Below are 57,671 nucleotides of genomic sequence, written 5' to 3'. Positions count from 1 at the left end.
CATAAAGAGCCCGGCTGGCTCAAGCGCTACATGCGCGCGGCCGCCTGGTGCCTGCGCCATCGCGCCGTCACCATGGTGGCGGCCACGCTCTTTTTTGTCGGCTCCATCATGCTGATTCCGCTGCTGCCCACCGGCTTTATTCCGCCCGACGACAACTCGCAAACCCAGGTCTACCTGGAGCTGCAGCCCGGCAGCAGCCTGGCGCAAACCGAAGCGGCCGCCGAGCAGGCCCGGCTGTTGATCGGCAAGGTCGAGCATGTGCGCAGCGTCTACACCACCATAGGCGGCGGCAGCGCGGGCACCGACCCGTTCGCCATGTCGGGTGCGGCCGAAACCCGCAAGGCCACGCTCACGGTGCTGCTGGCCGAGCGCGGCGATCGGCCGCGCAAGCAGGGCATAGAAAACAAGATACGCACGGCGCTGGAGCCGCTGCCCGGCGTGCGCAGCAAGGTCGGGCTGGGCGGTTCGGGCGAAAAATACGTGCTGGTGCTGACCAGCGAAGACCCGCTGGCCCTGCAGGCCGCCGCGCGGGCGGTTGAAAAAGATCTGCGCACCGTCCCCGGCCTGGGTAGCGTGGCCTCCAGCGCCAGCCTGATCCGCCCCGAAATCGCCGTGCGGCCCGACTTCGCGCGCGCCGCCGACCTGGGCGTGACCAGTGCCGCCATCGGAGAAACCCTGCGCATCGCGACCTTGGGCGACTACGACGAGTCGCTGCCCAAACTCAATCTGTCGGAGCGCCAGGTGCCGATTGTGGTGAAGCTCGCCGATGCCGCGCGCAAAGACCTCAGCGTGCTGGAACGCCTGAGCGTGCCCAGCATCAAGCCGGGCGCGGGGCCGGTCATGCTGGGCCAGGTCGCCACGCTGGAGATCGCCAGCGGCCCGGCCATCATTGACCGCTACGACCGCTCGCGCAACGTCAACTTCGAGATTGAGCTGTCGGGCCTGCCGCTGGGCGAGGTGACCAAGGCGGTGCAGGAGCTGCCCGCCGTGAAGAACCTGCCGCCGGGGGTGAAAGTCGTCGAAATCGGCGACGCCGAGGTCATGGGCGAGCTGTTTGCCAGCTTTGGCCTGGCCATGCTCACCGGTGTGCTGTGCATCTACATCGTGCTGGTGCTGCTGTTCAAGGACTTCCTGCATCCGGTGACCATTCTTGCCGCTTTACCCTTGTCGCTGGGCGGCGCGTTTGTCGGCCTGTTGATTGCGCAAAAGAGCTTTTCCATGCCCTCGCTGATCGGCCTCATCATGCTGATGGGCATTGCCACCAAGAACTCGATCTTGCTGGTCGAGTACGCCATCGTGGCCCGGCGCGACCACCATATGAGCCGCCTCGACGCGCTGCTCGACGCCTGCCACAAGCGTGCCCGGCCCATCATCATGACCACGCTGGCCATGGGCGCCGGCATGCTGCCGATTGCTATCGGTTTTGGCGTGGCCGACCCGAGTTTTCGCTCGCCGATGTCGGTGGCGGTGATTGGCGGCCTGATCACCTCGACCGTGCTGAGCCTGCTGGTGGTGCCGGCGGTATTTACCTACATGGACGACCTGGAGCAGTGGATCAGGCGCATGGCCGGCAAGTTGCGCCGCAAGGCGCCGCAAACGCCTGCGTCACCGTCACCGTCACCGTCAAAGACTCCGTGAATGGAGGGTTCGGTCCAATTCAAACCATATGGAATATTGGCCTGCAGCCCAGTATGGACTGGCACACAAAGCTATCAATTAAATAGCGAATCAAATAGCAAATTCACGGTGGCGTGCGGCGGATTTTCTTGACCAGGGCCGTCGTGGAGTAGCCATCCACAAAAGGAATCGCCAGGGCCTTGCCGCCGTAAGCCTTCACCACGGCGGTTTCGGCCAGCGTGTCCATGTCGTAGTCGCCGCCCTTGACCAGCAGGTCGGGCTTGAGTTCGGTGATCAGCTCCAGCGGCGTGTCTTCGTCAAACCAGGTCACCAGGCTGACCGACTCCAGCGCCGCCATCATGACGGCGCGGTCTTCTTCGTTGTTCAGGGGGCGATCCGGGCCTTTGCCCAGGTGCTTGGCGGACACGTCCGTGTTGAGCGCAACAACCAGGCTGGCACCCAGTTCGCGGGCGCGCGCCAGGTAAGTGGCATGGCCCCGGTGCAGCACGTCGAACACACCGTTGGTGAACACGACCGGCCGAGGCAGCGCCGCGACCCGGGCCGCGGCATCCTGGCGCGAAACGATCTTGTCCAGAAAGGCGGGTTTGCTCACGCGGGCAGGCAGGCTCACGCGATTTGCGGCTTGCCGTCAGGCACGATGACGGCGGCCAGATCCTTGCCGAGTTCCTTGCGGTAGCGGTTCAGCTCCTGGACACTCTTGAAGCTCTGGTTCATCAGCAGGCTCAGGTTGTGCAGGATGCGCTCGACCACCTTGCCCTCCCACACCGCGTCAAACTTGATCTGCGTGTCGAGCCAGTGCTCCAGCCATTCGGGGTTGGGCAGGCGGCTCTGGATGGTGTCGCGCGGAAACAGGCTTTTGTTGACGTGCAGGTTGGTCGGGTGCAGGGCCTGCGCCGTCCGGCGGGCACTGGCCATCAGCACGCCTACCTTGGTAAAGGCTGCCTTGGCTTCGTTGCCGAAATTGTTGATGGCGCGTTTCATGTAGCGCAGGTAAGCGCCGCCATGGCGCGCTTCATCCTGGCTGAGCTGGGTGTAAATCTGCTTGATGACCGGCTCGGTGTGCCACTCGCTGGCCCGGCGGTACCAGTGGTTCAGGCGAATCTCGCCGCAAAAATGCAGCATCAGGGTTTCCAGCGCGGGCGCCGGCTCGAACTCGAAACGCACTTCGTGCAGTTCCTCTTCGGTGGGGGCCAGGTCGGGCCGGAATCGCTTCAGGTATTCCATGAGCACCAGCGAGTGCTTTTGCTCTTCAAAAAACCAGATGGACATGAAAGCGGAAAAATCACTGTCGTCCTTGTTGTCCCGCAGGAACATCTCCGTGGCGGGCAAGGCCGACCATTCGGTGATGGCATTCATTTTGATGGTCTGGGCCTGCTCGTCAGACAACTGGGATGCGTCAAAACTGGCCCAGGGAATGTCTTTGTCCATATCCCAGCGGACGGATTCGAGTTGTTTGAACAGTTCAGGATAAAGCATGTGAACTCCTTGCCAAGCGAATACGCAGAGAAATCTGCCCCGGATATCTGTTACACCCGGTACTGGCCGATTTTAGGCGGCTAATGTGACAACTGGTGACTTACAGGCCATTTACAGGCCACTTGGCAGCAAATCGGGATGATTTCCGGCAGGATGCCGGGCCATTTGCTGTCAGGAAGACCTTTCACAACCCCCTGAGTCTGGCGGACCAACGCGGCGCCTGATGGCATGCACCACGCTCGCCCCTCTCCCGGGATGGCTACTGCGCACGCCCAAACGCCAATAGCACCATAATTATTTGATTCACAAGGAATTTCGGGCCATGCACAACCAGCAGACATCCCCCTCCAGACCGCTGCTGCGGATTGCCCTGCTGGCCGGACTCGCACTTTCGGCAGCCGCCACCAGATCGGCAGCCCCGGCCCCGGCCGCCCCAGTAGCCGGGCCCATCGCCGCAGACGCGTCGGCCTGCTCCGGCCTTTTGCAGCACACCTTTCTGCGATTGCAGGATGAAAAGCCACAATCACTTTGCCAGTACCAAGGCAAGGTCGTGGTGGTGGTCAATACCGCGAGCTTTTGCGGCTTTACGCCCCAGTACGAAGGCCTGGAAGCGCTCTATGCGAAATACAAGGACCGGGGTCTGGTGGTCCTGGGCTTTCCCTCCAACGACTTTTCGCAGGAAACCGGTAGCAACAAGGAGATTGCCGACTTTTGCGAAAACACCTTCGGCGTGAAATTCCCGATGTTTACCAAAACCAGCGTCAGCGGCAAGGACGCCAACCCCCTCTTCAGGCAGCTCGCCGCCAAAACCGGCACCACACCACGTTGGAACTTTTACAAGTATGTGATTGCGCGGGACGGCGTCAGTGCGGTCAGCTTCAATTCCCTGACCGCCCCGGAAAGCCGCCAGTTCGTCAAAGAGATCGAAAAACAGCTGGCCGGCCCCTGAGCCTCCAGCTCCAAGACGGCCGACGAAGATGTTTCGCCTGCAGCGCGGAATTTTCCCTGCCCAGTTTGCGCTGGCCGCGGCGTCTTGCCAGGAGCCATTTCGTTAACAAAAATTTACCAGCCAGAACAGCCCTCCGTCGGGAACTACCAGCGCACCGGCGTCCTCATATAAAGGCAGGCGCAGACTGGAACCCCCAGCAGCGCCAGCAATAAGACAGTTTCACTGTTGCGAAGCCTTCCGGATCACTTTGGTTCGGCTGCAATCCCGGTGCGCTCCTCCTCCTCCCTCCCTCCCTCGTTCGCGCCGGGGCGCTTCGCAGCATTTTTATCTTCCGGGCGCCGGCATGAGCAGCGCCCCCGGTCCTGCGAGCCATGGGTGGACACCGGTTTTCTGGTGTTTAACTAGCACACCTACCCAACCTCATCAACCTGTTTGCGGCGGTTCGCACCTGAAGTTCACGGCCAGCGGCCTGATTGATTTTCACCGGACTATTGGGTGCCGCCCAGGAGCTTTATGAATGAAAAGCTGCCCTGGATCGGCGGCCTGATGCGCTGGCTGAAGCAACGCGCCCGGCAGTGAGCGAGGGTGACCGTCGCTGGATTTCCCCGGGAGCCGTGTTACACGAGGCGAAAAAAAAGCCCGGGAGGCCGGGCTTCTGTCAGATTCAGGCGGAATTTCAGCCCGACTGGGTTTCCGCGAAGCTGGGGCGCTGAACCAGTTTTTCCTGCAATTTGGCCAGGTTGGGATAGCTCTCGCGCCAGTTCACCTGGGCAAACCGCAGGTCCAGATAGCCCAAGGCGCAACCCACCGCGACATCCGACAGGCTGAAATGGATGCCACTGCAAAAAGCCTTCTCGCCCAGACCTGTGCTCATGGCCTTGAGGCAGGCCTCGATTTTGCCCATCTGCCGCTGTATCCAGGCGTCGCTGCGCTCATGGGCATTGCGGCCAGACCAGGTGGCTTCCAGCCGGGCCAGGATGGCCGCATCCACCAGACCGTCGGCCAGGGCTTCCCAGGTCTTGACCTCGGCGCGTTCGCGGCCCTGGGTCGGAATGAGCTTGCCCACGGGTGAAAGGGTGTCCAGGTATTCGACGATCACGCGCGAATCAAATACGGCCTCGCCGCCCTCCATGACCAGGCAGGGCACCTTGCCCAGCGGGTTCGAGGCGGTGATGGTGGTATTGGCCGCCCAGACATCTTCCAGCACCATCTGGTAGTCGAGCTTTTTCTCAGCCATCACGATACGTACCTTGCGTACGTAGGGGCTGGTGGCGGATCCAATGAGTTTCATAGCGTGTGTAAATCGTGGTGCGGGAAAAGCCATTCTATCGAGTAAGCACCCGCTCCGGCCGACACCGACCGAAGGTGAGCAAATCTGCCAGGTTTTAGGCACCCCCGCAGCCACCGCGCGACCGGGCCATTCCCCGGGCGAGCAGCCTACAATTGCGGTATGAGCTTTTCTACCATCAACGCCTTGTCTCCGCTGGACGGCCGCTACGCCGGCAAACTCAGCCAATTACGTCCCCTGATGTCCGAGCAAGGCTATATGCACCGCCGGGTCCAGGTGGAAGTAGCCTGGTTCATTGCCCTTTCGGACGCGAAGTTTGCCGAATTCAAGCCGCTGAGCCCCGGCGCGCGCACTTACCTGCTGGGCCTCGTCAAGAATTTCTCGGAAAACGATGCAGTGGCCATCAAGGAGATTGAAAAAACCACCAACCACGACGTCAAGGCCGTGGAGTACTGGATCAAGTCCAAATTCGAAGCGCGGCCGGAATTGCAGGCGGCCGGTGAATTCGTGCACTTCGCCTGCACCAGCGAAGACATCAACAACACCAGCCATGCGCTGCAGCTCAAAAGCAGTCGCGAACTGGTACTGTTGCCGGCCCTTGACAAGGTGATTGCGCAGATGCGCGAGATGGCGCACACCTACGCGGCAGAGCCCATGCTCAGCCGCACCCACGGCCAGACCGCCAGCCCGACCACGGTAGGCAAGGAAATAGCCAACGTGGTGGTGCGCCTGCAAGCGGCGCGCGAGAAGATCGCCGGCATCAGGCTCATGGCCAAGATGAACGGCGCTGTCGGCAACTACAACGCCCACCTGTCGGCCTGGCCCGACTTTGACTGGGAAGCCTTCAGCCGCAACGTGATTGAAACGCCCGAGCCGCTGGGCCTGGGCCTGACCTTCCAGCCCTACAGCATCCAGATCGAGCCGCATGACTACATGGCCGAGCTGTTTGACGCCGTGGCCCGCACCAACACCATCCTGATCGACTTCGCGCGGGACGTCTGGGGTTATGTGAGCGTGGGCTATTTCAAGCAGCGTCTCAAGGAGGGCGAAATCGGCTCCTCCACCATGCCGCACAAGGTGAACCCGATCGACTTTGAAAACGCCGAAGGCAACCTGGGCCTGGCCAATGCACTGCTCAGGCACCTGAGCGAAAAGCTGCCGGTTTCCCGCTGGCAGCGCGACCTGACCGACTCGACCGTGCTGCGCAACATGGGCGTGGCGCTGGGTTACGCCGTGCTGGCCTACAACTCACTGGGCGTGGGGCTGGGCAAGCTGGAACTCAACCGGGAAGCGCTGCAGGAGGACCTGGACAGCTCGTGGGAGGTGCTGGCTGAACCGATACAGACCGTCATGCGCCGCTACGGCGTGCAGGGCGCCTACGAAAAGCTCAAGGAAGTAACGCGCGGCAAAACCGTCCGGGCCGAAGACCTGCATGCCCTGATCCGGTCCCTGCAAATTCCCGAGGCGGAGAAGCAGCGCCTGCTGGCCATGACGCCGGCCAGCTATGTCGGCCTGGCCGCCACACTGGCCAGGCGGGTTTAACGCCCCTTGCTGGTTGCCGCTGCGGCGGCGCTAAACCGGCATGTCCGGCATGTCCGCACCGCAGTGCCAGCACTGCTCAAACCCGCCTTCGACGGTCTCCCCGCAGGCGCACAGCCAGCGCCGTTGCGGCAGATTTTGCAGGGTGTGCAGCAACTCGCGCGCCCGGGGTTCATCCTCATCATGGGTGAGCCACACTTCGGGCAGGCATTGGTCAGGCGGCAGTTCACCGGCGACACCGCCCAGGTAGTAACGCTGCACGCTGGCAGCCAACCCTGCGTGCTGCAGGGCGTCAGCCCACAGCGCGGCAATTGCAATATTGGGAGCGCGCGTCAGTCGAAGCATGCGCCAGTCTATCCTTTTTCGCCATTAGTTGCTATGAACTTGATAGCTATCTCACCTTGCTCCACAACGAAAAGAGACAGACACCGCCTGCCGTTTCAGCTCTTTTACAGTGTCGAAACCACACCTTTTTCAAGCGCCCGGTCCGCATAACGGCCAAAGCGCCAGGCCGTGGCTTCCAGCGTGATGCGCCGCCAGGTGCCGCGTTTTTCGGCTGGCGTCATCTCGGGCCAGCGCTGCACTTCATTGAAGGTGCGGCCGCAACCCTTGCACAGCGAATCGCCCTGGCTGGTCGAGCAGATGGCGATGCAGGGCGTGTCTGCCGTGGTGTCGTACCAGGTGCGCCAGGCTGCCAGCGCTTTGGGCGGAAAGCTCCCCTCATCGGCCTCGTCCTCATGGTAGAAAACCATCAGGGCGTAAACCTCGGCCAGCGCACGCAACTCCGGCGCGAGTGTGACGCCATCGGGTGATGGCTTCTTGTCGCGCCAGTAGTTGATGGCCGCTTCGATGTCAGTGATGTGGATGCCGGGCATGGAGAAAAAAGAAAAAAACATGGACCGCTCCCGCCTGGTGGGCGAACAGCAAAGCCGGGCTGTTCATTATCAGCCAGACAAAACACCTCCGCCGCGTGCGGGGCTTGCCAAAAATCTTTTTTTGTTGTCCAATCAGTTTACGAAGGGGAGTAACTCCCTCGTTTTGCTGACATATTCGATAACAGACAACACAGCAAAATCGCTAACAGCAAGTCGTCATTCCGAAGTTCACACTTCCGGCTTGCTGGGTATGCAGCGACACTGCATATTGAGCCAGACCTTCGATTGAAACCTGTACAGGTTTGATCGAGGCGTTTGCGGCATAACCCTACCCGCACCACTCACATACCTGTCCGGTTTGAACGAAGCCGGAAATCCATCCGTTGGGTTTCCACGTCTGAACTTGATATGGAGTGTGAAATTGGAACTATTTACAGCCCCCTGGTGGTCGGCCCTGCTGGCGATCATCCTCATTGATCTCGTTCTTGCCGGCGACAACGCCATCGTGATTGCACTGGCCGCGCGCAATCTGCCTCCCACCCTTCAGAAAAGAGCCATTGTCTGGGGTACGGTTGGCGCCATCGTGGTGCGCTCCGCCATGACGGTGGGTGTGGTGTGGCTGCTCAAGATCCCCGGCCTGATGCTGGTGGGCGGCTTGGGACTGCTCTGGATTGCCTACAAGCTACTGGCTGACGAGGGCGGCGGAGAACATCATGGTCCGATTGCCACCACATTCTGGGGCGCCATGAAAACCATCGTCGTGGCCGACGCCCTGATGGGCATCGACAACGTTCTGGGTGTGGCCGGCGCCGCGCACGGGGCCTTCGACCTGGTAATCATCGGCCTGCTGGTGAGCGTGCCTATCGTGGTTTTTGGCAGCACGATGGTGCTCAAACTGGTGTCGCGTTTCCCCATCATCATCAACCTGGGGGCGGCCGTTCTGGCGGTTACCGCCGCCAACATGATCATCGGCGAACAACTGCTTGACCCGATTTACGGTGGTCCGAGCGCGTTGCCCTCTGCCGAAACCCTGCACACCGCGGCTCAATGGATTACCTATGCGTTCGCTGTGGCGGGTGTGCTGGGCGCGGGCTGGTGGGCCACCCGACGCCACAAGTCGGAACACTATGCAAACGACAAGGACCTGATTCCACATTGAAAGGGAGGCAATGCCGAAGGCCAGAGGGAGCTCCAAGGCCTTTTGTTTCAACCAGTGAAGCTTCTATAAACATGACAACTGAAGGAGAACTTTATGGACAACATCATTGTTTACATTGACGATGCCGGCTATGCCCTGCATATGCTGCAACCCATGCTGCCAGAGGGCAACGCGCGCAGTCCGACCCGCTGGATTCTGGTGGCCTGTGCACCACGCGTGACGCACCATGCCAGCAAATGGGTAACCCACAGTGCGCGGGAGAGCTGGCGCGGCAAATGGGCGGCGAAAGTATTTGCGCAAGTGGTGCCCCTCCTGCAAAAAGAGGGCGATACCGTGGTGACGCAGATGGCGCAGACCACGCTGAGCACCCAGACGGAATCCCTGATCAAGGAGCATGGCGTTGCACGTGTGCTGGATGCCCGTCGACCCAAATTCGGCCAGGACCTGCAACCCGTCACGACCGAGCAGGCACAGGAGCACCACGGTGTGCTGGGCTATGCCGCCGCGCTGGCAAGCGCGGGGCTGCTTGTTGCGACCGATTGAATAGCCCCCACGCTTTTCGCTTCGCGCAAGGCGCGAGGCCTTGCAGGCCGCGGCTTGCGAGGCGCTTCGCCTCTGTCGCCCGTCCAAACCTGCTCAAGCAGGTTTGGGGCCGCAGGCTCCAGCCCCTCAGGGATTAATTTTTTCAGGGGCGGCCCGGCGGAATCATCACCCCCACGCTTTTCGCTTCGCGTAAGGCGCTGCCCCCGAGGGGGTTCATTTTCCTTGGGGCGGCCCGGCGGAAAATCCGGAACGCAGCAGGTCAGCAATCAAGTCAAATTACCGACAGGGCGTCCCAGCGGGACAGGATGGGAGAGGCCGCATCCAGGTGGTATTCTCTGGCGATGAAACTCATCATCAACTGGCTTTGCAGCGCGGTCGCCTTGCTGGCGGTGGCTTATCTCTATTCAGGCGTGGTGGTGACCAGCTTCACCGCAGCCCTGATTGCGGCGGCGGTACTTGGCGCCCTGAACATGGTGGTGCGTCCTGTTCTCGTGTTGTTGACGCTGCCCGTGACCGTGGTGACGCTCGGCCTCTTTCTGTTCATCGTGAACGCGCTCATGTTCTGGGCGGCCGCCAGCCTGGTCAGCGGCTTGAACGTCAAGGGTTTTGGCGCCGCACTCATAGGCTCCCTGATTTACTCGGCACTGCAACTAGCGATCGACTTTGTCCTGGAGCGCCTGCTCTTTAAGGACTAGCTCGATCTGGCGGGTCCGTGTGTCGATGATCGAGCCTTCCACGTAATCGGCGCTGGCGGGGTTGCTGCGCATCAGCGCCTGCGCAGCCTTGAGGCGATCCAGCGCCGCCGCGTAGTCCAGGTGGGCAGCGCGGCTTTCCGCATCAGCACGAATCGCACGGACTGTCTGGTTCTGGTTGCCGTAAGCCACGGCGAGCAATTGCCAGGCCGCCGCATCTTTGGGGTGGACAGCGACCCAGGTTTGCAGCCTGCCCGAGACCTCCCGCGCCCGCTGGGCAGCCATCAACGCCCGGGCCTGGGTCAGCACATCGGCCCGCGAGACAGCCTTGGCCATGTCGAAGGATGACGCCGAGGGCGGCACGGTCCCCGCCATCAGATCAATCTCGATGGACAGCAAGTCCAGCGCATGACTGGCAGGCTGAATTTCGACGGTGAGGGGCTTGAGCTTGGCCTGAAGGTTTCGTGCGCCGGCAAAATCACGCAGCTGGGCCGCCGCCAATGCGCCCCCATACAGGATTCCCGCGTCGCGGATATGCGCCGCCGTGGCAGGGGACTCCTGCATTTGCAGCGAGGGCGGCCGCCGCTGCGCTTCAGCCACCATCGCACGCAACGCATCGACCCCGGGGCTGGCCAGGACTCGCGCACGCGCGGCCATCATGGCATGCAGCACGCGCGCCTTGGCGGCACGGGCCTCGCCCTCCGCGGTGGGCTTGGTGGCAGCCTTTGCATCCAGCTGCAGGCGCGACTGCGCTTCGGCGATTCGCTCGGTGGTCAGCGGGTGCGAGCGCAAATAGGGGAACGATCCGTTGTCATTGAGCTGCGAGGCTTGCTGCAGTTTTTCAAACATGGTCGCCACGCCGCGGCTTGCAAAGCCGGCATCGGTCATGACGCCAAACCCGACCCGGTCGGCTTCCCGCTCCATGTCGCGGGAAAAGTTGAGCTGGTTCTGCACCGCGACCGCCTGCCCACCGACGATGGCGGCACTGGCAGCATTGGGATTTTTACTGGCGGCCAGGGCGCCCAGAACCATGGCGGCAATCACCCAGGGCGCTTGCCGGTTCTGTTGCGTCATCAACCGGGAAATATGCCGCTGCGTGACATGGCTGAGCTCATGGCCCAGGACCGCGGCGAGTTCGTCCGCATTACTCACCGCGGCAATCAAACCCAGATGCACGCCAAAGTAGCCCCCGGGCAAGGCGAAGGCATTGACGCTTCGGTCACGGACCAGAAAGACGTCCCACGCAAAACGCTCATCCAGTTCGGCATTGAGCTCGCCACGCGCCCGCGCGGCAGTCATCAGGGGCTGCCAGATGTTTTGCAGGTAATCCCCGAGCACCGGGTCATCGAGATAGTCCGGATCACGGTAAATGCTGACGGCGATGCGATCCCCGATGCGGCGCTCCGCAGCGGCGGCCAGCTCGGAGTTATCACCCAGAGACGGCAGGCTGCCCGACGCCGCGCCCGGCGCTTGCGCCAGCGACAAATGGGCAGTGCTGGCCATCAACATCACGGCTGTCAGCACCTTACAGGCAAAAACCCTCTGCTTCAACGGGTAGGGCCTAGAACGAATCGATGGGAACAAAAGCAATCACCTCCGTGGTGTTGGTGTCGACGAGAACGGTCCAGAAAGTGCTTCGACTTGCCAGGGGGACATAGCCCACCGAGGTGGTAGCCCGGACCGTGGAAGATGCAGACTTCAGGGCCTGGTCAATTTCGGCGGCACGGGCGGGAAAGCGATTTTTCAGCTCGCCCACGGGACGCGCGCGTGCCTTGATCTGCGCTTTCGCCTGTTCGTAGCCCTGCCACAAATCAGGCCGGGCGCCAAGTGCCACGCCTTGCGTCGCTGCCATGGTGGCCTCAAAGCTTTCCCGGGCATTTTTGAAATCGCGCACCGAAAGCAGCGTGGGGCCCGACATCGGCAATGGCCGCAACCCTGCCGGTGATCGATCCAGTAATTCCGACGGCACGTCAATCGCATGCACCACCCGAAAACGGTCGATTTCAAACACCAGGTGCACTGGCCGGGCCACCGCGACGGTCCACAAGCCGTAGGCCAGCGCCGCCAGTTGCAGCAAGCCAATGACGGCCAGGTCAAGGCGCAGCTCGTTGAGTGGCTTGCTGCGGTTGAATACGGCCAATGTCAGCAACGGGCCCATGATCACATCGACGGTAATTACCAGCAAAAACAGGCTGCGCCCGCCGGAAATTTCGCGGTAGGGGTAGGGGTACCAGACGGCAAACACCAGCAGTGCCGCCAAACCGGCCACCAGCAGGCTGATGCCCAAATGAATGCTCGAGGCGTAGAGGCGATGGCCCCAGGAAGATGACTTTGAAAACATGCTCGTATGATGAGGGATGGTTGTAAAGGTTTCGTAACAGGATGACAACGACTTCTCCGCTGACTCACTTCGACGCACAAGGCCAGGCCCATATGGTCGACGTGGCCGGCAAGGCCGCAACGCACCGTGTTGCTATTGCCCAGGGTCGCATCACCATGAATCCTGCCACACTGGCACTCATCATCGCAGGCACTGCAAAAAAAGGCGATGTACTGGGTGTGGCCAGAATAGCAGGCATCATGGCTGCAAAAAAAACCAGCGAGCTGATCCCCCTGTGCCATCCGCTGGCACTCACGCGCGTAGCGCTTGATTTCAGGGTCGACGCCGCAAACGCCAGCGTTACCTGCGAGGCGACTGTGGAAACCGTCGGCCCGACCGGTGTGGAAATGGAAGCATTGACTGCGGTGCAAGTGGCCTTGCTGACGATTTACGACATGTGCAAGGCGGCGGACCGGGCGATGATCATGACCGATGTGCGCGTGCTTGAAAAGCATGGCGGCAAATCGGGAAGCTTTGTCAACCCCTGAGTCGCATCACTTCAGCAGCTGAAGACGCTCCGGCGCCGCCGCAGCTTCTTGCGCCCAGCGCGCATGCTCCACTGGAAAGGCCGCCCGATAGCGCGCCAGATGTATCAATGCCTCGTCATCCCGGCCGAGCATGACCGCGCTCTCAATCACCTTTTCGATGATGCGAGGCTCCGGTGAGTAGTGCAGCAGCGCCCTCGCCGTGTCGAAGGTCCATTGCGCATTCTCACGCGTGAGCGGCGTGATGGTCAGTTCTGCAAAACGCACCTGGTCGCGAAACAGCCAGGAGCCGCGAATCTTGGGGAGGGTATCGTCCCGGTATGCCGCGTCGCGATCTTCGGGCGTCAGGTAAATCTGACTGATGCGGTGATAGTCCCAGCCGGCATAGCCTGCTATAGCGATCAACACAGTAGCTGCGAGTGCTTGAACACTAGAGACTGGCGACACCTTGGGTTGACATTCGGGCATCGCCCCCGTTCTGCGATCTCGCCAGAGCAGCCCCAACGACAAACAAAACGCAATCTGAAAGGGGCCGTACCACAGCGGGTACTCCAGCATGCTGTGCAAAAGAATGACGGCCAGCACCCCCCAGGCCATCTGGCGGGAGGGATCGGTCTCACGCCAGGGCCGTTGCCGAAAAACCCACCACATGAAACCTCCGCAAACCAGCAACGCCGCCGGAATGCCCAACTCCACGGCCAGATGCAGGGGCAGGTTATGTGCATTGTCCAATATGTCGCAGAACCTTTCACCTGGATAGAGGGTGATGAAGTGGGCATAGTCAAGTTCTCCCCAGCCCCAACCTGTCCATGGTCTCTCTGCGATCAGATGCACTACGTTTGACCACAGCAGACGCCTGCTTTCACACCCAGACTCCTCCATAATGCGCCCCAGCAGGCCTCCACTTTCAGCGCCTGTCATCAGCTTCAACAGGAACGGCAACGTCATCGCCGCCAGAAAGTACGCAGTCAGTGCGCCCGTGCTCAAAATCACCATTCGCCTTTGCCGCCCGCGTTTCCATAGCATCGCGAGCGCAACTACCAGAAGCCATTGCAACAGACCCGTGCGCGACCGGCTGGCGGCGTTGCCCAGCGCCAGCAGGCAAGCGGCGAGGAGAACCCATTGTGGGAAGCACTTTGTCGCGCCAGAACCAGACATCGACGCAGTCTTTGTATCCCGCTGGACCTGGATCCAGATCAATGCCAGCAAACCGATACTGGTCAGCGTGGCAAATTGATTGCGCTGCCGCAAGTTGGCGAACGCCTCTCCAAGTGCCGTCGTATGAATCAAAACTCCGAATGATTGGGTTTGACCGAAATATTGCAATAACCCCATGCAGGCGCTAAGAGCTGCGGCCAGCAGCCAGCTTGTCGCCACCGTATTGGTGGTTAGCCATGAACGCAAAATCCACACAATCACACCGCAGGCCATGGCCATAATCCAGGGCCAAACAGACGGCGACGGACCGTTGACCACGGGGTTAACCCACGGAAAGACGAGCAAAAATCCTAGCCCGCAGGCAACGATGTGGCGAATAGTGAATGTCTGTGGCAAGGGTGGCCGAGTCCAATGTTATGAGTGGCTATGCAGCGCGGATTGTGCTTCAACAGCATTACTGCACCCAAGTGCCCTGCAGAAGGGCTCCCGCGCTAGGGCAGCTTGAACGTCTCCAATTGCGGGTATTTGCTGCTTGCCAGCTCTCGCCAGCTTGTTTTGATGGCTTCGTAGGTTTTCTCGCCGTGCATGGTCCGCATGACCTTGAGCTGACGGCGAGCCTCATCCGGGTTGCCATTGAGTGCCAACGTCAGCGCGTAGCGATTTTGTGTAGCCACCCAAGGGAAACGCACCGCCGCTTTGCGCGCTGACTCAATACTTTCCGGACTCATCCCGGGAGATGGAACCAATCGGATTCCCACCAAAACGGCATCCATCTGCGTGAGCAAAACGATGTGAGGCCGGTCGTAGCTCGCTGCCGTCTTCCCGATCCGTAAGGCTTCAAAGCGTGCCACCCGAAAATCCTCCTCGATGGCGATGTACTCCCACACACTCCAAGCCAACAGCGCCACGGCCAAAGTGGTGGCGGCAACGGCAGTTAACCATCGAATTTTGATCGCGCGATCAGGAAAAAGCCTCGCCTCCATGACACCGATCGAAAAAGCGACCGGCAACAAAAAATACGCATATGCAAAAGGAAACTCCAGCATGGAATGCACCGCAACAGGAATCAGCAGGGCCATGCAATACCAGGAGTGCAAGTCGCCTCGAATGGCAATCAGCCTCCTCCCCGCCCAGACGAAAAATATGGCCATCGACGCGATCGCCAAGGGATAACCCAACCCCAGCACCAAATCCAGCACAACCGAGTGCGCATATGTGAACGCCTCGCCAACCTGATAGGCGTGTAGAACCGCGTTATGGGCTAGAGGCACTTGGCGCAAACCCCAGCCAAGCCAGGGGTGCAGCATGGAGGCCTCCAACAATTGGGGCCATATTGCCAGGCGAGTTCCCGCGCTGATGTTGCTTGTCAGTGACGTCCCGTCCGTCAACCCGCCTTGCTGCAATTGGTAGCTGGCCAGCGGTAAAAACTTGAAACACACTAGCAGGAGCAGAAGTCCGGCCAGGGGATAAATGACGGAGGTCCTGCCGAAGACCCGCTTGCGGTAAGTCAGCCAGAAGACCGCCAGCGCTACGGCGCTTAACACTCCGCTGCGCGATTCCGTAAGGCCAAGGCCGGCGATCAACAACACAAAGATCAACAGCGCAGCCAGCCCCACTAACTTTTCCCGGCGAAACAAATAGGCCAAACTGGCAATGCCCAGTAGTTGCAAACTGGCGAGCTGATTCGGTTGTGCAATATTGCCGCCGGGGCGCCGCAAGCTGTAGGCACGGGAAATCCATTCGCTGTCTGCCCAGATATCCAGCGTCTGAACAAACGCTACCACGGTAGACAGCAGGGCACCAAGAAGCACCACCACCGCAAGATTAACCAGTTCCTGGCGGGCTACCTCATCGCCTTGAGCTTGAATATTGACACTAGAACTCGTCAACCCTGTTTCGAATCCCACCCCCATAGCCACAAGAACCAACCAGAAATACAAAAGCAATATGGCCAAATCGCCCAAAAAGTGGATGAGTCCGAACATAAATTGCAATACCGCTACAAGCCCGAAGCAGACCCAGACTAGGGCACTGTGAGGTATGTGCACGATAGGGCGTTGCTGCCGCTTGCAGGCGACGAGCATCCCCATGAGCATCACGACAGCCGCTGCAAACGCCAGCACTTCGCCATGCCAACTCACCCAAGGCCCGATGTGCAGGGGATTGAGCCATGCCAGCAGGAGCAGTCCGAGCGCAAAACTATACATGGTTGATCCGTCCGGATCACGCGACGGTATATATGGTCAAGATCAAAAAAAACGCTCCCGGAGGAGCGTTTTCATGGCATTCAAGGTGAAGGCAAGTGTTTAAGACACGCGGCAAGAGCCTGGCAGGAATTTCGGATCTGCCGCTGTTGTTGCAGTTGCACCAGGTCCGCAAACCCAGGAAGAAATGGTTCCACCGGCAGCAGGCGGTACGCATTTCGCAAAGGTGGAGCCATCGTTGGTACCGCTCAGGAAACACGGAGCCATACGAATTTGGCCACCTGTGCTAAAGGTGTTTTGACCAGCAACTCGCACATTGTTGATTCCTTGCGTAGTCACGGTGATAACCATATCACCAGCAATAGGGGTCGCAGCCGCTGGGGAAGTTGTAATACTGGCAATGTATTTGGAGGTGGACACCGAGCTCTCGCAACCAAATCCGTCAGCAGCGGTAGGCAAAGACGTACCGCTCTGAACAACTTCAGTAATGGAAGTGCGGCACTGTGACGCGGCCAGAATTGCTTCAGACATTTTTGCACGGACGGTGTAGTCCTGATACGCAGGCAAAGCCACCGCAGCCAGGATACCGATGATCGCCACAACGATCATCAATTCGATCAGGGTGAAACCCTTTTGGATAGTACGCTTCATGAAAACTCCTTGGTTGAAAAAGCAATGGAATAGAGCAGGTTTCGGGCCAACCCGTCAAAACCTTTAATTCGAGAACTTTCTCCTGCTTTTTTGACAATTCCCAGTCCGCGCAACTGCTCTTTTTTGGCAGGGAGCACCACCCCAAGCGACATTTTTGTCACTTGATGCCGACTGGCCCACCTGCTTGAGGTCCGTCACGCCCGTCAGGACTTTTTCCATGCCGTCCATTTTCAGTGTGCGCATGTCGCTGCTGACGGCTGAAGAAAACAGCTCGGCCACCCGACTCAACCGGAACAACCTAATGCAACTCAACACCTATCGACTCACCGCCGAGATCAGCCTTCCATGCCTCGGTATGGCGCAGCTCTTCGGCGTACTCCCTGATGGGGGAGCTTCTGTGAAGCAAAGAACGCCTTTTGGGGATCCCCTTGCACGAGGACTGTCACAGTTCAAACTCTTGACCCGCCCGCAGCCACCGGATGTCGTGCAAAACATGGTGCGCCAGGTTGCGTGTCTGGTCAAAGCGCTGTATCTCGGCCATGATGAGTTCTGTCTCGGCGGGCTTGGTGTGGGTGATGTAGATGGGGTATTTTTTGCCGCTCGCAATGCAGTCGAGTTCGCCGGCAAGCACATGGGGCGCCAGATGCAGGCTGCGTTTGGCCAGGTCACGCTCGCGATTGCTGAAGGCGGTCTCGATGACCAGCATCGCGACATCCAGCTGATTAATACGGGCCCACAACGCGGGATTGCGCTCGGTGTCGCCGGTAAATACCCAGCAACCCTTACCGGCGCTCACTGCATACCCGACGGCCGGCACCGTGTGCACAGCGGGCAGCACTTCAATATGCTTGCCGGCCAACTCCAGGGTTTGACCGAGCTCCAGCGGATGAAAGCTGATGAAAGGCGTTGCCGGGTCTGGAATTCTTGAGAAGTCAGGCCAGATCGTGTTGTTGAAAATGTGGGCCTTCAGCGCATCAATCGTGCCTTGCAGGGCATGAATTTGTATCGGCGTGGTTTTCTGGCCGGCAATTGCATCCACCATCAGCGGCAACGCGGCCACATGGTCGAGATGCGAATGTGTCAGAAGGACATGGTCAATGCCGCGCATTTCATCGAGGGTGAGATCCCCGACACCCGTGCCGGCATCGACCAGCAAATCATGGTCCAGCAAAAAAGACGTGGTGCGGCAGTCCCTGGCGATGGCTCCCGAACAGCCCAATACACGTACTTTCATGAGGTTTCCACCCTGCCTTGAGGTTACACGGTTTCGAAACTGGATGCGTCATCCCGCTTTGGGTCAAAAGACAGCCAGCCCATGGAGACTACACGCTTCACATGGGTGCGGTAAAGGAACTTTTTGGCGGATTGTCAATATTGTCACGCCCGCGCCAATGCAGACGACGGCAGGGCTGGCCGCTGATCGGCGGCCGGGCAGACATCCGCGCTATCAGCATGTCGCAAATGCCAGTCCCATGCCCGGGCACGCGTCTCATCGAAATTTTGGGCTGGAGACGCCCATGGTCCCGGTCTCCCGCTGGCGGGCAAGAACATCGGTCAGTGCTGCACGAACTGCATCTGCGTCCCGGCCAGTTCCAGCATATCGCCATTTTTCAAACCGACAGGTTCGGCACCAATGGGAACGCCATTGAGCATGGGCTTGCCGGCGCCCTCCACATGGGCCACCACAAAACCCTGAGGTCTTTTGGTAATGGCCGCCACCGCCACGCCGGGCTTGCCGATGGTGGTCACGACTTTGACCAGGGCCACTTCCCGGCCGGCGGCCGCGCCGGACATGACCTTGATCGCCCCATGCAGACCCACACTCGCTGCGTCTGCCGTCACGGGGGCTGCCGCAGGAGCACCACCAGCAGCCGCAAGTGCCGCGAGGGCTGCGGATGCCGGCTTGATGACCATCGTCTTCTCGTAATCGGGCGCAGCCGCTTCGTTCACATACTTGATTTTGTACTTGCCAATTTCGACCAGATCACTGTTTTGCAGCAACCGCTTCTTGATCGCCTTGCCGTTGACATACGTGCCGTTGGTGCTGTTGAGGTCTTCGAGATAGACCTCGTTGCCGGTCATTTGCAGAACGGCGTGCTCACCGCTGACAGCCAGGTTGTCAATGACGATATCGTTGTAGGGCCTGCGCCCCAAAGATGTCCGGTCTTTCGTCAACTGGACCTCCTTGATCACAACGCCATCAATAGAGACGATCATTTTCGGCATGGCCGACTCCTGTGTAGTATTTCAGTCACCGCTTCATTTTCCCAGTATTCTGGACAGAAGGCCGCGCTTGGCCGAGTCTTCTTTCGCGTGCGCCAGCACCACTGAAATATTATCGCGCCCCCCGCCTTCATTGGCAGCGACAACCAGTTGCCTGGCCTTGTACTCCAGCGTTCCGTCGCCGAGGAGGATGGCACTGATGGCCTCATCAATCACCATGTCTGACAGGCCATCCGAACACATCAGGTAGACGTCGTCGGCCTCCACACGGTACTCGTTGACTTCAACCAAAACCGTGTCTTCCACGCCGAGAGCGCGTGTCACCAGATTCTTGTTCACCGAAGTAAGGGCCTGCTCCGGGGTGATCAGGCCGGCGTCAAGCTGCTCCTGCAGCAAGGAGTGATCCTTGGTGAGTTGCCGGAACTCCCGGCCACGTATGCGATAACAGCGCGAATCTCCAATATGCCCCAGCATCAGGCGGTTGTCCTGAAAAACACCCACCACCAGCGTCGTGCCCATCCCTGTGTATTGCGGATTGGAGTTGGCAGCGTTAAAGATCGAGTGGTTCGCATTTTCCACGCAAATCTCCATGGCCCGGCGCACTTCCTTGGCATTGGCGTACCGGCCGGCCTGGGACAGCCAGCGCCCCATCTCCGACTTGATGAAGGCTGCAGCCATGCCGCTGGCAATTTCACCGGCGTTATAGCCACCCATCCCGTCGGCCAGGATACAAAGCCCCGTCTGGGCATCAACGGCCACGGCATCTTCATTGTTGTCCCGCGTCAAACCAGGGTCTGTTTGAGTGCAAATCTCGTAAATCATCTTTTTCGTGTTATCACTTGGAATTTCGGTCGTCAGCGGGAGTCGGGGCAACGGGTAGTTCAATCCCTGCGCGGGCCAGGACCATCACGGCATCACTTGCATCATAGGCCCTTGCCGAACATGCCCGAGGCGCCGCCAGCAAAGAGTGAGCCAGAGGCGTATCGCATGGGGGCACTGTCGCGCGTTTCAGAGGAGCACCCGCTGCGGCTGACGCAGGCCGGGCAGGCACTTCGCGCGGTCGGGGCCGGCAAAGCCATTCCAGGAAACCGCCAGCGCGCGCCAAGCCCAGCCGTCATCCGGCATGCCAAAACCGACACCATTTGCCAGAGAATTGAGCCACCTCCCGGTCCTTGTCCTGATGCCGTCCATAGCCATCGCCGCTTTTTATCAGTTGTTTTGCGCACCTGCAGATCCCGTCAAACTGTATCCCTCAGGTTACAAGTCGCCCTGTCTCTGACATTAACAGAGGGGCTGCGACCGGACAAGGCACTTTTACACGCCTGGCGCACTTACTGTTGCAAATTGGTGTTTTTTGGCAAGGCGCGACAGCGCGGCCATACGCGGCGCCTGGAGCGGGAGATCCGCCAGGCCCGCCGTTTGAGGCTTGTTAACAGCCCCCGACCCGTCGGCTGGAAAGCAAACGAGTCAGGTCATCCCCTGAAACTCAGGTGGCCGATTGTTTCTTTTGCTGAAGTTTTGTGAGGTAAGTCCCCAGCGCCACGACCAGGACAGCCCCCAGGATGCCGCCAAACGTAACCGTTTGCTCACCGACAACGCCAAATTGGGTCGTGACGGCCGGATCGGTCAGCAGCATTTCACCCGCCAGGAATCCAAGCAGGGCAGCACCAATCGTGATAATGATCGGGAAGCGCTCCATGACCTTGGTGAGCAGCGTTGCGCCGAAAATAATCAGCGGAATGCTCACCAGCAGACCCAGCACCAGCAGGGGCAAATTACCCTTCGCGGCTGCGGCCACGGCCAGCACGTTGTCCAGACTCATGACCAGGTCAGCAATCAGGATGGTGCGGATGGCGGCCATCATGCCGTTGATATGATGACCTTCACCGTCTTCTTCTTCTTCGCCCTTGAGCAGGTCCACGCCAATGTAAACGAGCAAAATGGCGCCGATGATCTTCAGGTAGGGCAAGGTCAACAGCTGGATTGCCACAATGGTCAGGACGATCCGCATGACGATGGCTGCGGCACTACCCCAGAAAATCGCCTTGCTCCGCTGATGCGGCTCCAGCGTCCTGGCAGCCATGGCAATCACCACGGCGTTATCACCCGACAGGACGATATTGGCCAGCACGATGGAGCCAAAGGCGCTCCAGAAAAGGGGGGACATCAAGTCCAGACCAAAAAACATGGTATCTCCTGTTATGAATTAAAAAAGCGCCGGAAAGCGCTTTTTTGTTTTTGATGAGTCTAAGCCCCATTGGGGCTCGCCACGATTGGTATTACTGCTTACGCACTTGACCGCGATCAAGTTTCCTGAATCGAGTTTTGACCCGACGTCTTGCGCGTCTTAGAGCAACGCCTTGAGCAGCTTGGCCATTTCGGAAGGATTGCGCGTCACGGTGAAGCCGCACTCTTCCATGATGGCCAGCTTGGCGTCGGCCGTGTCGGCACCGCCGGAAATCAGCGCACCTGCGTGGCCCATGCGTTTGCCGGCCGGTGCAGTCACGCCAGCGATGAAGCCGACGATCGGCTTTTTCATGTTGGCCTTGCACCATTGGGCCGCTTCGGCTTCATCGGGGCCGCCGATCTCGCCAATCATGATGACGGCATCGGTGTCAGGGTCGTCGTTGAAGGCTTTCATCACATCGATGTGCTTCAGGCCATTGATCGGGTCACCACCAATGCCCACGGCGCTGGACTGGCCCAGGCCGATTTCGGTCAGCTGCGCCACGGCTTCATAGGTCAGCGTGCCGGAGCGGCTGACCACGCCAATGCGGCCCTTGCGGTGGATGTGACCGGGCATGATGCCGATCTTGATTTCTTCGGGCGTGATGAGACCTGGGCAGTTGGGTCCCAGCAGCAGGGTTTTCTTGCCGCCAGCAGCTTCCTTGGCCTTCATGCGGTTGCGCACTTCCAGCATGTCCCGCACGGGAATGCCTTCGGTGATGCAGATCGCCAGATCGAGGTTGGCTTCCACAGCTTCCCAGATGGCGGCTGCCGCGCCGGCTGGCGGCACATAAATCACCGACACCGTCGCACCGGTGGCTTTGGCGGCTTCGGTGACGTTGGCATAAATCGGGATGCCTTCGAAATCTTCGCCGGCTTTCTTCGGGTTCACGCCAGCGACGAAGCACTCTTTGCCGTTCGCGTAGTCGCGGCACATGCGGGTGTGGAACTGCCCGGTCTTGCCGGTGATGCCTTGCGTGATGACTTTGGTGTGTTTGTTGATGTAGATCGACATGCTTGTTTCTCCTGGGCTTGATGGCTTACTTCACGGCAGCGACGATTTTGGTCGCGGCCTCGGCCATGGTGTCTGCGGCAATGATGGGCAGACCGGAGTCCGCCAGCATTTTCTTGCCCAGGTCTTCGTTGGTGCCCTTCATGCGCACGACCAGTGGAACCGACAGGTTCACGGCCTTGCAGGCGGTGATGACGCCATCGGCGATGGTGTCGCACTTCATGATGCCGCCAAAGATGTTGACCAGGATGCCCTTGACATCGGGGTTCTTCAGCATGATCTTGAAGGCTTCGGTGACTTTCTCCGCGGTGGCGCCGCCGCCCACGTCCAGGAAGTTGGCCGGCTCGCCGCCGAACAGCTTGATGGTGTCCATGGTCGCCATGGCCAGTCCGGCACCGTTGACCAGGCAGCCGATGTTGCCGTCCAGGCTGATGTAGGCCAGGTCGAACTTGCTGGCTTCGACTTCGGCAGGATCTTCCTCGTCCAGATCGCGGAAGGCCACGATTTCAGGGTGGCGGAACAGCGCGTTGGGGTCGAAGTTGAACTTGGCGTCGAGTGCCTTGATATTGCCGTTGCCTTCGAGGATCAGCGGGTTGATCTCGGCCAGGCTGCAGTCGGTTTCCATGTAGCACTTGTAGAGCTTTTTGAGCACATCCACGGCCTGGGCGGTGGAGCCCGGCGGCACGGTCATGCCGTCGGCCAGCTCCTTGGCCTGTGCATCGGTCAGGCCGGTGGCCGGATCGATAAACACCTTGATGATTTTCTCGGGCGTGGCGTGGGCCACTTCCTCGATGTCCATGCCGCCTTCGGAGGAGGCCATGAACGCCACTTTCTGGGTGGCGCGGTCGGTCACGGCGGACACGTAGTATTCTTTCTTGATGTCGGCGCCGTCTTCAATCAAGAGGCGGCGGACCTTCTGGCCTTCAGGGCCGGTCTGGTGCGTGATCAACTGCATGCCGAGTATTTCGCCGGCGAGCTTTTTCACTTCATCAATGCTGCGGGCCAGCTTGACGCCGCCACCCTTGCCGCGGCCGCCCGCATGGATTTGAGCCTTGACCACCCAGACAGGGCCGCCCAGCTTCTGTGCGGCTTCGACCGCTTCCTGCACGGTGAACGCAGGAATCCCGCGCGGCACTGGCACACCAAAATTGCGCAAGATTTCCTTGCCTTGGTACTCGTGAATTTTCATGAAAAACCTTCAGAATTCAGTAAAAAAGGAGTGCAACAGGAATTTGGAAAGAGACTGTTGAAAATACGAAACAGGCCCCGAAACACCATGTTAACGGTCACTGCAGGCAGCAAGATGGAACTGTATCATGCTGCGATGCACAATTATTGTGCGGTTCTTACTTAGCAATTTAGCCCCAGACAGGCGCTCCCGGGCAGTCACCGGTAACCCGTCCGTCCCCCTGAAAGTTCTTATGCCCAAAATTTTTATTGATGGAGAAGCCGGAACCACCGGCCTGCAAATCCGTGAACGGCTGCAAGCCATGCCCCACATCGAGCTGGTCAGCATCGCACCCGAGCTGCGCAAGGATGCGGCGGCCAAGCGCGACCTGATGGCACAGGTGGACCTGGTGATTCTGTGCCTGCACGACGACGCGGCACGCGAATCAGTCGCCATGATAGACGCACTGCCAGGCGACGGGGGCAAAAAACCCAAGATCATCGACGCCTCCACCGCCCACCGCACCACGCCGGGCTGGGTTTATGGCTTTCCGGAGCTCACCGCCACGCAACGCGCCGCCGTGGTGGCGGCGGATCGCGTCGGCAATCCGGGCTGCTATGCGACCGGCGCAATTGCACTGATCCGGCCGCTGGTGGATGCCGGCCTGATTGCGGCCGACTTCCCCCTGAGCCTTCCCTCGGTGAGCGGCTATTCCGGTGGCGGACGGCAGATGATCGAGGCTTATGAGGCGGGCACCGCGCCCCTGTTCGAGGTTTACGGCTTGGGCCTGGAGCACAAACACCTGCCCGAAATCATGAAATACACCGGCCTGACGCGCCGCCCGGTGTTCATTCCGTCGGTTGGCAACTTCAAGCAGGGCATGCTGGTGCAGCTGCCGCTGCACCTGGATCTGCTGCCTGGCAAACCGACGACCGCGCAGCTGCACGACGTGCTGGCCCGGCATTACGCAGGCAGTGAATGGGTGACGGTGGAAGCCGCGCCCGACTCCGGCAAGCTGGATGCCTTGGCGCTCAATGACACCAACAAGATGGAGTTGCGCGTGTTCGGCAACGAAACGTACCGCCATGCGGTGCTGATTGCGCGGCTGGACAACCTGGGCAAGGGCGCATCCGGTGCGGCCGTGCAAAACCTGAAATTGATGCTGGACCTGTAATTTCGCCATTTTGCTATTAAATTAGTAACACACTGCGCAACCGATTCATCGAAAGAAAAAGCAGTTGACCGCTTGCCATCGCTGACTCAATCCTCCTGTCTGAACGCGTCTATGGAGATTTGCAGGCGACGAAGCTTGTCATACAGAGTCTGCTTGGGCAGCCCAAGCGCTTTGGTGGTGTGAGCCACATCACCGTGATGGCGCCTCAGCTCTTCGGTGATCATGGCGCGCTCGAAGTGCTCGACTTGCTCCGGCAGGCTGCTGGACAATGCGTGAGTCGCTGTTGTCAAATTCAGGCAATCCCCCAGCAAACCCAGCACGAAGCGGTCCGCCACATTGTGCAACTCGCGCACATTGCCGGGCCAGGCATAGGCAATCAACTCGGCCAGCTGCGAACTGCTGAGCAGGGGCGCAACCCGTTGGTAGCGGCTCGCCGCCAGCAGCGTGAAGTGTTCGAATAGCAGCGGGATGTCCTCGCGCCGCTCGCGCAGTGGCGGCAGTTCGATGAAGGCCACGCCGATCCGGTAGTACAGGTCGGCACGGAATTTGTGCCTGTCACTCAGGCTTTTCAAATCGTCCTTCGACGCGGCGATCACGCGGCAATCGACGGGGATCGCCTTGTTGGAGCCGATGCGCTCGATGCTGCGTTCCTGCAAGGCGCGCAAGAACTTGATCTGCACGGCCATCGGCATGCTCTCGATTTCGTCCAGGAACAAGGTGCCGCCCTGGGCATGCTCGAACTTGCCGATGCGCACGCGCGTGGCGCCGGTGAAGGAGCCCACTTCGTGGCCGAACAGTTCGCTCTCGGCCAGCGCCTCGGACATGCCACCGCAGTTCAGCGGCACATAGTTGGCGCGGCGCCGGTCACTGTGCTCGTGCAGGCAGCGCGCCACCAGGTCCTTGCCGGTGCCGGTCTCGCCGTAGATCACCACGTCGGCCGACGTGGCCGCCAGGGTCAGCACGGTGCGGCGCACCTGCTGCATCTGGGCCGAGCGCCCCAGCAGCACGGCCTGGATGCCATGCCAGTTCTCCAGTTGGTCGCGCAGCGCCTGCACCTGCAGCGTGAGATACCGCTTTTCGGCGGCGCGGCGCACCACCGCGACCAGGTGCTCCGATGAAAAAGGCTTCTCGATGAAGTCATAGGCCCCCTGGCGCATCGCCTGCACGGCCATCGCGATGTCGCCGTGGCCGGTGACCAGGATCACCGGCAGATCGGCGTCGATGGCGCGAATCTCGTTTTGCCAGTCGGTGCCGCTCATGCCGGGCAGCTTGACATCGCTCAGCACCACGGCCGGCACGCCGGCCCGAATGCGTGCGCGCGCCTCCTCGACCGAGGCAAAGCTGTCGACGGCCAGCCCGGCCAGCTCCAGCGCCTGGGTGCTTCCCAGGCGTACATCGGCGTCGTCCTCGACGAAGATCACCCGGATGGGCTGTGCGTCACTCATGGGTTTCTGTCTCCTGTGGATTGGCCAGTGGCAATTCGATTTCAAAGCAGGCGCCTGCGCCATCCAGGTTGTGGGCCCGCAGGCTGCCGCCGAACTCGCGCACGATGTGCGCCGAGATCATCAGGCCCAATCCCAGACCGGTGCCGGCCGGCTTGCTGGTGATGAAAGGCTCGAACAGGTGCGCCAGGATGTCGGCGCGAATGCCGGGACCGGTGTCGCTGACCCGGATGAGGCAGCGGTCCGGCGCCGGGTCGACCACGCCGGCTTGCACCTGCAGGCGCCGCAGCGGGGACGCCGCCATGGCATCGATGGCATTGCCCAGCAGATTGACCAGCACCTGCTCCAGCCGCGCCTCGTCGGCCAGGGCGGCCAGGGCGGCGGGCTGCACCTGCACCACCAGTTCCACGCCGTTATCGCGCAGGCGTTGCGAAACCAGGAACTGCGCGTTGGCGATGACCTGCTGCAAGGCCGCCGGCACGCGCACCGGGCTGGCTTTGTGGGCAAACGCCTTGAGCTGGTAGGTCAGGCGGCCGAGGCGATCCACGAGGTGCGCAATGCGCAGCAGATTGCCGCGCACGTCGTCCAGCCGATCCTGCTCCAGCAGCACGCAAGCGTTGTCCGACAGCGTGCGCAGGGCGCCCAGCGGCTGGTTGAGTTCATGCACCACACCGGCCGACATCTGGCCCAGCGCGGCCATTTTCCCGGCGTGCACCAGATCGCTTTGCGTGGCCCGCAGATCGGCCTCGATCGCCTTGCGCGCCTCGACCTCCTCGCCCAGCAAGGCCACGGTGCGTCGCAGTTCGGCCGTGCGCACCGCAACCTTGGCTTCGAGGCTGTCGTGTGCGGCCTGCAGTGCAGTTCGGCTGGCGAGCTTGTGATGTATGGCGCGCTGGCGCTGCCACAGCACCATCGCCAACAGCAGCAACACCGAAGTGCCCAGCGCGGCGGTGATGGCGGAATAGCGGGCGCCGGCGCGTACCGGCGCCATCTCGTCGAGCACCACCAGGCGCCAGCCGGACTGGCGCACAGGCCGCGCCGAGCTCAGGTAGCCGATGCCGTCCACGCTGGCCAGGACCGGATCGCCGGGCTGGCGTTCCGCCTCGCGCCAGTCCAGCGGTGCCAGCGTGGCCTCACCGTAGGGCCGCGTGCTGACGATATCGGCCAGCACCTGCGGCGCCAGCGCGGTCAGCGGCCGGAACTTCCATTCTTCGCGCGAGGACAGAATGACCACGCCGCGTTCATCGACCAGCAGCACCGTGCCGGGGAGTTTTTTCCAGGCGGCTTCCGCCTCTTCAAGGTTGACCTTCACGGTCGCCACGCCACGCTGTGGCCCCTGGCGCGGCAAGGCGTAGGACAGGTAGTAGCCGGCGCGCTTGCTGGTGATGCCGACGCCGTAAAAGCGGCCCCGGCCGTGCGCCAGCGCTTCCTTCACGTAAGGCCGAAACGAGAGGTCCGTGCCGACCGGCGTACCCGGATCACTCCAGTCAGAGGCGGCCAGGGCGACGCCCGCACGGTCCAGCACATACAGATTGGACGCGCCCGCCGTGGCGTTGATGCCCTGCAGGTAACGGTTGACCTCGTCGCGCAAAACCGGGTTGCCGGGGGCGGCCAGCAGGGCGAAGACGCCGGGCGTCATCTCCAGCAGCGAAGGCAGGTACTCGTAACGCGCCAGATCGCTCTCCAGCCCCACACCCACCATGTCGAGCCGGTGCCCGGCCGCATCGCGCAGGCGATCGAGCCCGGACCGCATGGCCGCATCATGAGTCGCCTGCGCGGCGGCCGCGATGATCGCGAGCGATACGATCCAGCCCAACGCGCGGATGGGCCAGGTTTTTTTCAAGCCGGTCTCTACCCGGCGCACGCCATTCGGGGTGATGATCGCGGCTCCTTGCAAGAACGGCTCAAGTGTGCCACGAAGCAGTCCGCGTTCATCTAGACAGGCATGCGCGGTCATGCGTACTTGAGCTCGGTCGCCTTGCCGCGGAACACGCGGTACGAGAACACCGTGTAGGCCGCGATCGCCGGCACCGAGATGCATACGCCGAACAGGATGACTTTTAGCGCCGCCGGACTGCTGGCGGCCTGCCAGATGGTCAGGCGGTCGATCACCACATACGGATAGAGGCTGTAAGCCAGCCCCAGAAAGCCCAGCACGAACACCCCGATCAGCAGCACGAACGGCAACCAGCACAAGGGCCCGCGCACGATGCGGGTGTCGAGCAGGCGGCGCACGGTCAGCAGCGCCGCGACAGTGACCAATGGAATGGCCATGAGGGCGATCACTGCCGGCAGCGTGAACCAGCGCTCGCGCACGGTGGCGCTGATCCATGGCGTGGCCAGCGAGATCAGCGCCAGGCCGACGACCATCGGACCCCAGGCGATCTTGGCCCAGTCGATTGCCTTTTGCTGCAGGGCGCCCTCCGTCTTCATGATCAGCCAGGCGGCACCGAGCAGCACGTACGCCATCGGCAGTGCCGCGGCGATCGCGGCGGCAAAGAGGGGGTAGTTCCAGCCCTCGCCGAACCCACTGACGTAGCGGCCGAGCATCCAGCCCTGCGCCACGGCGGCGAGGGTGGAACCGGCAAAGAACATCCGGTCCCACATCGGCTTGTGGTCGGCCTTGGCCTTGACGCGAAAATCGAACGCCACACCGCGTAGCGTGAGGCCCACCAGCATCAGCGCCACGGGCAGGTAGAGCTCGCTGAGCACCAGGCCATGCGCCTTCGGAAAGGCGACCAGCAAGATACCGATGCCCAGCACCAGCCAGGTTTCGTTGGCGTCCCAGAACGGCCCGATCGACGCGATCAGCACGTCCTTCTCGGCATCGTTGGCGCGCGGCAACAGCATGCCCACGCCCAGGTCGTAGCCGTCGCTGATCACGTAGATCAGCATGGCCACGCCCATCAGCGCCATGAAGATCACCGGCAGGAACTCGTCGAAAGTCATTGCATAACCTCCGCCCTGCGGGCTGCGGTGCCATGAGCCTTGGGAGCGGCCCGGCGGCTCATACCTGGCTCCCAGCGACCACCGCAGCCGGCATGTCGGTATCGGGGTCCAGGACGTGCCCAGGCTTCTCGGCCATGTATTTGATGACCGCCACGTAGGCGAGGATCAGCGCGAGGTAGAGCGCCACGTACATCGCCAGCGTCAGCGCGATCATCGGCGCCGGCACGGCGGACGCCACATCGGCGGTGCGCAGCAGGCCGAACACGATGTAGGGCTGGCGCCCGATCTCGGTCACGTACCAGCCGGCCAGGGTCGCCACCCAGCCCGAAAAGGTCATGCCGGCCAGGCCCCACAGCAGCCATCGCGGCAGCCAGTGCGCCTGCCACCCGCAGCGGCGGTACAGCCACCAGCCGGCCCAGCTCACCAGCAGCATCAACACACCCATGCCGACCATCGCGCGAAAAGCGAGGAACATGGGCAGCGCCGGTGGGTGGCGGTCGCGGAATTCGTCCAGGCCCTTGATCTCGCCATCGGCCTCGTGGGTGAGGATCAGGCTGGCCAGCTTCGGGATCGCGATCTCGAAGTGGTTCTTGCGCGCCTCGCCATCCGGCAGGGCGAACAGCAACAGCGGTGCGCCGCGCGCGGTCAGCCACACGCCCTCCATGGCCGCGATCTTCTGCGGTTGGTGCTTGAGCGTGTTCAGGCCGTGCAGGTCTCCGACGAAGATCTGCACCGGGATCAGCAAGGCCGCGAGCGTCAGGCCAACCCGCAGCACCTTCGGGGTCGACGCATTGGCGCAGCCTCGCAGCACCTGCCAGGCGCTGATGCCGGTCAGCAGGAAGGCCACGGTAAGTGCCGAGGCCAGCAGCATATGGGTGAGGCGGTACGGAAACGAGGGGTTGAACACCACGTCGAACCAGCTCTTCACGTGGAACTGGCCGGCGATCACTTCATGCCCCGCCGGTGTCTGCATCCACGAGTTCAGCGCCAGTATCCAGAAGGCGCTGAGCGTGGTGCCGAAGGCCACGAAGAAGGTCGACAGCAGGTGGACGCGCTCGCTGACACGGCCGTGGCCGAACAGCATGATGCCCAGGAAACCTGCCTCCAGGAAGAATGCCGTGAGCACCTCGAAGGCGAGCAGCGGCCCGGCGACATTGCCCACCTGCTCCATGTAGCCCGGCCAATTGGTGCCGAACTGAAAGCTCATGGTGATGCCCGAGACCACGCCCAGCGCGAACGTCAGCGCGAACACCTTCGTCCAGAAGCGATAGGCGATGAGCCAGGCGCCGGCGTGCGTGGTCAGCCAGCGCCAGCGAAAGAACAGCAGCATCCAGCCCAGCGCGATGCTGATGGTCGGAAACAGGATGTGAAAGCTGATATTGGCCGCGAACTGCATGCGCGCCAGGAGAATGGGGTCCATGAGACTTTTCCTTTTCTTAAGGTCACCCCGCAATCTGGCGCGCGACGCTCAACCGCGACGGGCGCGGCCGGCGGCCGCCTTGGCCTGCGGCTGCAATCCCTCGGACATCCCGATCAGCACGCCGCTGACCAGCGACGCGTAGCTGTCCATCATGGCCTGCGTGGCGCTCATGCTGGTGGCGCGGCCTGCTCGCATCGCTGTGCGGGCCTGCTCCACCAACTGTTCCACGGCGGCGCTCGCCTGGTCACCCGTGTCGGTGCCCTTGCCCTTCATGGTTTGGAGCACCTGCTGCCACGGCGCTTGCAGAGAACTGCCGGCGCCCTGTGTGGCCTTGGAGACGGTGGTGAAAAAGACGTCCTCCATCTTCTCCAGATGGGCCATTGCGCCCTTCATCTGCCGGTCCTTCAGGTCCAGGCCCTGGTCGATGAACTGCTGCAAGGCCTTGCGGTGGGCCTCGACGGCCTGCAGCAACGCGCCATCCATGCCCGCAAAGGCCTTGCCCAGCATGGCTTCGACATCAACCGCGTTGGCCGGGTTCTGCGCGGCGCCGGTGGAGGCCGCCTGCGTCACCGTCTTCAGCACCTTGCGGATGTTGTCCAGCGTCAGCTCGCGCCCCTGCAAGGCTTTCAGCGTGACCTCGCTCACGGTCTTGCGCAAGGTTTCGCCCTGCTTGGCGGTGGCCTGCGCGAATTGGGCGACCAGTGCGTCCTGGTCGATTCCTGACTTGATCATGGTCTTGTCCTCATTGCATGTGTTGACCGCCGTTGATGGCGATATTGGCCCCGGTCACGAAGGCGGCTTCTTCAGAGGCCAGATAGATGATCAAACCCGCCACTTCTTCGGGCTTGCCCAGGCGCCCGACCGGAATGTTCGGCAGGATCTTGGAGTCCAGCACCTCCTGCGGGATGGCGGTGACCATCTTGGTGCCGATGTAGCCTGGCGAGATGGTGTTGACGGTGACACCTTTTTTCGCAACCTCCAGTGCCAGCGCCTTGGTGAAGCCGTGCACGCCGGCCTTGGCCGCCGAGTAGTTGGTCTGGCCGAAAGCGCCCTTGGAGCCGTTCACCGAGGACACATTGATGATGCGGCCCCAGTTGCGCTCGACCATGCTGTCGGCGACCTGCTTGGTCATGTTGAACAGGCTGTCGAGGTTGGTACGCAGCACCGCGTCCCAGTTGACCTTGTCCATCTTCTTGAAGGTCATGTCGCGCGTGATGCCCGCGTTATTGACCAGCACGTCGACAGCGCCCAGCTTTTCCTGCACCCGCGCCACCGCGGCGTGGCAGGAATCGATGTCGGCCACGTCGCAGGGTACGGCCAGGATGTCATAACCGTTGGCCTTCATCTGGGCCACCCACTCGGCGTGCTTGGTGTTGCCGGGCGAGTAGGTCACCGCGACTTTATAGCCGGCGTCCACCATCTTGGTGGATATCGTTTCGCCCAGGCCGCCCATGCCGCCCGTGACCAGAACCACGCGTGTTGCTTGTGTCATTTAATTTCTCCTTGTTGAAACTGTGTCAGATGTATCTCGGTCTCGTCCAGCGAACACCGCGGAACCGGCTTTGCCGGGCCGCTGGTGTTGCCCCCTTGAGGGGGAGGCGCCGAAGGCGCTTCGGGGGGAGTCACATTTCTACGGCCAATGCCACACCCATGCCGCCGCCGATGCACAGCGAGGCCAGGCCCTTGCTGGCGCCACGGCGCTTCATCTCATGCAGCAGCGTGACCAGGATGCGGCAGCCCGAGGCGCCGATCGGATGGCCGATGGCAATGGCGCCGCCGTTGACGTTGATCTTGCTGGTGTCCCACTCCATCGCCTGGTTGACCGCGCAGGCCTGCGCGGCAAAGGCCTCGTTGATCTCCATCAGGTCCAGATCCTGCGCCGACCAACCGGCCTTTTTCAGGCACAGCTGCGAGGCAGGAACCGGACCCATGCCCATGATGGTGGGGTCCAGGCCGGCGCTGGCGTAGGCGCGGATCACGGCCAGCGGCTTCAGGCCCAGCGCCGCGGCGCGCTTGGCGCTCATCACCAGCACGGCGGCAGCGCCATCGTTGAGGCCCGACGCATTGCCGGCGGTCACCGATCCGGCCTTGTCAAAGGCCGGGCGCAGGCCGGCCAGGACGTCGGCGCTGGTCTTGCGATTGACGAACTCGTCGGCCGTGAACACGATAGGGTCCCCCTTCTTCTGCGCAATCGTGAAGGGCAGGATCTCATCCGCGAATTTGCCCGCATCCTGTGCCGCGGCCGCCTTTTGCTGCGAGGCCAGCGCCAGCGCATCCTGCATTTCGCGCGTGATGCCGTACTTTTTGGCCACATTTTCAGCCGTGGTGCCCATGTGGTACTGGTTGTAGACGTCCCAGAGACCGTCGGTGATCATGGTGTCGATCAGCTTCCAGTCGCCCATGCGCTGGCCGTCGCGCGAGCCCGGCAGCACGTGCGGCGCGGCGCTCATGTTCTCCTGCCCGCCCGCGACGACGATCTCGGCGTCGCCGCACTTGATGGCCTGGGCGGCCAGCATCACCGCCTTCAGCCCCGAGCCACAAACCTTGTTGATCGTCATGCCCGGCACGCCCTGCGGCAGCCCGGCCTTGATGACGGTTTGTCGCGCCGGGTTCTGCCCGGCGCCGGCCGTGAGTACCTGACCCAGTATCACTTCGCTGACCGCGTCGCCGGGCACACCGGCCTGGGCCAGCAGCCCGCGCACGACATGGGCGCCCAAGTCGGGCGCAGCGGTTTTGGCCAGGGTACCGCCGAACTTGCCCACAGCAGTGCGGGCAGCGGCGACGATGACGATATCGGACATAAAAGCTCCTTCAGGGGTGGATAACGGTGAAAAAATGAACCGGCGGCGTCATGCCGCCTTTTCCTTGACGTATCGGCCCGGTGCGGGCTCGATCACGGGAAACTTGCGTGTGCCGGCCTGCTTGGGCGCCTTGACCTGCGCCCCGGCATGGCCTGCCAGCCAGTCGGTCCAGGCCGGCCACCAGCTGCCGGGGACCGATTGCGCAGCGTCCAGCCAGTGTTGCGGCTCGATGTCGATGTCGCCCACCCAATGGTTGCGCTTGTTCTTGGCCGGCGGGTTGATCACGCCGGCGATGTGGCCGCTGGCACCCAACACGAACGTGGTGTCGCCGCCCAGCAGCCGCGTGCTGGCATAGGCGGTGCGCCAGGGCACGATGTGGTCATCGCGCGAGGCATAGAGGAAAGCGGGGACCTCGATGCGGCCGAAGTCCACCGCCTCACCGCACTGTTGCGTGGCCCCGGGCACCGACAGCTTGTTTTCCAGGTAGGCGTTGCGCAGATACCAGCAGAACATCGGGCCCGGCAGGTTGGTGTCGTCGCCATTCCAGAACAGCAGATCGAACGCCGGCGGCGCCTTGCCCTTCAGATACCCGTTGACTACATACGGCCAGATCAGGTCGTTGGCGCGCAGCGACGCGAACACCTGGGCCAGCTCACGCCCTTGCAGCAAGCCGCCGTGGCCGATGGTGGTTTCACGCATCGCGACGCCGCGCTCGTCCACGAGCTGGCCGATCTCGCCGGTGTCCGAGAAGTCCAGCATCGTCGTCAGCAGCGTCATGCTGGACGCCTTCTGCTGGCCGCGTGCGGCCAGCACCGCCAGCGCGCAGGCCAGCAAGGTACCGCCGACGCAGAACCCCAGGGTATTGACGCGATCGGCGCCGCTGATCGCCTGCGCCGTGTCGATGGCGGCGATCACCCCCAGTTCGAGGTAGTCGTCCCATCCCAAGTGTCCTTGGGCGGCCGACACGTTGCGCCAGGAGACCAGGAACACGGTATGCCCTTGCGCCACGGCATGTGCGACCAGCGAGTTCTCCGGCTGCAGATCAAGGATGTAGTACTTGTTGATGCATGGCGGCACGACCAACAGCGGCCGCGCGTAAACCTTGGGGGTGGCAGGGGCGTACTGGATGAGCTGGATCAGCTCGTTCTCGAACACGACGCTGCCTGGCGTGGTAGCCACGTTGCGGCCAACCTCGAACGCCTGGTCGTCAGTCATCGAGATGCGGCCCTTGGCCAGATCCTGCAGGAACAGTCTCATGCCCTCTACCAGGCTTGCGCCGCCGGAATCCACCGCGAGCTGCAGCGCCTCGGGATTCGTGGCCAGAAAGTTGGCGGGGCTGAGCGCGTCCTGTACCTGACGCAGGGCAAACTGCCACTGCGCCTTGGTCTGCGCGTCGGCCGGTGCGGCATCAAGCCAGAATGTACTCGCCTGTGTGCCCAGGGTACGCAGCGTGGTCTGCTGGGCGCTTAATAGATCCTGGATCCAGGCGCCGGGGTCGCGGGATGGTGTAGTCATGATGGTTGTTTCTCGACGTTGTGCTGCAAGGACAGGTGACGTTCAATGCAGCTTCACATGCGGCTCGGTGCGCCGCACAATCAGGCGTGCCAGGGTGTCGAGCGCGACCTTGGGGAAACCGTGCAAGGCCAATTCATGCATCTTGTAAAGCGAGACATACATCAGCCGCGCGAACAGGCCCTCGACCATCAAGCCGCCCATCATGTTGCCCACGGTGCTGAATTCACCAAGCGAGACGAGCGAGCCGAAATCGCGATAGCGGTATTCGCGCAAGGGCTTGCCGGCCAGCCGGCGCCTGATCTGCCCGGCGATGTGCGAAGCCTGCTGGTGCGCGGCCTGGGCCCGGGGCGGCACAAATCCGCCCTGGCCCTGGTTGGCCTGCGGCCATTCGCAAGCCGCGCAGTCGCCCATGGCGAAGATGTTCTCGTCCCGCGTGGATTGCAGCGTGGGATGCACCACCAGCTGGTTGATCCGGTTGGTTTCCAGGCCCGCGATGTCCTTCAGGAAGTCCGGCGCCTTCACGCCGGCGGCCCACACCACCAGTTCGGCCGGCAGCACGCGCCCATCGGCCAACCGGACACCGCCCGCGTGGACTTCGGCGACCTTGGCGTCGGTGTGCACCTCCACGCCCAGCTTGCGCAGCAGGTCTGAGGTGGTTTGCGACAGGCGCGGTGGCAGCGCCGGCAGCACGCGCGGGGCTGCCTCGATGAGCGTCACCTTGATGTCCTTGTCGGCATCGACGCGGTCCAGGCCGAAAGCCACCACCTGTCGCGTCGTGCGGTGCAACTCGGCAGCCAGTTCGACCCCGGTCGCGCCGGCGCCGATGATGGCGACGTGCAGTTGCTCGGGCCGCAGCGGCGTGGCCTGGGCATGAGCGCGGATGCAGGCATTGACCATGCGGGAATGAAAGCGCAGCGCATCGGCCGCGCACTCCAGCCGCATGGCGTGCTCGCGCACGCCGGGCGTTCCGAAGTCGTTGCTCTGGCTGCCAACGGCCATCACCAGCGTGTCGTAGCCGAACACGCGCCGCGGCGTGACCTGCTGGCCCTCGTCGTCGATATGGGGCGCCACCAGCACCTCACGCCGCTCGCGGTCCAGCCCCACCATTTCGCCGACGCGGTAGCGGAAGTGATGCCAGTGCGACTGCGCCAGGTAGCCAACCTCGTGCGCGCTCATATCCATGCTGCCGGAGGCGATCTCGTGCAGCTTGGGCTTCCAGACATGGGTGCGCGTCTTCTCGATCAGCGTCACCTCCGCCTTGCCACGGCGGCCCAGCGTATCGCCCAGCCGGGTGGCGAGTTCCAGCCCGCCCGCGCCGCCGCCGACGATGACGATGCGGTGCGGCGTGCCGGCGCGGAGAGTGGCTGCGCTCATGATCGAACTTCCGGGAGATCCATCAGCGCGCTGCGGGCAGCGGCATGTTCGGCGCGACCTGGTCGGTGCGCGCGGCCTGGGCCGCCGTGGGCGCCGGCATGTGGTGCTCGACCTGGTCCAGCACGGCTTCCGGCTCTTGGGCCTCGGCTTCGGTTTCGTTATTGAGCTGTCGCTGCATGCGCTGCATGTCCAGATCACCCGTCCAGCGCGCCACGACCACGGTGGCGACGCCATTGCCGATCAGATTCGTCAGCGCACGCGCCTCCGACATGAAGCGGTCGATGCCCAGGATCAGTGCCAGGCCGGCCACCGGCACCCCGCCCACGGCGGACAGGGTCGCGGCCAGCACGATGAAGCCGCTGCCGGTGATGCCTGCCGCACCCTTGGAGGTGAGCAGCAGCACGCCCAGCAGCGTCAGCTGCTGCGTCAGCGTCATCGGGGTGTTGGTGGCCTGCGCGATGAATACCGCGGCCATGGTCAGGTAAATCGAGGTGCCGTCGAGATTGAAGGAGTAACCGGTGGGAATCACCAGGCCGACCACGGACTTGCGCGCGCCCAGGTTCTCCATCTTGGCCATCATCCGCGGCAGCACCGACTCGGACGACGAGGTGCCCAGCACGATCAGCAGTTCTTCCTTGATGTACTTGATGAACTTCCAAATGGAGAAGCCATGCAGTTTGGCGATGAGCCCCAAGACCACGAAGATGAAAAACAGGCAGGTGAGGTAGAAGGTGCCCATCAGCTTTCCCAGCGAGAGCAGCGAGCCGACGCCGTACTTGCCGATGGTGAAGGCCATCGCGCCGAAGGCACCAATCGGGGCGACCTTCATGATGATGCCGACGATGGAGAACAGCACGTGCGAACCCTTTTCGATGAGGTCGAACACCAGGGTGCCGCGGCCGCCGAACTTGTGCAGCGCGAAGCCGAACATCACCGAGAACAGCAGCACCTGCAGGATCTCGCCCTTGGCGAAGGCATCGACCACCGTAGCCGGGATCACGTTGAGCAGGAAGTCGACTGTGCCCTGCATCTTGCCGGGGCCGGTGTAGGCCGCGATGCTCTTGGTGTCGAGAGCGGACGGGTCGACGTTCATCCCGACGCCTGGCCCGACCAGGTTGATGATGACCAGCCCGATCACCAGCGCCAGGCTGCTGACGACCTCGAAATACAGCAGCGCCAGACCGCCGGTCTTGCCAACCTTCTTCATGTCCTCCATGCCGGCGATGCCTACCACCACGGTGCAGAAGATGATGGGCGCGATGATCATCTTGATCAGCTTGATGAAGCCGTCACCCAACGGCTTCATCGCGGCGCCCGTTTCCGGATAAAAGTGGCCCAGCAGCACGCCGATCACGATGGCCGTGATGACCTGGAAATAGAGCGACTGGTAAAAAGGCTTGGGGGCCGTGTCTTTGTCCATGAATATCTCCTTCAGTTATGAGTGATCATTGGCTGGCGCTGGGCGCCCGCCGCCTCGGCCTGCACGTCTGCGTGGTAGCTGGAGCGCACCAGTGGCCCGCAGGCGGCATGTGTGAATCCCATCTGCCGCGCCTGCGCTGCCAGTGCGTCGAATGCCGGTGGTGCCACATAGCGACGCACCGGCAGGTTGCCGGGCCGCGGCTGCAGGTACTGGCCCACCGTGAGCATGTCCACGCCGTGGGCGCGCAGGTCGCCCATCACGGCGAGCACTTCGTCGTCGGTTTCGCCCAAGCCCAGCATCAGGCCCGACTTCGTGAGCACCCCGGGGCGATGCTGCTTGAACGCGCGCAGCAGTTCCAGGGAATGGGCGTAATCGGCGCCAGGGCGGGCCTCGCGGTACAGGCGCGGCACGGTTTCCAGGTTGTGGTTCATCACGTCTGGCGGATCCGCCGCCAGCACGTCCAGGGCCGTCTCCAGCCGCCCCCGGAAATCCGGCGTCAGGATCTCGATGCGCGTGCGCGGCGATTGCCGGCGCACCGCCCGGATGCAGGCCGCAAAATGCGCCGCCCCGCCATCGCGCAGATCGTCGCGATCCACGCTGGTGATGACCACATGGTTCAGGCGCAGCCGGGCCACCGTGTCGGCGAGCTTCAGCGGTTCCTGCGGATCCGGCGCCAGCGGGCGCCCGTGCGCCACGTCGCAGAAGGGGCAGCGCCGAGTGCACAGGTCGCCCAGGACCATGAACGTGGCCGTGCCTTTGCCGAAGCACTCGCCGATGTTGGGACACGCGGCCTCTTCGCAGACCGTGTGCAGGCCCTGCTCGCGCAGCACCTGCTTGACGCCGCGAAAGGTTTCGCTGTGCGACAGGCGCACGCGGATCCAGTCGGGCTTGGGCAGCGCGGGTGCCGCCACCACCTTGATCGGAATGCGCGCGGTCTTGGCGCCGCCGCGCTGGCCCGGAGAGAAGGAGGATGCATCCATGACGTGCTCAGTCGGCGACCCATGTCTTGGCTCGCTGTGCGGCCGCATCGACCGTAGCGAGCGCCGTCATGTTGACGATGCGGCGCACCGTCGACGAGGGCGTGAGGATGTGCACCGGCCGCGCCGCGCCCAGCAGGATGCCACCCACGGTGATGCCGCCGCCGGCCGCGATGCGCAGCAGGTTGTAGGAAATATTGGCGGCGTCGACGTTGGGCATGACCAGCACATTCGCCTCGCCCGCCAGGCCCGAGTCCGGGAACTCGCGATCGAGAATCTCCTTGGACAGCGCCGCGTCGCCGCGCATCTCGCCGTCGACCGCGAGGCTGGGGTCGCGCGCCTGTACCAGCGCCAGGGCTTCGCGCATCTTCAGCGCGGCAGGCGCATTGGAGCTGCCGAAGCTGGAATGCGACAGCAGGGCCACGCTCGGTGTGATGCCGAATCGCCGCACGGCTTCGGCCGCCAGCAGCGTGATCTCGGCGATCTGCCCGGCCGTGGGATCGATGTTGACGTGCGTGTCGCAGATGAACAGCTGCCGCCCGGGCAGCATCAGCATCTGCATCGCGGCAAAAGTCCGGGTGCCCTCGCGCAGGCCAATCACGTCGCGCACATGGCCCAGGTGATCGGCATAGCTTCCCAGCGTGCCGCACAGCATGGCATCGGCGGCGCCCTCGCGCACGAGCATCGCGCCGAGCAGCGAGCTGCGGCTGCGCATCTCGCTGCGCGCGGTGGCGCGCGACACGCCATGACGGCGGGCGAGCTGGTAGTAGGCGTCGGCCGCGCTGCCATAGACAGCGGGGTCCAGCAGATTCACACATTCGCAGTCAGCGCCCGGTCGCAGGCGCAGCCCGAACTGTTCAATGCGCTGGGCGATCACCTCGGGTCGCCCGACCAGCAGCGGACGCGCCAGCCCTTCATCGACCACCACCTGCGCCGCGCGTAGCACGCGCTCGTCTTCGCCTTCGGCATAGACCACGCGCTTGGGCGCGCGCTTGGCTGCCGCGAACACCGGCTGCATCGCGCCACCCGACTGATAAACGAACTGGCTCAGCCGCTGGCGGTAGGCGTCCATGTCACCGATCGGGCGCGTGGCCACGCCGCTGTCCATCGCCGCCTGGGCGACTGCCGGAGCGACGACCTCGATCAAGCGCGGATCGAACGGCTTGGGAATGAGGTACTCGGCACCGAAACGCAGGCCCACGGTCCCGTAGGCCTGGGCCACCACCTCGGGAATCTCGGCATGGGCGAGCTCGGCGATGGCTCTGACCGCTGCCAGCTTCATCTCCTCGTTGATCGTGGTGGCGCCGACGTCCAGCGCGCCGCGGAAGATGAACGGGAAGCACAGCACGTTGTTGACCTGGTTCGGGTAGTCCGAACGGCCCGTCCCCATGATCGTGTCGGGACGAACCGCCAGCGCCTCTGCCGGCTCGATCTCCGGCGTCGGGTTCGCCATCGCCAGAATGATGGGGTCGCGCGCCATGGTCTTGACCATCTCGGGCTTGAGCACGCCGCCGGCCGACAGGCCCAGGAAGATGTCGGCCCCGCCGATGATGTCGGCCAGCTTGCGAGCCGAGGTCTCCTGCGCGTAACGGGCCTTGTTCGGGTCCATCTGCTCCTTGCGGCCCGCATAGACCACGCCGGCGCTGTCGGACACGAACACGTTGCGCATCGGCAGCCCGAGGCTGACGATCAGGTCCAGGCAGGCCAGCGCGGCGGCGCCGGCGCCCGAGGCCACCAGCTTGACCTCCTTGATGTCCTTGTCGACGTGTTTGAGTGCGTTCAGGATGGCCGCGGCGGCGACGATGGCGGTGCCATGCTGGTCGTCATGGAACACCGGAATCTTCATGCGCTCGCGCAGCTTCTTCTCGATGTAGAAACACTCGGGCGCCTTGATGTCTTCCAGGTTGATGCCGCCGAAGGTGGGTTCCATGCGTGCGATGGTGTCGATGAGCTTGTCCGGATCGAGTTCATCGAGCTCGATGTCGAAGACGTCAATGCCGGCGAACTTCTTGAACAGGCAGCCCTTGCCTTCCATCACCGGCTTGCCCGCCAGCGCGCCGATGTTGCCCAGTCCCAGCACGGCCGTGCCATTGGTGATGACCGCCACCAGGTTGTTGCGCGCCGTCAGGTTGCCGGCCTCGCGCGGGTCCTCCACGATCGCCAGGCAGGCTTCGGCCACGCCGGGCGAGTAGGCCAGCCCGAGGTCGCGCTGGGTCGCCATGGCCTTGGTCGGGGTCACCGAGATCTTGCCCGGCGTGGGATAGCGGTGGTAGTCGAGGGCGGCTTCGCGTAAATTGTCTGACATGGTGGTCTCCGTCGTGAGGTTTGGAATTCGAATTAGTGCGTCGCCAGCTCCGGCAAGGGGTGCCCTGCGCGCGGTTCGACCAGCTCGCGCAGCCAGCCGTGCAAGGCGTGCACCAGCGCCTCGGGCTGGTCGGCATGGACCCAGTGCGCCGCATCGTCGATATGCGCCAGGCGCGCGCGGGGAAACAGACGCTCGATATCCGCATGCGAGTCGGCGCGCACATAGTCGGAGTCCGCCCCGGCGACGAACAGGGCCGGCCCGGCGTAGTGCTTGCGCATCAGCGGCTGCGGAAAGCCGCACAGATCAGGCATGCACATGGCTGTCGCCATCAGGTTGATGCGCCAGTCGAAGCGCTCGTCATGACGCCTGAGGTTCTGCATCAGGAAGTCAACCGGGGCGCTGCCCCCCAGGCTGTCCGCGAGCGCCTGTCGGACCGCCTTGCGACTGGTCGCCCCCGCAACGTCCAGGCGACGCATGGCCTTCACGTAGAGCGAGAACTGATCGCCGTAGCGTTCGGGTGCGATGTCAATCACGGCCAAGCCGGCGATCGCTTGCGGGTGTTCCAGGGCCAGGGCCATGGCGGTCTTGCCGCCCATGCTGTGGCCGATCAGAATCGGTTGCTGCAATTGCTCGCGCTCGATAAGTGCCAGCACATCGAGCGCCATGTCGGGATAGGACATGGCATCGGCCCAAGGTGATGCACCGTGGTTGCGTGCGTCGGGAAGGTAGAACCGGTACGAGTGGCCCAGGGCCTGGGCGATCTGGGCCCAGTTGCGTCCAGCGCCGAACAAACCGTGCAGGATGACCACGGGCGGGCCGTTGCCCACAACCTCGAAAGCCAATTTAATGGGCATGGCGGCGTGCGTCCTATTTCTTCTTCTGCGGCGGCAGGTCGGTGCACACACCTTCGAATAGTTCGGCGGCCATGCCGATCGATTCGCCCAGCGTCGGGTGCGGGTGAATGGTCTTGCCGATATCGGCCGGCTCGCAGCCCATCTCGATCGCCAGACAGACCTCGCTGATCAGGTCACCCGCATGGGTGCCGACGATGCCGCCGCCGATCACGCGGTGCGTGGCCTCGTCGAAAATCAGCTTGGTGAAGCCCTCGTCGCGCCCGTTGGCGATGGCACGGCCCGACGCCGCCCAGGGAAACACCGCTTTGCCGAACTTGATGCCTTCGGCCTTGCACTGCTCTTCGGTCTTGCCGGCCCAGGCGATCTCGGGGTCGGTGTAGGCCACCGATGGAATCTGGCGGGCGTCGAACGAGGACGGCTGGCCGTGGGCGACCTCGGCCGCCACGTGAGCCTCATGAACCGCCTTGTGCGCCAGCATCGGCTGCCCGACGATGTCGCCGATGGCGAAGATGTGCGGCACGTTGGTGCGCATTTGCCGGTCGACGTTGATGAAACCGCGTTCCGTCACGGCGACGCCGGCCTTGTCGGCGGCGATCTTGTTGCCATTGGGACTGCGGCCCACGGCCACCAGCACCAGGTCATAGAGCTGCACCTCCTTGGGTGCCTTCTCGCCTTCGAAGCTCACTTCGATGCCGGCCTTCGTCGCCTTGGCCCCGACGGTCTTGGTCTTGAGCATCACGTGGCCGAAGCGCGGCGCATTCATCTTCTCCCAGACCTTGACGAGGTCGCGGTCGGCGCCCGGCATCAACCCGTCGAGCATTTCGACGACGTCGATGCGCGTGCCCAGCGTCGAATACACCGTGGCCATCTCGAGCCCGATGATGCCGCCGCCCACCACCAGCATGCGCTTGGGGATGGACTTGAGCCGCAGGGCCCCGGTCGAATCGACGACGCGATCGTCCTTGGGCATGAAAGGCAGCTGCACCGCCTGGCTGCCGGCCGCGATGATGGCCTTGGCGAACTTCACCACCATCTTCTTGTCACCGCCTGCCCAAGAAACTTCCAGGTGGTGCGGATCGAGGAAGCTGCCGACGCCGGTGAGCACTTCCACCTTGCGCGCCTTGGCCATGCCAGCCAGGCCGCCGGTGAGTTTTTTGATGACGCCATCCTTGAAGGCGCGCAGCTTGTCGATGTCGATCTCGGGCGGGCCGTACTTAATGCCGTGGTCTGGCAGGTTCGCGACTTCGTCCATCACCGAGGCGGTGTGCAGCAGCGCCTTGGACGGGATGCAGCCGACATTCAGGCAAACGCCGCCCAGCGTCGCGTAGCGTTCGACCAGCACCGTCTTCATGCCGAGGTCGGCACTGCGGAAGGCGGCCGAATAGCCGCCGGGGCCGGCGCCGAGGACCAGCACTTCGCACTCCACATCCACTTTGCCCGAATAGCTCCCTCCCCCTCTGGGGGAGGGTTGGGGTGGGGGCACGGCGGCGGGCGAAGGAGTAGCGCTCGGCGACCCGGCCCCCACCCTACCCTCCCCCAGAGGGGGAGGGGAAGATACTCCGGCGGCCTCGACCACCAAGAGCACCGACCCCTCGCTCACCTTGTCATTCACCTTGACCTTGATCTCCCTCACGACCCCGGCATGCGTGGAGGGAATCTCCATCGACGCCTTGTCAGACTCGACCATGACCAGGCCGGTATCGACGGCGATGGTCTCGCCGACCTTCACCATCACCTCGATCACCGCGACATCCTTGAAGTCGCCGATGTCGGGGACTTTGACTTCCACGAGTTGTGTCATGTCAGTTGCTCCAGCGCGCGATGCGTGACCCGCACCGCAAAAAATAAATGTCATTGCGGGCTTGACCCGCAATCCACGGCAGCGCATCAAGATACGACCATGGATCCCGGGTCGAGCCCGGGATGACAAGGCTTGATCGAACCAGTTTCATCCTGGCCCCCTTAGAACATCACGCGCCGCATGTCGGCGAGCAGGTTGGCAAAATGGACGTTGAAGCGGGCGGCGGCAGCGCCGTCGATCACGCGGTGGTCCCAGGAAAGCGAGAGCGGCAAGGTCAGGCGCGAGGCCCAGTTCTTGCCGTCGCCGGAGTGCTGCTTCCAGTAGCTCTTGCACACACCCATGATGGCCACCTCGGGCGCATTGATGATGGGCGTGAAGTACATGCCGCCGATGCCGCCCAGCGACGAAATGGTGAAGGTGCCGCCCTGCATCTGGTCGGGCTTGAGCTTGCCGTCGCGCGCCAGCTTGGCCAGCTCGCCCATTTCCTTGGCGATCTCGGGCACGCTCTTCTTGTCGGCGTCGCGGATCACAGGCACCATCAAGCCGTTGGGCGTGTCGGCGGCAAAGCCGATGTGCCAGTAGTTCTTCATCACCAGCGCGTCGCCGTCGAGGCTGGCGTTGAACTCGGGGAACTTCTTGAGCGTCGCCACCGCCGCCTTAATCATGAAGGGCAGCATGCTGATCTTGACCCCCGACTTCTCCAGCTCCTTGTTCATCTGAACGCGGAACTGTTCCAGGTCGGTGATGTCGGCCTCGTCGTGCGTGGTGACATGCGGAATCACCACCCAGTTGCGATGCAGGTTGGCGGCCGAGATCTTCTTGATGCGGCTCTGCTCCTTGCGCTCGATCGGCCCGAACTTGGCGAAGTCGACCTTGGGCCAGGGCAGCAGGTCCAGCCCGGCGCCACCACCGGCCGGCGCAGCGGCAGCCTTGGCGGCCGACGGCGCTGCGCCAGCCGCTGTGGCCCCGCCCTTGGCGAAGGCTTCGACGTCTTCGCGCACGATGCGGCCGTGCGCGCCGCTGCCCTTGACGCGGCCCAGGTCCACCGAGAGTTCGCGCGCCAGCTTGCGCACCGCCGGCCCGGCGTAGGCCAGCGCGAACGCCGCCTCGTCGATACCCGCCTTTGCCCCCTCTCCCGCAGCAGCGGGAGAGGGTTGGGGTGAGGGTGTCTGCTGCACCTGGCTCGCAGGCGCGCCGGCAGTGGCCGCCCCCGTCGCCAGCATCATGATGACGCTGCCCTGCGACACCTTATCCCCCAGCTTGACGCGGATCTCCTGCACTACACCACCCAAAGGCGCGGGCACATCCATGGTCGCCTTGTCGGATTCGAGCGACATCAGCGGGTCTTCGGCTTTCACCGTGTCGCCCACCTTGACGAAGATCTCGATCACCGGCACATCCTTGAAGTCGCCGATGTCGGGCACGCGCACCTCGGCCAGCCCGGCCGGCGCGCTGACGGCCGCAGGCGGCGCACTGACGCTGGGCTTGGTGGCCTCGGTGGCCGCCACAGCAGCACCGGCCGCGCCGTTGAATTGCATCACCACGCTGCCCTGGCTGACCTTGTCGCCGACCTTGACGCTGATGGCCTTGACCACGCCGCCATGGGGCGCAGGCACGTCCATCGTCGCCTTGTCGGATTCCAGCGAGATCAGCGGGTCCTCCGCTTTCACCGTGTCGCCGACCTTGACGAAGATCTCGATCACGGGTACGTCCTTGAAGTCACCGATGTCGGGCACCGGGATGTCGATGATTTGACTCATGTTGTGTCGTTCCAGTCTTGTCAAACGGTCCAGGGCGCGGCGCGCTCGGTGTCCAGGCCGTACTTGGAGATGGCATCGGCCACCACCTGCGGCTTGATGGCGCCTTCATCGGCCAGCGCCTTCAGCGCGGCCACGGCCACATAGTGGCGATCCACCTCGAAGAACTTGCGCAGCTTGACGCGGTAGTCGCTGCGCCCAAAGCCGTCGGTGCCCAGCACCACAAAGCGCCGGCCGGCGGCCTGCACGTACTCACGCACCTGGTCGGCGTAGCTGCGCATGTAGTCGGTGGAAGCAATCACCGGGCCCTCGCTGCCGTCCAGGCAGCTCTCGACCCAGCTCTGGCGCGGCGCCTCGGTCGGGTGCAGCAGGTTCCAGCGCGCAGCGGCCATGCCGTCGCGGCGCAGTTCGTTGAAGCTGGTCGCGCTCCAGATGTCGGCGGTGACGTTGAAGTCGGTCTTGAGCAACTCCGCCGCGGCAATCACTTCGCGCAGGATGGTGCCGCTGCCCATCAGCTGCACACGCAGGCCCTTCCTGGCCGTCTTGCCGCCATCCTGGAGCTTGTACAGGCCCTTGAGAATGCCGGCTTCGGCGCCCTCCCCCGCCTCGGCCAGGCCCGGGTGCGGGTAGTTCTCGTTCATCAGCGTGAGGTAGTAGAAGACGTCCTCCTGCTGCTCGTACATCCGGCGCATGCCCTCGCGCACAATGACCACCATCTCGTAGGCGAAGGTCGGGTCGTAGGACACGCAGTTCGGGATCGTCGCGGCCAGCAGGTGGCTGTGGCCGTCCTCGTGCTGCAGCCCCTCGCCGTTGAGCGTGGTGCGCCCGGCGGTGCCGCCCAGCAGGAAGCCGCGGGCACGGATGTCGCCGGCCAGCCAGGCCAGGTCGCCCACCCGCTGCAGCCCGAACATCGAGTAGTAGATGTAGAACGGGATCATCGGCACGTTGCTCACGCTGTACGAGGTGGCGGCAACGATCCAGCTGGACATCGCCCCGCCTTCGTTGATGCCTTCCTGCAGCACCTGCCCGTCCTTCGATTCGCGGTAGTACATCAGCTGGTCGGCGTCCTGCGGCTTGTACAGCTGGCCCAACGATGAATAGATGCCCAACTGGCGGAACATGCCCTCCATGCCGAAGGTTCGCGACTCGTCGGGCACGATGGGGACGATGTGCTTGCCGATGTGCTTGTCGCGCACCAGCGTGCCCAGCATCTGCACGAAGGCCATGGTGGTGGAGATTTCGCGCTCACCGGAGCTGGCCAGCAGGCGCTGGAAGGTATCGAGCGGCGGGATGGTCAACGCGCTCGAGGTGCGCCGGCGCTGCGGCAGGTAGCCGCCCAAGGCTTCGCGGCGCGCGCGCAAGTACTTCATCTCGGCGCTGTCCTCCGGCAGCTTGATGAAGGGGATGTTCGGCAGATCCTCGTCGGACACCGGGATCTGGAAGCGGTCGCGAAAGCCGCGCAGCGCATCCTGCGTCATCTTCTTGGCCTGGTGGGCGATCATCTGGCCCTCGCCCGACTCGCCCATGCCATAGCCCTTGACGGTCTTGGGCAGGATCAGCGTCGGCTGGCCGGTGTGCTTGACGGCGGCGGCGTAGGCAGCGAACACCTTCTCCGGGTCGTGACCACCGCGCGTCAGGCCCCAGATCTCGTCGTCGCTCATGTCGGCGACCAGCGCCTTCAGCTCTTCGTACTTGCCGAAGAAATGCTCGCGCACATAGGCGCCGCTCTTGCTCTTGAAGTCCTGGTATTCGCCGTCGACGCACTCTTCCATGCGCTTGAGCAAGAGGCCGCTCTTGTCCTTGGCCAGCAGCTTGTCCCAGCCGGTGCCCCACAGCACCTTGATGACGTTCCAGCCGGCGCCGCGGAAGACCGACTCCAGTTCCTGCACGATCTTGCCGTTGCCGCGCACCGGGCCGTCCAGGCGCTGCAGGTTGCAGTTGATGACGAAGATCAGGTTGTCCAGGCCTTCGCGCCCGGCCAGCGAGATCGCGCCCAGCGACTCGGGCTCGTCCATTTCGCCGTCGCCCATGAAGGCCCAGACCTTGCGCGGCGCGGTATCGGCCAGGCCGCGGCCCTGCAGGTACTTCAGAAAGCGCGCCTGGTAGATCGCCATCAGCGGGCCCAGGCCCATGGAGACGGTGGGGAACTGCCAGAAGTCGGGCATCAGCCAGGGATGCGGGTAGGAGGGAATGCCCTTGCCCTCGGTTTCCTGCCGGTAGCCCAGCAGTTGCTGCTCGGTGAGCCGGCCTTCGACGAAGGCGCGGGCGTAGATGCCGGGCGAGCAGTGGCCCTGGATATAGATGAGGTCGCCGCCGTGCGCTTCGGTCGGCGCGTGCCAGAAATGGCCGAAGCCGATGTCGTACAGCGTCGCCGCCGACTGGAAGCTGGCGATGTGGCCGCCCAGCTCCGAGCTGTCCTTGTTGGCGCGCAGGATGATCGCCATCGCGTTCCAGCGGATGATGGAGCGCAGCCGGTGCTCGATCTCGCGATCGCCGGGCGACTTCGCCTGGTCTTGCGGCTCGATCGTGTTCTTGTAGGCCGTGTTCAGCGAGCGGGGCACGTACACGCCGTCGTTGCGCGCCTGGTCCACCAGTCGGTTGACGATGTGGTTGGTGCGTTGGGGGCCGCGATGCTGCGCCACCGCGCGCAGTGCGTCGACCCATTCAATGGTTTCGATCGGATCGACGTCGTCGTTCACATTCATTTTGTCTCCTTTTGGTCTGGCGTATGTCGCTTCGGATGCCACACGCACGCCAATTGGGTTCGCAATCGGCATGCCAGGGCTCATGGATGGGTTGATTCGCTGCTAAGTCTTTGTTTTGTCAGGACATTCGTATTCCCCGCGGATGAGGCCCTGAACGAAGTGCCGGAATGACGCCATGGGCGGCGTATGGTTTGTCGCGCGTGCGAATGCGGGTTATTACTGAGGCTCCCAGCCCTGCGTTGACTTGAGCGCTCGGCACTACGCCAGATCATCAGTACCGGCGCGGATCTGCGAGAGCACCGAGCTGGCGGTGCGGCTGGACCATTCCGCGGCGCAGTCCACTGAAGCCAGCGCCGACATGTTGACGATGCGCCTGACGGTGGCCGTGGGGGTGAGGATGTGGGCCGGCTGGGCCAGGCCCAGCAGGATGGGCCCCACGGTGATGCCATGGCCCGCAGTGGCCTTGAGCACATTGAAGGTGATGTTGGCCGCATCGAGTGTGGGCATCACCAGCAGATTGGCATCACGCGTGAGTGCCGAACCCGGATGCACCTGGTCCAGCAGCTCCCTGGACAAGGCGGTATCGCCGTGCATCTCCCCCTCGACCTCGAAGCGGGGCTTCAGGGAGCGGATCAGCTCGAGCGCGCGGCGCATCTTGCGCGCACTGGGCGTGTCCTCGCTGCCGAAGCTCGAATGCGACAGCAGGGCCGCGTGCGGCACCACGCCGAAGCGGCGAATGCCGTCGGCCGCCAGCACGGCGATCTCGGCGAGCTGCTGGGGGCTCGGATCGTAGTTGACGTGGGTGTCGCAGATGAACAGCGTGCGCTCGGCCAGCATCAGCATGTTCATCGCCGCCAGTGTCTCGACGCCCGGGCGCAGCCCGATGACAGCGGCGACGATGTCGAGATGGCTGCGAAAGCCGCCCCACATGCCACACAGCAAGGCATCGGCCTCGCCGCGGTACACCAGCATCGCGGCCAGTGCCGTGGGGTTGCGGCGCAAGGCGGACTCGGCCGCGAGCGGCGTGACGCCCTTGAGCCGCGTGAGCTGGTAGTAGTCCTGGGCTGCTTGCGGCAGGCGTGAGTCGGTATCCGGATCGACGAGTTCGAAGTCGCGGCCCGGCGCCAGGCGCAGCCCGTAGTCCTGGATGCGCTGCTCCACCACCAACGGACGGCCCACCAGGATCGGCCAGGCGAGCCCCTCGTCGACGACGATCTGCACGGCGCGCAGCACGCGCTCGTCTTCGCCTTCGGCATAGACCACACGCTTGGGCGCCTTCTGCGCCGCGGCGAACACCGGCTGCATCACCGAGCCGGAGCGGTAGACGAAGCGCGCGAGACCGCCGCGGTAGGCCTCGATGTCGGCGATCGGGCGGGTGGCGACGCCCGAGTCCATGGCGGCTCGCGCCACGGCGGGCGCCACCACTTCGATCAGGCGAGGATCAAAGGGCTTGGGGATCAGGTAGTCGCGGCCGAAGCGAAGGCCCGCGGCGCCGTAGGCCTTGGCCACGGATTCCGGTATCTCGGCATGGGCCAGCTCGGCGATGGCGCGCACCGTGGCCAGCTTCATCTCCTCATTGATGGTGGTGGCGCCGACGTCCAGCGCGCCGCGGAAGATAAAGGGAAAGCACAGCACGTTGTTGATCTGATTCGGATAGTCCGAACGCCCCGTTCCCAGAATCGCGTCGGGACGCGCGGCCAGCGCCTCTTCCGGACTGATCTCCGGGTCCGGGTTGGCCATCGCCAGGATGATGGGGTCGCGCGCCATGGTCTTGACCATCTCGGGCTTGAGCACACCGGCGGAAGACAGGCCCAGGAACACGTCGGCGCCCTCGCAGGCATGGGCCAGGGTCCGCGCGCGGGTTTCCTGCGCGTAGCGCGCCTTGCTGTCGTCAAGCCCTTCGCGGCCGGCGAACAGCACGCCCTTGCTGTCGATAACAAGAACATTGGCCCGCTTCAGGCCCAGGCTGATGATCAGGTCCAGGCAGGCCAGCGCCGCCGCGCCGGCGCCGGAGCACACCAGCTTGACTTCGGCAATGTCTTTTTTCACCAGCCGCAGCGCGTTCAGGATGGCCGCGGCGGCGACGATGGCGGTGCCGTGCTGGTCGTCATGGAACACCGGAATCTTCATGCGCTCGCGCAGTTTCTTCTCGATGTAGAAACACTCGGGCGCCTTGATGTCTTCGAGGTTGATGCCGCCGAAGGTCGGCTCCATCCGCGCGATGGTGTCGATCAGCTTGTCGGGGTCGAGCTCATCGAGCTCGATGTCGAAGACGTCGATGCCGGCGAATTTCTTGAAAAGGCACCCCTTGCCCTCCATCACCGGCTTGCCCGCCAGCGCGCCGATGTTGCCCAGGCCCAGCACGGCCGTACCGTTGGTGATCACGGCCACCAGGTTGTTGCGCGCCGTCAGGTTGCCGGCCTCGCGCGGATCCTCCACAATCGCCAGGCACGCTTCGGCCACGCCCGGCGAATAGGCCAGGCCCAGGTCGCGCTGGGTGGCCATGGCCTTGGTGGGGGTCACCGAGATCTTGCCCGGCGTGGGATAGCGGTGGTAGTCGAGGGCGTCGCGCTTCAGTGTGTCACTCATCGCAGTCTCCGTGGGTCAGGCCAGAAAGCGGCACGCCGACGCGGCGGAGCGCGTGTCCATGTTGCGGCCGCGGTTGAGGTGATCGTCGATCTCGGCCGCGCAGCCCAGCATGCGGGCGTACAGGAAGATCGTGAACGCCGCCGTCTCCAGCGCATCGGCCTTGATCGTGCCGGCGCGGTACGCCGGCCACACGGTCTTGAGCAGCAAGGCGGCGATCACCGCGTCGATGTTCACGCAATACACGTTGCGCGACACGCCCTCGTCATAGAGCTTTTGAACCAGCGCGCGATAAAACTCGTGAAAGACGTTGTGCTCGCCGCGCCGGGCCATCAGCTCGGCGATGAAGACTTCGCGCGGATCGTGATTGACCGGCTTGTCCTTGAACACGGGATGGTTCACGCCGGGGATTTTCTGGATGTCGAGGTTGCCGCTGGTCTTCTTGTCGGCCTTGTAGCGTGCATAGGACTCGACATAGCGCGCCGCCAGCGCGCCGACATCCGCGCCGTGCGACGGGCTGCCCGGATCGGTCAGGCCGCTGTCCTTGAACTGCTCCAGCAGGAAGGCCACGCCTTCGTAGCCGTTGCCCCCGTGCGCGTAGCCGCAATGGGTGAGAAAACCGATCATCCCCTTGTTGAGCTGCACGCGTTCAGGCTGCTCCGGCCCGTCGGACGACACCGCCCCTTTGGCACCTTGGGCGGAGATCGTGCCCGGGCCGTTCGACAGCAGGAGGCCCACCAGCGTCTGGAAGGCGAACAGGTCCCCCGGGCGCGGCTGGGCATGCAGGAGCGCGACGCAGGCGACTTCGGTGAGCGAGCGGGCACCCAGCAGATCGGCCTCGGAGATGCCGCAAAAGCGCGTCGGCTCGTGCCGTGACGCCTCGACCGAGGCGCCGATCGACGTGCCGAACAGCTGCATCCACGCAGGCAGGCATTCCACTGTCAGGCGCGACACGCGCTTGCGCATCAGGGGGCCCCAGCCCAGCGTGGTGGTGATGGCGGCCAGCACGGCATCGGCGGTGGGGTAGCCCCCCAGACGCTCGAGAAAGCGCACGAACACCGAGCGCGCACCACGGGCGCGCAGTCCGTCGAGCATCGCCTGGGCGCGCGGGTCGGGTGTGGTTCTCACCATACCCGCCGCTGGGCTCTCCAACAGCCCGCCAAGGGTGAAGCTTTCGTCGAGCGCGTCCTTCAGGCCCGCCGCCGAGAAGCGCGCGATTAGCTCGTGCGCGATCGCACGGGCCGGCTCGGTGCGCCGCGGCCCCACGATGGCGAGAGCCGCGGCCAGCACGGCGTTGGGCGCATTGCCAGCTTCCCGCGCGGCCTGCGCCGCCGCCAGCGTCGCATCGCCATGCAGGTTGAGCCAGGCGCCCACCGCCACGCTCACCAGCTTGCGGTCGTTCTCGCCACCGGGCTCCTTGAGCAAGGCCAGCCCGACGTTGCCCTCCAGCGTGTACTGCGCCGCGTCGAGTACCGACACGCCGTTCAGGCGAGTCACCTGTGTCTTGGCGTCCATCTGCGAGACGCCCGAGGCGTCCTTCAACGCCTCGCGTGCGAACGTGGCGCCGACCTGCAGCGCCAGCGACTTGACCTGCGCGTCGTACGGCGCCACCGCGCGCACCGTGGGCAGGTCCAGCTCGGATGGAATCTTCGCGCCCGCGTTCGAGCCGAACCAGGCCTTCAGCTCCATCGTGCCTTCCGGCGCGAAGTCGGGCTTGACCCCGTTGGCGGCCATCACCGCGGTCAACGCAGCCGGAATGTCGGCGATGTTGGTCACCACCGCGCCCTTGGCCGAACAGACCGGACGCTCGGGCGTGTACAGCGCATCCACGCCGAACTTCTCCATGAACCAGCGCTCTTTCGAGGCCGCGTCATCGCCGCCGCCCGACATCGCGCCGGCATGGCCGACGGCGCGCGTGAGCTTGCTCTTCCAGCGCCCCACCACGCAAGCCACCACGGGCTTGGTGAACTCGGCGTCGAGCTCGTAGTAGCCGCCGGGCTCGCAATACAGCACCGCTGCCTTGCTGCGATCGTCGTTGCCCAGCGCGAAGGCGAACTCGGGCGCGGCGTAGTGGATGTAGACGTCCTTGCCCGACGACACCAGCGTGGTGGTGCCCCAGCCGCCCATGCGCAGGTACTGCGCGATGGTGGTGGTGAAGCCGCCCGAGTTGGACAGGATGGCGACCGAGCCCTTCTTCAACGTGTCGCTCGGGCTGTCGCCACCGAGCGCGCCGCCGATGCGAACCTGGTTCCACGAATCGGCCACGCCCAGGCTGTTGCCGCCAAAGATGTCGATGCCGCGCGCCTGCGCCATGGCGCGGATCTCGCGCGCGTCGTGCACGCTCATCTTCTCGGTGGGAATGAAGATCTTGGTGAGCTCGGGATTGACGCGGATCAGCTCGACCACGCCGTCGTCCGCCGCGCTCGGCGGCAGGTAGACCACGCCGCAGTTGAAACTGTGGCCGGCTTCCCGGCCCTCGCGCACGTTGTTGAAGACCGGGATGCTGCCGTGAGGCGTCTCCAGCACCTGGCCGCCTCTGCCAGGCGAGGTACCGAACACCACGTTGCCGCCGCTCCAGGCGTGGCCGACCGGCGTAACCTCGCTGGATTCCCCGCCCAGGATGTTGAGCACGCACACACGGTCCTCGCGGGTCGCGATCTGGGCCAGCGACTCGATACCGGTGAAGTATTTGAAACCGCCCACGTTTTTTCTGAATTGAGTCATGTCGCTCTCGCTTTCGTTCGCTTTAGTGTCCGCTTCGGGTCCGCTTTCGCGGTCATTGAGTTGCTGGCTCCAGCCCGCTCTTGACGATCGGCGGTACCGCCGCCGGCGCTCTGAAAAAGGCGATCAATTGCCGCGCCGCTTCGGGCTCACGCGCCTTCACGGTGATGCCGACGGAGAACACGGTGACTCGTTGCACCTCGGGCGGCAGCACGCCGATGAACTGGATGCCTTCGATGGGCAGCAATTCGCTGACCTGCTGCAGCCCGAGCGCCGCGTCGCCCCGCGCTACCACGGTGCCGACGCGCTCGCTCAGAATGCGCCTGCTCTTGGGTAACACCCGCTCCTCGATGCCCAGCCGCTTCAACAGCTCGGTCTCGTAGTACACGCCGCTCGCGCTCGCCGAATAGGCGACCGACGGCGCGTCGAGCAATGTGCGCTTGAGCGCTTCGACGGTGCTGATGTCGGGCTTCGGCGCCCCGGTGCGCACCGCGAAGCCGATCAGGGAGCGCACCAGATCGACCTGGCTGCCCGCCACCACATGGCCCTGCGCCACGAGGGCGTCGAGCGCGGGCCGGGCGAGAATCACGAGGTCGGCCGGCTCGCCGCGCCCGAGCCGGCTCGGGATCGAATCCGCCGCCGCGCCCATCGACGCGCCATAGGCGGTGTTCACCTTGTGCCCGGTGTCGCGCTCGAACCGTGGCACGAGTTCGTTGTAGGCCGCGGTGAAGCCGCCGGAAGTCATCACATGGAGGGTCTTCGCCTCAGGCTTGGCAGGCAGGCCGCTGCAAGACGCCAGCGCGAACGCAGCGAACAGGAGCGTGGCGCGTCGAAAGAGGGACATTGGCTTCAACCTCAGGCGGCCAGGTTCATCGCGGTCGCCACCTGCTGGCGCCCGCCGGCCTTCATCCAGGCGTCTACCCGGCGCGCGTAGTCGACCACTTCGCTCATCGCCGAATCGAAGCCGAAGATCCGGTAGGGGATRCCGAGCGCATCGCAGGTGTCGCGCAGCACACCCATGCCGCGCACCAGGTTCGGCCCGCCGCGTCCCACCACCAAGTACAGCGGCTGCGGGCCGTATTTGCCGAAGTGCTCGCGCAGCGCATCGGCCATGGCGCGGAAGGTCTCGAAGATGTCGGTGTTGTTGCTCTTGCCGCCGATGATGAACAGCACGTTCGACTGCTTGAGCCAATGCTTGAAGCAGATGCGTGCCACCGATTTCATCTTTTCGTACGGTGGGTTGCCGCCGAAATCGGACGAGATGATGGCGTCGTCCCCCAGCATCTGCGTGACCAGCGAGTTCGCACCACCGCCGAACGTGGGCGCGAGGATCGTGCCCTTGTCGTTGATGATGTAGACGTCGCTCTGGCCCTGGTAGGTGCGCAGCTGGTTGATCTCCTGCTCGAAGTCCGAATAGTCGGCGGCGAACAGGTCGGTCGGCAGATCGAGCCGCTGCCAGCGCGGGTCGTCGCGGTCGAAGCCGCACTTGAAGTCGCAGGCCACCGGCGTGAGCCGGCCCTTGGCGTCGGGCCGCAGGCGGATCGGGTTCAGCTCCAGCGTGGTCATGCCGTAGTCGTGGAACAGGTCCCACAGGTTCGGCAGGTGTTGAACCAGCGGCGAGATGATCTGCTTGGGCGCCTTCAGCTCGGACAACGCGTTGGCCACGACAAAGGCCTTCAGGCCGGTCAGCGGGTTGAAAGGCACGCTGACGATCTGCGTCTTGTCCAGCTCCTCGATGTCCACGCCGCCGTGGTGCGTCAGCGTCATCGTCGGCGCGCGAAAGCGCGTGTTGTCGGTGAGCGAGAAGTACACCTCGTGCTCGGCGGGAACGCCGGCCTCGAAGGTGACGCCGTTGGACTTGGCGAACTGGTGGCCGTGGCGGTGTTCGCAAAAGTACAGCCGCTCCTTCTCCGCCAGCGCGGTCTTCAGGTCGGTGGCCCGGCCGATCAGCCCGGCCTTGCCCTTTTTGCCGACGCCGCCCTTGAAGACCGGCTTGATAAAGACTTGTCCGTGTTTGGCGATCAGCGCCTTGATGGCCGACTCGCTCGCGTCGGGGCCCAGGATTTCCGGGGTCGGAAAGCCCGCCAACTTGAGGAGACGGGCGCCGTGCAGCATGCCGGTGACGTTCATTGCTGTCCTTCGTTGTGAGTGGCTCGAATGTGTAGCGAATGCTAGGAGGCGGCCGCGCCGGGCCGCTTTCGAAACCCTTTCATCGCACCCTATCGATTACCCGATTGGGGAAACCACCGAGTTCGCCGCGCGCAATTTGAAAGCGCACCGAAAGCTTGGCGCTGCGGGCCGGCAGCAAGATCGGCCGCACCTTTCAAGGAGACAAGCATGCGTCGCGATGAATTCATGAAATCTTTACTGGCGCTGGCGGGAGCCGGCGCATGGCCGCTCGCAGCGCGGGCCGGCGTCAACCTCAAGATGATGATTCCGGCCAACCCCGGCGGTGGCTGGGACACCACGGGTCGCGCCCTGGGCAAGGCAATACAGGAAGCCAAGGCTGCCGACAGCGTGAGCTACGACAACAAGGGCGGGGCCGCGGGCGCGCTGGGCCTGGCGCAGTTCATCAACAGCAGCAAGGGCGACGCGAACAGCCTCATGGTGATGGGCGCCGTGATGCTGGGCGGCATCATCACCGGCAAGCCGCCGGTGAGCCTGTCGCAGGCGACGCCGATCGCGCGCCTGACCAGCGAGTACAACGTGTTCGCCCTGCCGGCCAGCTCGCCCTTGAAGACCATGGCCGACGTGGTCGCCCAGCTCAAGAAGGACCCCGGCAGCGTGAAGTGGGGCGGCGGCTCGCGCGGCTCCACCGAGCACATCGCGGCGGCCATGATCGCGCGCGAGGCCGGCGTGGACCCGGCCAAGATCAACTATGTGGCCTTCCGCGGAGGCGGTGAAGCCACGGCGGCCATTTTGGGGAGCAACGTGACGGTCGGCGGCGGCGGCTACAGCGAGCTGGCCGAGTACATCACCAGCGGCAAGATGCGGGCGATTGCGGTGACGTCGGGCGAGCGCCTGAAGGGCATCAACGTGCCCACGCTCAAGGAACAGGGCATCAACGTGGAGATCGGCAATTGGCGCGGCCTGTACGGCGGGCCGGGCATCAGCCCCGCGCAGCGCAACGCGCTGACCGACATGGTGCTGGCCGCGCTCAAGACCAAATTCTGGGCCGAGGCCCTGGAGAAGAACAACTGGACGCCGGCTGTGTTGAGCGGCCCGGCCTTCGACAAGTTCGTCGACGACGAGTTCGCCAGCATGCGCGTGACCATGGTCAAGTCGGGCATGGTCTGACGCGCAAAGGAGGAAAGACAATGACACGACAACAGGCATCCGGCAATTCGCTGCCGCAGACGTTGGTCGGCGCAGCCATCGGGCTGATCGGGGTGGCGCTGGCCGCAGGCGCGGTGTCCATCCCCTCGGCCGCCGGCTACTCCGGCATCGGGCCCAATTTCCTGCCGTGGCTGGTGGCCGGCGTGCTCACGCTGTGCGGCGTGCTGATCGTCCGCGAGGCGCGCATGGGCGGCTATCGCAATATGGGAGAGCCCTCGGGCGCCGAGCAGGGCTATCGGCCCGGTTTTGCGTGGGTCTCCGCCGGCTTGCTGGCCAACGCGGCATTGATCACCACCCTGGGCTTCATCCTCAGCTGCACGATGTGCTACGTGCTCGCGGTGCAGGGGCTGCGCCGCGCAGCCGGCCAGCCGGCCGGCAAGCCGCAGACCGTGGCGACAGACGTGGCGACGGGCCTGGCCATTTCAGCGCCGGTGTTCTGGACCTTCACCCAATTCCTGGCGATCAACCTGCCGGGCCTCACCACAACGGGTTGGATATGAAAGCCGAAATGAAACCGACCCCATCAAGCCTTGTCATCCCGGGCTCGACCCGGGATCCATCGTGGCGTCCAGGCGCGCTGCCGTGGATTGCGGGTCGAGCCCGCAATGACATCCGTTACCTGAGTCACGGGTCGCGCGCAGCGCGGTGGAGCAACTGACATGGCCCTCCTGCACGCTCTTTCGCAAGGCCTTGCCACGGCGATTTCGCCGGCCAACCTGCTCTGGGCCCTGGTCGGCTGTGCGATGGGCACGGCGGTGTGCGTGCTTCCGGGCTTCGGCCCCGCCGTGGCGGTGGCGATGCTGCTGCCGATCACGGCCAAGGTCGTAGTCACCGCTTCGATGAACTTCTTCGCGGGCATCGCCTACGG

50 protein-coding genes (1 of these 50 running past the window's edge) are annotated in these 57,671 nt (G+C 63.5%); 12 read left to right on the top strand and 38 right to left on the bottom strand.

Features of this window, described 5'->3' with window-relative positions:
- Window positions 1-1,638, top strand: partial view of an efflux RND transporter permease subunit gene (locus AC1DUB_RS16935; RefSeq protein ID WP_477730542.1) — the 3' portion only. Its footprint begins 1,482 nt before the window's first position; the window shows 1,638 of its 3,120 coding nt (coding positions 1,483-3,120); its start codon lies off the left edge, out of view; it ends in the stop codon at window positions 1,636-1,638.
- Between the two features lie 103 nt (window positions 1,639-1,741).
- Here the strand turns inward: AC1DUB_RS16935 and rfaE2 are convergent, their stop codons facing one another.
- Window positions 1,742-2,230: a D-glycero-beta-D-manno-heptose 1-phosphate adenylyltransferase gene (gene rfaE2, locus AC1DUB_RS16930; RefSeq protein ID WP_477730541.1), complete on the bottom strand. Its 489-nt coding sequence runs from the start codon at window positions 2,228-2,230 to the stop codon at window positions 1,742-1,744.
- Between the two features lie 14 nt (window positions 2,231-2,244).
- Complete coding sequence (locus AC1DUB_RS16925) at window positions 2,245-3,114, bottom strand: ferritin family protein (RefSeq protein ID WP_477721296.1); 870 nt, start codon at window positions 3,112-3,114, stop codon at window positions 2,245-2,247.
- Window positions 3,115-3,436: 322 nt separating this feature from the next.
- Here AC1DUB_RS16925 and AC1DUB_RS16920 point away from each other — a divergent pair, with 322 nt between their 5' ends.
- Window positions 3,437-4,063 carry a glutathione peroxidase gene (locus tag AC1DUB_RS16920; RefSeq protein ID WP_477730502.1) on the top strand — a complete coding sequence of 209 codons (627 nt, stop codon included), beginning with the start codon at window positions 3,437-3,439 and terminating at the stop codon, window positions 4,061-4,063.
- Window positions 4,064-4,739: 676 nt separating this feature from the next.
- On the opposite strand, the gene AC1DUB_RS16915 is transcribed toward AC1DUB_RS16920, so the two are convergent.
- On the bottom strand, window positions 4,740-5,354 hold the full coding sequence (locus AC1DUB_RS16915) for a glutathione S-transferase family protein (RefSeq protein ID WP_477730501.1): 615 nt from the start codon (window positions 5,352-5,354) through the stop codon (window positions 4,740-4,742).
- A 159-nt stretch (window positions 5,355-5,513) separates the two neighbouring features.
- On the opposite strand from AC1DUB_RS16915, the gene purB reads away from it, so the two are divergent.
- Window positions 5,514-6,893 (top strand): adenylosuccinate lyase, encoded by a 1,380-nt coding sequence (purB, locus tag AC1DUB_RS16910; protein ID WP_477716407.1) that lies wholly within the window; start codon window positions 5,514-5,516, stop codon window positions 6,891-6,893.
- A 30-nt stretch (window positions 6,894-6,923) separates the two neighbouring features.
- Here the strand turns inward: purB and AC1DUB_RS16905 are convergent, their stop codons facing one another.
- Both AC1DUB_RS16905 and AC1DUB_RS16900 read right to left on the bottom strand, forming a co-directional pair.
- The gene (locus AC1DUB_RS16905) at window positions 6,924-7,235 is read right to left on the bottom strand and encodes a putative signal transducing protein (protein WP_477730500.1); all 312 of its coding nucleotides are present in this window, start codon (window positions 7,233-7,235) and stop codon (window positions 6,924-6,926) included.
- Between the two features lie 104 nt (window positions 7,236-7,339).
- A complete protein-coding gene (locus AC1DUB_RS16900) occupies window positions 7,340-7,765 on the bottom strand; it encodes a DUF3717 domain-containing protein (protein ID WP_477716409.1) in 426 nt (141 codons plus the stop codon).
- Between AC1DUB_RS16900 and AC1DUB_RS16895 the strand changes: the two genes are divergently transcribed.
- The 4 genes from AC1DUB_RS16895 (at window position 7,764) to AC1DUB_RS16880 (ending at window position 10,162) form a co-directional block, all read left to right on the top strand.
- Window positions 7,764-8,054: a hypothetical protein gene (locus AC1DUB_RS16895; protein WP_477730499.1), complete on the top strand. Its 291-nt coding sequence runs from the start codon at window positions 7,764-7,766 to the stop codon at window positions 8,052-8,054. The genes AC1DUB_RS16900 and AC1DUB_RS16895 overlap by 2 nt on opposite strands.
- A 132-nt stretch (window positions 8,055-8,186) precedes the next feature.
- Window positions 8,187-8,924, top strand: a complete 738-nt coding sequence (locus tag AC1DUB_RS16890; RefSeq protein WP_477730498.1) for a TerC family protein — start codon at window positions 8,187-8,189, stop codon at window positions 8,922-8,924.
- A 93-nt stretch (window positions 8,925-9,017) separates the two neighbouring features.
- A complete protein-coding gene (locus AC1DUB_RS16885) occupies window positions 9,018-9,467 on the top strand; it encodes a hypothetical protein (RefSeq protein WP_477730497.1) in 450 nt (149 codons plus the stop codon).
- Window positions 9,468-9,808: 341 nt separating this feature from the next.
- Complete coding sequence (locus AC1DUB_RS16880; protein ID WP_477721290.1) at window positions 9,809-10,162, top strand: phage holin family protein; 354 nt, start codon at window positions 9,809-9,811, stop codon at window positions 10,160-10,162.
- Here the strand turns inward: AC1DUB_RS16880 and AC1DUB_RS16875 are convergent.
- Window positions 10,118-11,668 carry a M48 family metalloprotease gene (locus tag AC1DUB_RS16875; protein ID WP_477730496.1) on the bottom strand — a complete coding sequence of 517 codons (1,551 nt, stop codon included), beginning with the start codon at window positions 11,666-11,668 and terminating at the stop codon, window positions 10,118-10,120. The genes AC1DUB_RS16880 and AC1DUB_RS16875 overlap by 45 nt on opposite strands.
- Before the next feature lie 52 nt (window positions 11,669-11,720).
- The gene (tfpZ, locus tag AC1DUB_RS16870) at window positions 11,721-12,500 is read right to left on the bottom strand and encodes a TfpX/TfpZ family type IV pilin accessory protein (protein ID WP_477730495.1); all 780 of its coding nucleotides are present in this window, start codon (window positions 12,498-12,500) and stop codon (window positions 11,721-11,723) included.
- Between the two features lie 41 nt (window positions 12,501-12,541).
- Between tfpZ and moaC the strand changes: the two genes are divergently transcribed.
- Window positions 12,542-13,027: a cyclic pyranopterin monophosphate synthase MoaC gene (gene moaC / locus AC1DUB_RS16865; protein ID WP_477730494.1), complete on the top strand. Its 486-nt coding sequence runs from the start codon at window positions 12,542-12,544 to the stop codon at window positions 13,025-13,027.
- A 6-nt stretch (window positions 13,028-13,033) separates the two neighbouring features.
- Here the strand turns inward: moaC and AC1DUB_RS16860 are convergent, their stop codons facing one another.
- From AC1DUB_RS16860 to sucC, 11 genes are all read right to left on the bottom strand, one after another.
- Window positions 13,034-14,578, bottom strand: coding sequence for a Wzy polymerase domain-containing protein (locus tag AC1DUB_RS16860; protein ID WP_477730493.1), 1,545 nt, complete (start codon window positions 14,576-14,578; stop codon window positions 13,034-13,036).
- A 95-nt stretch (window positions 14,579-14,673) separates the two neighbouring features.
- Entirely contained in the window at window positions 14,674-16,389 is a 1,716-nt protein-coding gene (locus AC1DUB_RS16855) for a PglL family O-oligosaccharyltransferase (RefSeq protein ID WP_477730492.1), read from the bottom strand.
- A gap of 99 nt (window positions 16,390-16,488) precedes the next feature.
- Entirely contained in the window at window positions 16,489-17,037 is a 549-nt protein-coding gene (locus AC1DUB_RS16850) for a pilin (RefSeq protein WP_477730491.1), read from the bottom strand.
- The gene (locus AC1DUB_RS16845) at window positions 17,034-17,198 is read right to left on the bottom strand and encodes a hypothetical protein (protein WP_477730490.1); all 165 of its coding nucleotides are present in this window, start codon (window positions 17,196-17,198) and stop codon (window positions 17,034-17,036) included. Before AC1DUB_RS16845 ends, AC1DUB_RS16850 begins: the two co-directional genes overlap by 4 nt.
- 281 nt (window positions 17,199-17,479) lie before the next feature.
- The gene (locus tag AC1DUB_RS16840; protein ID WP_477716421.1) at window positions 17,480-18,271 is read right to left on the bottom strand and encodes an MBL fold metallo-hydrolase; all 792 of its coding nucleotides are present in this window, start codon (window positions 18,269-18,271) and stop codon (window positions 17,480-17,482) included.
- Window positions 18,272-18,591: 320 nt separating this feature from the next.
- Window positions 18,592-19,263 carry an FHA domain-containing protein gene (locus AC1DUB_RS16835; protein WP_477730489.1) on the bottom strand — a complete coding sequence of 224 codons (672 nt, stop codon included), beginning with the start codon at window positions 19,261-19,263 and terminating at the stop codon, window positions 18,592-18,594.
- Window positions 19,264-19,296: 33 nt separating this feature from the next.
- A complete protein-coding gene (locus AC1DUB_RS16830; RefSeq protein ID WP_477730488.1) occupies window positions 19,297-20,082 on the bottom strand; it encodes a Stp1/IreP family PP2C-type Ser/Thr phosphatase in 786 nt (261 codons plus the stop codon).
- Window positions 20,083-20,268: 186 nt separating this feature from the next.
- A complete protein-coding gene (locus AC1DUB_RS16825; RefSeq protein WP_477730487.1) occupies window positions 20,269-20,451 on the bottom strand; it encodes a hypothetical protein in 183 nt (60 codons plus the stop codon).
- A 295-nt stretch (window positions 20,452-20,746) separates the two neighbouring features.
- Entirely contained in the window at window positions 20,747-21,448 is a 702-nt protein-coding gene (locus tag AC1DUB_RS16820) for a TerC family protein (protein WP_477730486.1), read from the bottom strand.
- Between the two features lie 159 nt (window positions 21,449-21,607).
- Window positions 21,608-22,501, bottom strand: a complete 894-nt coding sequence (gene sucD / locus AC1DUB_RS16815) for a succinate--CoA ligase subunit alpha (RefSeq protein WP_477716425.1) — start codon at window positions 22,499-22,501, stop codon at window positions 21,608-21,610.
- Window positions 22,502-22,526: 25 nt separating this feature from the next.
- The gene (sucC, locus tag AC1DUB_RS16810; RefSeq protein WP_477716426.1) at window positions 22,527-23,687 is read right to left on the bottom strand and encodes an ADP-forming succinate--CoA ligase subunit beta; all 1,161 of its coding nucleotides are present in this window, start codon (window positions 23,685-23,687) and stop codon (window positions 22,527-22,529) included.
- Window positions 23,688-23,919: 232 nt separating this feature from the next.
- Between sucC and argC the strand changes: the two genes are divergently transcribed.
- Window positions 23,920-24,840, top strand: a complete 921-nt coding sequence (argC, locus tag AC1DUB_RS16805; protein ID WP_477730485.1) for an N-acetyl-gamma-glutamyl-phosphate reductase — start codon at window positions 23,920-23,922, stop codon at window positions 24,838-24,840.
- Between the two features lie 86 nt (window positions 24,841-24,926).
- Here argC and AC1DUB_RS16800 read toward each other — a convergent pair whose 3' ends face one another.
- The 20 genes from AC1DUB_RS16800 to AC1DUB_RS16705 form a co-directional block, all read right to left on the bottom strand.
- On the bottom strand, window positions 24,927-26,285 hold the full coding sequence (locus tag AC1DUB_RS16800) for a sigma-54-dependent transcriptional regulator (RefSeq protein ID WP_477730484.1): 1,359 nt from the start codon (window positions 26,283-26,285) through the stop codon (window positions 24,927-24,929).
- Window positions 26,278-28,125: a sensor histidine kinase gene (locus tag AC1DUB_RS16795; protein ID WP_477730483.1), complete on the bottom strand. Its 1,848-nt coding sequence runs from the start codon at window positions 28,123-28,125 to the stop codon at window positions 26,278-26,280. The genes AC1DUB_RS16800 and AC1DUB_RS16795 overlap by 8 nt, the downstream gene beginning before the upstream one ends.
- 110 nt (window positions 28,126-28,235) lie before the next feature.
- Complete coding sequence (locus AC1DUB_RS16790) at window positions 28,236-29,231, bottom strand: cytochrome d ubiquinol oxidase subunit II (RefSeq protein ID WP_477716430.1); 996 nt, start codon at window positions 29,229-29,231, stop codon at window positions 28,236-28,238.
- A gap of 58 nt (window positions 29,232-29,289) precedes the next feature.
- Window positions 29,290-30,651, bottom strand: coding sequence for a cytochrome ubiquinol oxidase subunit I (locus AC1DUB_RS16785; RefSeq protein WP_477730482.1), 1,362 nt, complete (start codon window positions 30,649-30,651; stop codon window positions 29,290-29,292).
- 48 nt (window positions 30,652-30,699) lie between these two features.
- Window positions 30,700-31,383: a DUF6781 family protein gene (locus AC1DUB_RS16780; RefSeq protein WP_477730481.1), complete on the bottom strand. Its 684-nt coding sequence runs from the start codon at window positions 31,381-31,383 to the stop codon at window positions 30,700-30,702.
- Window positions 31,384-31,393: 10 nt separating this feature from the next.
- Window positions 31,394-32,143: an acetoacetyl-CoA reductase gene (gene phbB, locus AC1DUB_RS16775; RefSeq protein ID WP_477730480.1), complete on the bottom strand. Its 750-nt coding sequence runs from the start codon at window positions 32,141-32,143 to the stop codon at window positions 31,394-31,396.
- 130 nt (window positions 32,144-32,273) lie between these two features.
- On the bottom strand, window positions 32,274-33,452 hold the full coding sequence (locus tag AC1DUB_RS16770) for an acetyl-CoA C-acetyltransferase (RefSeq protein ID WP_477730479.1): 1,179 nt from the start codon (window positions 33,450-33,452) through the stop codon (window positions 32,274-32,276).
- Window positions 33,453-33,500: 48 nt separating this feature from the next.
- A complete protein-coding gene (locus AC1DUB_RS16765) occupies window positions 33,501-34,967 on the bottom strand; it encodes a PHA/PHB synthase family protein (protein WP_477730478.1) in 1,467 nt (488 codons plus the stop codon).
- 42 nt (window positions 34,968-35,009) lie between these two features.
- A complete protein-coding gene (locus AC1DUB_RS16760; protein WP_477730477.1) occupies window positions 35,010-36,341 on the bottom strand; it encodes an NAD(P)/FAD-dependent oxidoreductase in 1,332 nt (443 codons plus the stop codon).
- 22 nt (window positions 36,342-36,363) lie between these two features.
- The gene (locus AC1DUB_RS16755; protein ID WP_477730476.1) at window positions 36,364-37,761 is read right to left on the bottom strand and encodes a dicarboxylate/amino acid:cation symporter; all 1,398 of its coding nucleotides are present in this window, start codon (window positions 37,759-37,761) and stop codon (window positions 36,364-36,366) included.
- A gap of 11 nt (window positions 37,762-37,772) precedes the next feature.
- Complete coding sequence (lipA, locus tag AC1DUB_RS16750) at window positions 37,773-38,741, bottom strand: lipoyl synthase (RefSeq protein ID WP_477730475.1); 969 nt, start codon at window positions 38,739-38,741, stop codon at window positions 37,773-37,775.
- Window positions 38,742-38,748: 7 nt separating this feature from the next.
- On the bottom strand, window positions 38,749-41,043 hold the full coding sequence (locus tag AC1DUB_RS16745) for an NADP-dependent malic enzyme (protein ID WP_477730474.1): 2,295 nt from the start codon (window positions 41,041-41,043) through the stop codon (window positions 38,749-38,751).
- Between the two features lie 32 nt (window positions 41,044-41,075).
- Complete coding sequence (locus AC1DUB_RS16740) at window positions 41,076-41,897, bottom strand: alpha/beta fold hydrolase (protein ID WP_477730473.1); 822 nt, start codon at window positions 41,895-41,897, stop codon at window positions 41,076-41,078.
- A 13-nt stretch (window positions 41,898-41,910) separates the two neighbouring features.
- The gene (lpdA, locus tag AC1DUB_RS16735; protein WP_477730472.1) at window positions 41,911-43,698 is read right to left on the bottom strand and encodes a dihydrolipoyl dehydrogenase; all 1,788 of its coding nucleotides are present in this window, start codon (window positions 43,696-43,698) and stop codon (window positions 41,911-41,913) included.
- 161 nt (window positions 43,699-43,859) lie between these two features.
- On the bottom strand, window positions 43,860-45,458 hold the full coding sequence (aceF, locus tag AC1DUB_RS16730) for a dihydrolipoyllysine-residue acetyltransferase (RefSeq protein ID WP_477730471.1): 1,599 nt from the start codon (window positions 45,456-45,458) through the stop codon (window positions 43,860-43,862).
- A gap of 20 nt (window positions 45,459-45,478) precedes the next feature.
- A complete protein-coding gene (aceE, locus tag AC1DUB_RS16725) occupies window positions 45,479-48,160 on the bottom strand; it encodes a pyruvate dehydrogenase (acetyl-transferring), homodimeric type (RefSeq protein WP_477730470.1) in 2,682 nt (893 codons plus the stop codon).
- A gap of 258 nt (window positions 48,161-48,418) precedes the next feature.
- Entirely contained in the window at window positions 48,419-50,749 is a 2,331-nt protein-coding gene (locus tag AC1DUB_RS16720) for an NADP-dependent malic enzyme (RefSeq protein WP_477730469.1), read from the bottom strand.
- 15 nt (window positions 50,750-50,764) lie between these two features.
- The gene (locus AC1DUB_RS16715; protein WP_477730468.1) at window positions 50,765-53,470 is read right to left on the bottom strand and encodes a CoA-binding protein; all 2,706 of its coding nucleotides are present in this window, start codon (window positions 53,468-53,470) and stop codon (window positions 50,765-50,767) included.
- Between the two features lie 52 nt (window positions 53,471-53,522).
- Entirely contained in the window at window positions 53,523-54,311 is a 789-nt protein-coding gene (locus tag AC1DUB_RS16710) for a substrate-binding domain-containing protein (RefSeq protein ID WP_477730467.1), read from the bottom strand.
- An 11-nt stretch (window positions 54,312-54,322) separates the two neighbouring features.
- Window positions 54,323-55,597: an ATP citrate lyase citrate-binding domain-containing protein gene (locus AC1DUB_RS16705; RefSeq protein WP_477730466.1), complete on the bottom strand. Its 1,275-nt coding sequence runs from the start codon at window positions 55,595-55,597 to the stop codon at window positions 54,323-54,325.
- 207 nt (window positions 55,598-55,804) lie between these two features.
- Here AC1DUB_RS16705 and AC1DUB_RS16700 point away from each other — a divergent pair, with 207 nt between their 5' ends.
- The 3 genes from AC1DUB_RS16700 to AC1DUB_RS16690 form a co-directional block, all read left to right on the top strand.
- Window positions 55,805-56,764 (top strand): Bug family tripartite tricarboxylate transporter substrate binding protein, encoded by a 960-nt coding sequence (locus AC1DUB_RS16700; RefSeq protein WP_477716459.1) that lies wholly within the window; start codon window positions 55,805-55,807, stop codon window positions 56,762-56,764.
- Between the two features lie 20 nt (window positions 56,765-56,784).
- Complete coding sequence (locus AC1DUB_RS16695; protein ID WP_477721270.1) at window positions 56,785-57,303, top strand: tripartite tricarboxylate transporter TctB family protein; 519 nt, start codon at window positions 56,785-56,787, stop codon at window positions 57,301-57,303.
- A gap of 159 nt (window positions 57,304-57,462) precedes the next feature.
- The coding region (locus AC1DUB_RS16690) for a tripartite tricarboxylate transporter permease (RefSeq protein ID WP_477730465.1) at window positions 57,463-57,671 on the top strand (209 nt) is incomplete at its 3' end.

This window comes from Polaromonas sp. P4_F9 (genome assembly GCF_056401235.1).
The sequence above is the reverse complement of the archived record's forward strand: the minus strand, read 5'-3'. Positions and strand labels throughout refer to the sequence as shown.

Coding starts and splice junctions, on each gene's coding strand:
- AC1DUB_RS16925 (WP_477721296.1), bottom strand. CDS start 3,114: ATGCTTTATCCTGAACTGTTCAAACAACTCGAATCCGTCCGCTGGGAT.
- AC1DUB_RS16920 (WP_477730502.1), top strand. CDS start 3,437: ATGCACAACCAGCAGACATCCCCCTCCAGACCGCTGCTGCGGATTGCC.
- AC1DUB_RS16915 (WP_477730501.1), bottom strand. CDS start 5,354: ATGAAACTCATTGGATCCGCCACCAGCCCCTACGTACGCAAGGTACGT.
- purB (WP_477716407.1), top strand. CDS start 5,514: ATGAGCTTTTCTACCATCAACGCCTTGTCTCCGCTGGACGGCCGCTAC.
- AC1DUB_RS16905 (WP_477730500.1), bottom strand. CDS start 7,235: ATGCTTCGACTGACGCGCGCTCCCAATATTGCAATTGCCGCGCTGTGG.
- AC1DUB_RS16895 (WP_477730499.1), top strand. CDS start 7,764: ATGGAGAAAAAAGAAAAAAACATGGACCGCTCCCGCCTGGTGGGCGAA.
- AC1DUB_RS16900 (WP_477716409.1), bottom strand. CDS start 7,765: ATGCCCGGCATCCACATCACTGACATCGAAGCGGCCATCAACTACTGG.
- AC1DUB_RS16885 (WP_477730497.1), top strand. CDS start 9,018: ATGGACAACATCATTGTTTACATTGACGATGCCGGCTATGCCCTGCAT.
- AC1DUB_RS16880 (WP_477721290.1), top strand. CDS start 9,809: ATGAAACTCATCATCAACTGGCTTTGCAGCGCGGTCGCCTTGCTGGCG.
- AC1DUB_RS16875 (WP_477730496.1), bottom strand. CDS start 11,668: ATGTTGATGGCCAGCACTGCCCATTTGTCGCTGGCGCAAGCGCCGGGC.
- tfpZ (WP_477730495.1), bottom strand. CDS start 12,500: ATGTTTTCAAAGTCATCTTCCTGGGGCCATCGCCTCTACGCCTCGAGC.
- moaC (WP_477730494.1), top strand. CDS start 12,542: ATGACAACGACTTCTCCGCTGACTCACTTCGACGCACAAGGCCAGGCC.
- AC1DUB_RS16855 (WP_477730492.1), bottom strand. CDS start 16,389: ATGTATAGTTTTGCGCTCGGACTGCTCCTGCTGGCATGGCTCAATCCC.
- AC1DUB_RS16850 (WP_477730491.1), bottom strand. CDS start 17,037: ATGAAGCGTACTATCCAAAAGGGTTTCACCCTGATCGAATTGATGATC.
- AC1DUB_RS16840 (WP_477716421.1), bottom strand. CDS start 18,271: ATGAAAGTACGTGTATTGGGCTGTTCGGGAGCCATCGCCAGGGACTGC.
- AC1DUB_RS16835 (WP_477730489.1), bottom strand. CDS start 19,263: ATGCCGAAAATGATCGTCTCTATTGATGGCGTTGTGATCAAGGAGGTC.
- AC1DUB_RS16830 (WP_477730488.1), bottom strand. CDS start 20,082: ATGATTTACGAGATTTGCACTCAAACAGACCCTGGTTTGACGCGGGAC.
- AC1DUB_RS16825 (WP_477730487.1), bottom strand. CDS start 20,451: ATGGACGGCATCAGGACAAGGACCGGGAGGTGGCTCAATTCTCTGGCA.
- AC1DUB_RS16820 (WP_477730486.1), bottom strand. CDS start 21,448: ATGTTTTTTGGTCTGGACTTGATGTCCCCCCTTTTCTGGAGCGCCTTT.
- sucD (WP_477716425.1), bottom strand. CDS start 22,501: ATGTCGATCTACATCAACAAACACACCAAAGTCATCACGCAAGGCATC.
- sucC (WP_477716426.1), bottom strand. CDS start 23,687: ATGAAAATTCACGAGTACCAAGGCAAGGAAATCTTGCGCAATTTTGGT.
- argC (WP_477730485.1), top strand. CDS start 23,920: ATGCCCAAAATTTTTATTGATGGAGAAGCCGGAACCACCGGCCTGCAA.
- AC1DUB_RS16800 (WP_477730484.1), bottom strand. CDS start 26,285: ATGAGTGACGCACAGCCCATCCGGGTGATCTTCGTCGAGGACGACGCC.
- AC1DUB_RS16790 (WP_477716430.1), bottom strand. CDS start 29,231: ATGACTTTCGACGAGTTCCTGCCGGTGATCTTCATGGCGCTGATGGGC.
- AC1DUB_RS16785 (WP_477730482.1), bottom strand. CDS start 30,651: ATGGACCCCATTCTCCTGGCGCGCATGCAGTTCGCGGCCAATATCAGC.
- AC1DUB_RS16780 (WP_477730481.1), bottom strand. CDS start 31,383: ATGATCAAGTCAGGAATCGACCAGGACGCACTGGTCGCCCAATTCGCG.
- phbB (WP_477730480.1), bottom strand. CDS start 32,143: ATGACACAAGCAACACGCGTGGTTCTGGTCACGGGCGGCATGGGCGGC.
- AC1DUB_RS16770 (WP_477730479.1), bottom strand. CDS start 33,452: ATGTCCGATATCGTCATCGTCGCCGCTGCCCGCACTGCTGTGGGCAAG.
- AC1DUB_RS16765 (WP_477730478.1), bottom strand. CDS start 34,967: ATGACTACACCATCCCGCGACCCCGGCGCCTGGATCCAGGATCTATTA.
- AC1DUB_RS16760 (WP_477730477.1), bottom strand. CDS start 36,341: ATGAGCGCAGCCACTCTCCGCGCCGGCACGCCGCACCGCATCGTCATC.
- AC1DUB_RS16755 (WP_477730476.1), bottom strand. CDS start 37,761: ATGGACAAAGACACGGCCCCCAAGCCTTTTTACCAGTCGCTCTATTTC.
- lipA (WP_477730475.1), bottom strand. CDS start 38,741: ATGGATGCATCCTCCTTCTCTCCGGGCCAGCGCGGCGGCGCCAAGACC.
- AC1DUB_RS16745 (WP_477730474.1), bottom strand. CDS start 41,043: ATGTCAGACAATTTACGCGAAGCCGCCCTCGACTACCACCGCTATCCC.
- AC1DUB_RS16740 (WP_477730473.1), bottom strand. CDS start 41,897: ATGCCCATTAAATTGGCTTTCGAGGTTGTGGGCAACGGCCCGCCCGTG.
- lpdA (WP_477730472.1), bottom strand. CDS start 43,698: ATGACACAACTCGTGGAAGTCAAAGTCCCCGACATCGGCGACTTCAAG.
- aceF (WP_477730471.1), bottom strand. CDS start 45,458: ATGAGTCAAATCATCGACATCCCGGTGCCCGACATCGGTGACTTCAAG.
- aceE (WP_477730470.1), bottom strand. CDS start 48,160: ATGAATGTGAACGACGACGTCGATCCGATCGAAACCATTGAATGGGTC.
- AC1DUB_RS16720 (WP_477730469.1), bottom strand. CDS start 50,749: ATGAGTGACACACTGAAGCGCGACGCCCTCGACTACCACCGCTATCCC.
- AC1DUB_RS16715 (WP_477730468.1), bottom strand. CDS start 53,470: ATGACTCAATTCAGAAAAAACGTGGGCGGTTTCAAATACTTCACCGGT.
- AC1DUB_RS16710 (WP_477730467.1), bottom strand. CDS start 54,311: ATGTCCCTCTTTCGACGCGCCACGCTCCTGTTCGCTGCGTTCGCGCTG.
- AC1DUB_RS16700 (WP_477716459.1), top strand. CDS start 55,805: ATGCGTCGCGATGAATTCATGAAATCTTTACTGGCGCTGGCGGGAGCC.
- AC1DUB_RS16695 (WP_477721270.1), top strand. CDS start 56,785: ATGACACGACAACAGGCATCCGGCAATTCGCTGCCGCAGACGTTGGTC.